54 protein-coding genes and 1 tRNA gene (1 of these 55 running past the window's edge) are annotated in these 57,671 nt (G+C 42.9%); 31 read left to right on the forward strand and 24 right to left on the reverse strand.

Annotated elements, in window-relative coordinates:
- On the reverse strand, positions 1-186 hold the 5' portion of the coding sequence (locus AC19MX_RS06190; protein ID WP_498297087.1) for a LysR family transcriptional regulator. 729 nt of this gene lie to the left of the window's left edge; only the first 186 of its 915 coding nucleotides appear in the window; its start codon is at positions 184-186; its stop codon lies off the left edge, out of view.
- Between the two features lie 143 nt (positions 187-329).
- On the opposite strand from AC19MX_RS06190, the gene AC19MX_RS06195 reads away from it, so the two are divergent.
- Positions 330-770 (forward strand): PACE efflux transporter, encoded by a 441-nt coding sequence (locus tag AC19MX_RS06195; protein ID WP_498297089.1) that lies wholly within the window; start codon positions 330-332, stop codon positions 768-770.
- 1,236 nt (positions 771-2,006) lie between these two features.
- Here AC19MX_RS06195 and AC19MX_RS06200 read toward each other — a convergent pair.
- Complete coding sequence (locus tag AC19MX_RS06200; RefSeq protein WP_498297091.1) at positions 2,007-3,314, reverse strand: NAD(P)/FAD-dependent oxidoreductase; 1,308 nt, start codon at positions 3,312-3,314, stop codon at positions 2,007-2,009.
- 229 nt (positions 3,315-3,543) lie between these two features.
- Here AC19MX_RS06200 and AC19MX_RS06205 point away from each other — a divergent pair, with 229 nt between their 5' ends.
- The 20 genes from AC19MX_RS06205 to AC19MX_RS06300 all read left to right on the forward strand — a co-directional run bounded on the left by AC19MX_RS06205 (position 3,544) and on the right by AC19MX_RS06300 (position 26,042).
- Positions 3,544-4,092, forward strand: coding sequence for a cupin domain-containing protein (locus AC19MX_RS06205; protein WP_432399375.1), 549 nt, complete (start codon positions 3,544-3,546; stop codon positions 4,090-4,092).
- A 550-nt stretch (positions 4,093-4,642) separates the two neighbouring features.
- Positions 4,643-5,407, forward strand: a complete 765-nt coding sequence (locus AC19MX_RS06210; RefSeq protein WP_432399374.1) for a gamma-glutamyl-gamma-aminobutyrate hydrolase family protein — start codon at positions 4,643-4,645, stop codon at positions 5,405-5,407.
- A 2-nt stretch (positions 5,408-5,409) separates the two neighbouring features.
- Positions 5,410-6,765: a glutamine synthetase family protein gene (locus AC19MX_RS06215; protein ID WP_498297092.1), complete on the forward strand. Its 1,356-nt coding sequence runs from the start codon at positions 5,410-5,412 to the stop codon at positions 6,763-6,765.
- Positions 6,766-6,898: 133 nt separating this feature from the next.
- Positions 6,899-8,284 (forward strand): aspartate aminotransferase family protein, encoded by a 1,386-nt coding sequence (locus AC19MX_RS06220; protein ID WP_432399372.1) that lies wholly within the window; start codon positions 6,899-6,901, stop codon positions 8,282-8,284.
- A gap of 259 nt (positions 8,285-8,543) precedes the next feature.
- A complete protein-coding gene (locus AC19MX_RS06225; RefSeq protein ID WP_498297094.1) occupies positions 8,544-9,644 on the forward strand; it encodes a polyamine ABC transporter substrate-binding protein in 1,101 nt (366 codons plus the stop codon).
- 152 nt (positions 9,645-9,796) lie between these two features.
- Positions 9,797-10,933: a polyamine ABC transporter ATP-binding protein gene (potA, locus tag AC19MX_RS06230; protein ID WP_432399370.1), complete on the forward strand. Its 1,137-nt coding sequence runs from the start codon at positions 9,797-9,799 to the stop codon at positions 10,931-10,933.
- Positions 10,930-11,829: an ABC transporter permease subunit gene (locus tag AC19MX_RS06235; protein ID WP_432399369.1), complete on the forward strand. Its 900-nt coding sequence runs from the start codon at positions 10,930-10,932 to the stop codon at positions 11,827-11,829. The genes potA and AC19MX_RS06235 overlap by 4 nt, the downstream gene beginning before the upstream one ends.
- Positions 11,826-12,641 (forward strand): ABC transporter permease subunit, encoded by an 816-nt coding sequence (locus AC19MX_RS06240; RefSeq protein WP_498297096.1) that lies wholly within the window; start codon positions 11,826-11,828, stop codon positions 12,639-12,641. The genes AC19MX_RS06235 and AC19MX_RS06240 overlap by 4 nt, the downstream gene beginning before the upstream one ends.
- Before the next feature lie 187 nt (positions 12,642-12,828).
- The gene (locus AC19MX_RS06245; RefSeq protein WP_432399367.1) at positions 12,829-14,115 is read left to right on the forward strand and encodes an NAD(P)/FAD-dependent oxidoreductase; all 1,287 of its coding nucleotides are present in this window, start codon (positions 12,829-12,831) and stop codon (positions 14,113-14,115) included.
- 70 nt (positions 14,116-14,185) lie between these two features.
- Entirely contained in the window at positions 14,186-15,634 is a 1,449-nt protein-coding gene (gabD, locus tag AC19MX_RS06250; RefSeq protein ID WP_498297098.1) for an NADP-dependent succinate-semialdehyde dehydrogenase, read from the forward strand.
- An 11-nt stretch (positions 15,635-15,645) separates the two neighbouring features.
- The gene (gene gabT, locus AC19MX_RS06255) at positions 15,646-16,923 is read left to right on the forward strand and encodes a 4-aminobutyrate--2-oxoglutarate transaminase (protein ID WP_432399365.1); all 1,278 of its coding nucleotides are present in this window, start codon (positions 15,646-15,648) and stop codon (positions 16,921-16,923) included.
- A gap of 124 nt (positions 16,924-17,047) precedes the next feature.
- A complete protein-coding gene (locus AC19MX_RS06260) occupies positions 17,048-19,165 on the forward strand; it encodes a methyl-accepting chemotaxis protein (protein ID WP_498297100.1) in 2,118 nt (705 codons plus the stop codon).
- A gap of 89 nt (positions 19,166-19,254) precedes the next feature.
- Complete coding sequence (locus tag AC19MX_RS06265) at positions 19,255-19,914, forward strand: RluA family pseudouridine synthase (RefSeq protein ID WP_498297101.1); 660 nt, start codon at positions 19,255-19,257, stop codon at positions 19,912-19,914.
- A 338-nt stretch (positions 19,915-20,252) separates the two neighbouring features.
- On the forward strand, positions 20,253-20,975 hold the full coding sequence (locus AC19MX_RS06270) for a DUF599 domain-containing protein (RefSeq protein ID WP_498297103.1): 723 nt from the start codon (positions 20,253-20,255) through the stop codon (positions 20,973-20,975).
- 400 nt (positions 20,976-21,375) lie between these two features.
- Positions 21,376-22,692 carry a tyrosine-type recombinase/integrase gene (locus tag AC19MX_RS06275; RefSeq protein WP_498297104.1) on the forward strand — a complete coding sequence of 439 codons (1,317 nt, stop codon included), beginning with the start codon at positions 21,376-21,378 and terminating at the stop codon, positions 22,690-22,692.
- Complete coding sequence (locus tag AC19MX_RS06280; RefSeq protein ID WP_498297105.1) at positions 22,689-23,420, forward strand: hypothetical protein; 732 nt, start codon at positions 22,689-22,691, stop codon at positions 23,418-23,420. Before AC19MX_RS06275 ends, AC19MX_RS06280 begins: the two co-directional genes overlap by 4 nt.
- A gap of 85 nt (positions 23,421-23,505) precedes the next feature.
- Positions 23,506-23,688, forward strand: a complete 183-nt coding sequence (locus tag AC19MX_RS06285; protein ID WP_498297107.1) for a hypothetical protein — start codon at positions 23,506-23,508, stop codon at positions 23,686-23,688.
- Complete coding sequence (locus AC19MX_RS06290) at positions 23,688-23,996, forward strand: hypothetical protein (RefSeq protein WP_498297109.1); 309 nt, start codon at positions 23,688-23,690, stop codon at positions 23,994-23,996. Before AC19MX_RS06285 ends, AC19MX_RS06290 begins: the two co-directional genes overlap by 1 nt.
- Positions 23,989-24,903 carry a primase-helicase zinc-binding domain-containing protein gene (locus tag AC19MX_RS06295; protein ID WP_498297111.1) on the forward strand — a complete coding sequence of 305 codons (915 nt, stop codon included), beginning with the start codon at positions 23,989-23,991 and terminating at the stop codon, positions 24,901-24,903. The genes AC19MX_RS06290 and AC19MX_RS06295 overlap by 8 nt, the downstream gene beginning before the upstream one ends.
- Entirely contained in the window at positions 24,900-26,042 is a 1,143-nt protein-coding gene (locus AC19MX_RS06300) for a helicase RepA family protein (RefSeq protein ID WP_498297112.1), read from the forward strand. The genes AC19MX_RS06295 and AC19MX_RS06300 overlap by 4 nt, the downstream gene beginning before the upstream one ends.
- A gap of 243 nt (positions 26,043-26,285) precedes the next feature.
- Here the strand turns inward: AC19MX_RS06300 and AC19MX_RS06305 are convergent, their stop codons facing one another.
- The 6 genes from AC19MX_RS06305 to rpsU all read right to left on the reverse strand — a co-directional run bounded on the left by AC19MX_RS06305 (position 26,286) and on the right by rpsU (position 31,745).
- Positions 26,286-26,663 carry a hypothetical protein gene (locus AC19MX_RS06305; protein ID WP_498297114.1) on the reverse strand — a complete coding sequence of 126 codons (378 nt, stop codon included), beginning with the start codon at positions 26,661-26,663 and terminating at the stop codon, positions 26,286-26,288.
- Positions 26,664-26,866: 203 nt separating this feature from the next.
- A tRNA-Ile gene (locus AC19MX_RS06310) sits at positions 26,867-26,943 on the reverse strand.
- 330 nt (positions 26,944-27,273) lie between these two features.
- Positions 27,274-29,112 (reverse strand): RNA polymerase sigma factor RpoD, encoded by a 1,839-nt coding sequence (rpoD, locus tag AC19MX_RS06315; RefSeq protein ID WP_498297116.1) that lies wholly within the window; start codon positions 29,110-29,112, stop codon positions 27,274-27,276.
- 150 nt (positions 29,113-29,262) lie between these two features.
- Positions 29,263-30,990: a DNA primase gene (dnaG, locus tag AC19MX_RS06320; protein ID WP_498297118.1), complete on the reverse strand. Its 1,728-nt coding sequence runs from the start codon at positions 30,988-30,990 to the stop codon at positions 29,263-29,265.
- Positions 30,991-31,078: 88 nt separating this feature from the next.
- On the reverse strand, positions 31,079-31,522 hold the full coding sequence (locus AC19MX_RS06325; RefSeq protein ID WP_498297120.1) for a GatB/YqeY domain-containing protein: 444 nt from the start codon (positions 31,520-31,522) through the stop codon (positions 31,079-31,081).
- A 7-nt stretch (positions 31,523-31,529) separates the two neighbouring features.
- Positions 31,530-31,745 carry a 30S ribosomal protein S21 gene (gene rpsU, locus AC19MX_RS06330; protein WP_006080725.1) on the reverse strand — a complete coding sequence of 72 codons (216 nt, stop codon included), beginning with the start codon at positions 31,743-31,745 and terminating at the stop codon, positions 31,530-31,532.
- Between the two features lie 333 nt (positions 31,746-32,078).
- On the opposite strand from rpsU, the gene tsaD reads away from it, so the two are divergent.
- The gene (gene tsaD, locus AC19MX_RS06335; protein WP_498297121.1) at positions 32,079-33,095 is read left to right on the forward strand and encodes a tRNA (adenosine(37)-N6)-threonylcarbamoyltransferase complex transferase subunit TsaD; all 1,017 of its coding nucleotides are present in this window, start codon (positions 32,079-32,081) and stop codon (positions 33,093-33,095) included.
- A gap of 24 nt (positions 33,096-33,119) precedes the next feature.
- On the opposite strand, the gene plsY is transcribed toward tsaD, so the two are convergent.
- Positions 33,120-33,749, reverse strand: coding sequence for a glycerol-3-phosphate 1-O-acyltransferase PlsY (plsY, locus tag AC19MX_RS06340; RefSeq protein WP_498297123.1), 630 nt, complete (start codon positions 33,747-33,749; stop codon positions 33,120-33,122).
- A 266-nt stretch (positions 33,750-34,015) separates the two neighbouring features.
- On the opposite strand from plsY, the gene folB reads away from it, so the two are divergent.
- From folB to AC19MX_RS06360, 4 genes are all read left to right on the forward strand, one after another.
- A complete protein-coding gene (gene folB / locus AC19MX_RS06345; protein WP_498297125.1) occupies positions 34,016-34,369 on the forward strand; it encodes a dihydroneopterin aldolase in 354 nt (117 codons plus the stop codon).
- A 39-nt stretch (positions 34,370-34,408) separates the two neighbouring features.
- Entirely contained in the window at positions 34,409-34,933 is a 525-nt protein-coding gene (gene folK / locus AC19MX_RS06350) for a 2-amino-4-hydroxy-6-hydroxymethyldihydropteridine diphosphokinase (RefSeq protein ID WP_498297127.1), read from the forward strand.
- A 25-nt stretch (positions 34,934-34,958) separates the two neighbouring features.
- A complete protein-coding gene (locus AC19MX_RS06355; RefSeq protein WP_432399354.1) occupies positions 34,959-35,756 on the forward strand; it encodes an undecaprenyl-diphosphate phosphatase in 798 nt (265 codons plus the stop codon).
- 103 nt (positions 35,757-35,859) lie between these two features.
- The gene (locus tag AC19MX_RS06360) at positions 35,860-36,696 is read left to right on the forward strand and encodes a putative RNA methyltransferase (RefSeq protein WP_498297129.1); all 837 of its coding nucleotides are present in this window, start codon (positions 35,860-35,862) and stop codon (positions 36,694-36,696) included.
- A 436-nt stretch (positions 36,697-37,132) separates the two neighbouring features.
- Here AC19MX_RS06360 and AC19MX_RS06365 read toward each other — a convergent pair whose 3' ends face one another.
- Both AC19MX_RS06365 and AC19MX_RS06370 read right to left on the reverse strand, forming a co-directional pair.
- Positions 37,133-37,399 carry an Lpp/OprI family alanine-zipper lipoprotein gene (locus AC19MX_RS06365; protein ID WP_124017059.1) on the reverse strand — a complete coding sequence of 89 codons (267 nt, stop codon included), beginning with the start codon at positions 37,397-37,399 and terminating at the stop codon, positions 37,133-37,135.
- Between the two features lie 279 nt (positions 37,400-37,678).
- On the reverse strand, positions 37,679-38,911 hold the full coding sequence (locus tag AC19MX_RS06370) for a multifunctional CCA addition/repair protein (protein ID WP_498297131.1): 1,233 nt from the start codon (positions 38,909-38,911) through the stop codon (positions 37,679-37,681).
- A 130-nt stretch (positions 38,912-39,041) separates the two neighbouring features.
- On the opposite strand from AC19MX_RS06370, the gene AC19MX_RS06375 reads away from it, so the two are divergent.
- On the forward strand, positions 39,042-40,691 hold the full coding sequence (locus AC19MX_RS06375; protein WP_498297133.1) for an ExeA family protein: 1,650 nt from the start codon (positions 39,042-39,044) through the stop codon (positions 40,689-40,691).
- Entirely contained in the window at positions 40,691-41,746 is a 1,056-nt protein-coding gene (locus AC19MX_RS06380; protein WP_498297134.1) for a general secretion pathway protein GspB, read from the forward strand. The genes AC19MX_RS06375 and AC19MX_RS06380 overlap by 1 nt, the downstream gene beginning before the upstream one ends.
- 74 nt (positions 41,747-41,820) lie before the next feature.
- Here the strand turns inward: AC19MX_RS06380 and nhaD are convergent, their stop codons facing one another.
- From nhaD to AC19MX_RS06400, 4 genes are all read right to left on the reverse strand, one after another.
- Entirely contained in the window at positions 41,821-43,068 is a 1,248-nt protein-coding gene (nhaD, locus tag AC19MX_RS06385) for a sodium:proton antiporter NhaD (RefSeq protein WP_498297136.1), read from the reverse strand.
- 322 nt (positions 43,069-43,390) lie between these two features.
- Entirely contained in the window at positions 43,391-44,677 is a 1,287-nt protein-coding gene (gene hemL / locus AC19MX_RS06390; RefSeq protein ID WP_498297138.1) for a glutamate-1-semialdehyde 2,1-aminomutase, read from the reverse strand.
- Between the two features lie 26 nt (positions 44,678-44,703).
- Positions 44,704-45,723 (reverse strand): aspartate carbamoyltransferase, encoded by a 1,020-nt coding sequence (locus tag AC19MX_RS06395; RefSeq protein WP_432399347.1) that lies wholly within the window; start codon positions 45,721-45,723, stop codon positions 44,704-44,706.
- Positions 45,724-45,963: 240 nt separating this feature from the next.
- A complete protein-coding gene (locus AC19MX_RS06400; protein ID WP_498297140.1) occupies positions 45,964-47,703 on the reverse strand; it encodes a chloride channel protein in 1,740 nt (579 codons plus the stop codon).
- 52 nt (positions 47,704-47,755) lie between these two features.
- On the opposite strand from AC19MX_RS06400, the gene AC19MX_RS06405 reads away from it, so the two are divergent.
- Positions 47,756-48,526: a DUF6776 family protein gene (locus tag AC19MX_RS06405; protein ID WP_498297142.1), complete on the forward strand. Its 771-nt coding sequence runs from the start codon at positions 47,756-47,758 to the stop codon at positions 48,524-48,526.
- Positions 48,527-48,550: 24 nt separating this feature from the next.
- The gene (gene erpA / locus AC19MX_RS06410) at positions 48,551-48,901 is read left to right on the forward strand and encodes an iron-sulfur cluster insertion protein ErpA (protein WP_160053015.1); all 351 of its coding nucleotides are present in this window, start codon (positions 48,551-48,553) and stop codon (positions 48,899-48,901) included.
- Positions 48,902-48,991: 90 nt separating this feature from the next.
- Here the strand turns inward: erpA and AC19MX_RS06415 are convergent, their stop codons facing one another.
- The 4 genes from AC19MX_RS06415 to AC19MX_RS06430 form a co-directional block, all read right to left on the reverse strand.
- Entirely contained in the window at positions 48,992-49,453 is a 462-nt protein-coding gene (locus tag AC19MX_RS06415) for a hypothetical protein (RefSeq protein WP_498297144.1), read from the reverse strand.
- 26 nt (positions 49,454-49,479) lie between these two features.
- The gene (locus tag AC19MX_RS06420) at positions 49,480-49,866 is read right to left on the reverse strand and encodes a DUF2750 domain-containing protein (protein ID WP_498297146.1); all 387 of its coding nucleotides are present in this window, start codon (positions 49,864-49,866) and stop codon (positions 49,480-49,482) included.
- A 92-nt stretch (positions 49,867-49,958) separates the two neighbouring features.
- Positions 49,959-51,074, reverse strand: a complete 1,116-nt coding sequence (locus AC19MX_RS06425; RefSeq protein ID WP_498297148.1) for an anhydro-N-acetylmuramic acid kinase — start codon at positions 51,072-51,074, stop codon at positions 49,959-49,961.
- A gap of 41 nt (positions 51,075-51,115) precedes the next feature.
- Positions 51,116-52,657, reverse strand: a complete 1,542-nt coding sequence (locus AC19MX_RS06430) for a peptidoglycan DD-metalloendopeptidase family protein (protein WP_498297149.1) — start codon at positions 52,655-52,657, stop codon at positions 51,116-51,118.
- Between the two features lie 125 nt (positions 52,658-52,782).
- On the opposite strand from AC19MX_RS06430, the gene tyrS reads away from it, so the two are divergent.
- Complete coding sequence (gene tyrS / locus AC19MX_RS06435; RefSeq protein WP_432399340.1) at positions 52,783-53,979, forward strand: tyrosine--tRNA ligase; 1,197 nt, start codon at positions 52,783-52,785, stop codon at positions 53,977-53,979.
- Between the two features lie 68 nt (positions 53,980-54,047).
- Here the strand turns inward: tyrS and AC19MX_RS06440 are convergent, their stop codons facing one another.
- From AC19MX_RS06440 to AC19MX_RS06460, 5 genes are all read right to left on the reverse strand, one after another.
- Entirely contained in the window at positions 54,048-54,524 is a 477-nt protein-coding gene (locus tag AC19MX_RS06440) for a nuclear transport factor 2 family protein (protein ID WP_432399339.1), read from the reverse strand.
- 1 nt (position 54,525) lies between these two features.
- Positions 54,526-55,152, reverse strand: coding sequence for a trimeric intracellular cation channel family protein (locus AC19MX_RS06445; protein ID WP_498297150.1), 627 nt, complete (start codon positions 55,150-55,152; stop codon positions 54,526-54,528).
- Positions 55,149-55,541, reverse strand: coding sequence for a DUF2721 domain-containing protein (locus tag AC19MX_RS06450; RefSeq protein WP_160053023.1), 393 nt, complete (start codon positions 55,539-55,541; stop codon positions 55,149-55,151). The genes AC19MX_RS06445 and AC19MX_RS06450 overlap by 4 nt, the downstream gene beginning before the upstream one ends.
- Before the next feature lie 202 nt (positions 55,542-55,743).
- Positions 55,744-56,751: a cobalamin biosynthesis protein CobD/CbiB gene (locus tag AC19MX_RS06455; RefSeq protein ID WP_498297152.1), complete on the reverse strand. Its 1,008-nt coding sequence runs from the start codon at positions 56,749-56,751 to the stop codon at positions 55,744-55,746.
- A gap of 127 nt (positions 56,752-56,878) precedes the next feature.
- On the reverse strand, positions 56,879-57,571 hold the full coding sequence (locus tag AC19MX_RS06460) for a 5'-methylthioadenosine/adenosylhomocysteine nucleosidase (RefSeq protein WP_498297154.1): 693 nt from the start codon (positions 57,569-57,571) through the stop codon (positions 56,879-56,881).
- Between the last annotated feature and the right edge of the window lie 100 nt (positions 57,572-57,671).

Raw genomic sequence — 57,671 nt, forward strand, 5'->3', positions numbered from 1 at the left:
GCCTTCATTCGTGAGGGTAGGTATATTGCCGCTGCGATCAAATAAGGTTTGGTTAATGCTGGTTTCTAAATTTGAGATCGCACTGCTAATCCCTGATTGAGCGCGTTTAAGCTTGCGTGCTGCGGCCGAAAACGAGCCTGTTTCACATACAGTGATAAATATTTTCAGCTGTTCAAAACTATACATAGCAAACCTTGTTTTTTTGCTCAATTGGAATAAAGGTATCACGAAGTGTGATAGCTGTTAACTTTTTTTAGCTGTTTCTAATTGCCATAATCTCGCTCTAATTAATCCCGTTGTTAATGCTTATTAAGTGAGTTGAGGTTGTTATGTCTACGTTAGAGCGTATATTCCATGCTGTTTTGTTTGAATTTCTTGCTGTTGTTGGTTCAATAGTCGGTTTGATGATATTTACCGAACATGAATTGATGTCCCTTTCAGGAACTATGATAGCTATCGCGACTATCGCCATGGGCTGGAATTTTATTTTTAATATCATTTTCGATAAGTTTTATACCGAGTCTCGTGAACAAAGAACCGTAAAACAGCGGGTGTTATATATTACACTTTTTCAAAGTGGGCTATTGATGCTAACAATACCTGTGATGGCTTTCATTCTTAAAATATCACTGATTGAGGCTTTTTGGTTAGATATTAGTGTGACGGTATTTATTACCATTTACGCTTATATTTATAACTATGCATACGATCATATTCGCGCTCATATCATGTTTAAACGTCAGGCAAAATTAGCTACACATATGTCATAGTCGTTAACGATAACATTCATAGGGTAAATTAATAGGGGCAGAGTAAATTTTTGTAAAAAGTAAGTTGAAACAATGACTTTTCTAAAACGCTTTTGTCCAAAAACGAGTTATTCTTAGCTTTCAAATGCTCAAATTAAACGTTGAACTTGAGGTCGTTGAAGACTCTTTATAAAAGAATACGTGAACTGAGCATGCCACCACAACATTTGTGGTTATAGGTCAAAATCACAAAGCATAAAGAAACACCTGGGTCCCGGCTTAAAAGCACTGCCGGGACGACGAGGAAAGTGTTAACCAGTTTGTCCAAAATGATTTGGCCTTAGCTTCAAATGCCTAAATTCAACTCTGAACTTGAGGTCGTTGAAGGCTCTTTATAAAAGAATACGTGAACTGAGCATGCCACCACAACATTTGTGGTTATAGGTCAAAATCACAAGGCATAAAGAAACACCTGGATCCCGGCTTAAAAGCACTGCCAGGACGACGAGAAGAGTGTTAAATGCCCAAATTCAACGTTGAACTTGAGGTCGTTGAAGACTCTTTATAAAAGAATACGTGAACTGAGCATGCCACCACAACATTGGTGGTTATAGGTCAAAATCACAAGGCATAAAGAAACACCTGGATCCCGGCTTAAAAGCATTGCCGGGACGACGAGAAGAGTGTTAACCAGTTTTCTCCAAAATTAGCTTTCAAATGCCCAAATTCAACTCTGAACTTGAGGCCGTTGAAGAAAATGACGTGAGCTAGCCATGGATGGCGTACTAGCTTTGGAGGGGAAGGGTCGTTCCTTGGCATCCATGCCACCACGACATTTGTGAATCCATTCACATCAGACTCCCATCTGAAGCGTTAGCATTTTCGAATAAGACCGAAGACGGTTACAAACGCGGTCAGAAGCTGGATTCAACCACGTCGCGAAATTATCGCTTCTCAGATGATTTTGATGTGGCGGCTGGGAGATCCAAGAGGGAACAGCCGTTGGTTTCCTCTTGGTCTGGTGTGGGCGAAGCGCCACGACGTTAGTGGCCGCAGGCCATAAAGTAAAAAAGCACAAAGCAAAACAAACACCTGGATTCCGGCTCAAAAGCATTGCCGGAATGACGCAGTATTTGGCCAGTGCAGGGTGGAACCTTGCGATCTTACTTCAAACGAAGTTTGAAAAGTCTGGTGTGGCCGCAGGCCATAAAAAAACAAAGGTTGACCCTTTTGCCAACCCACAGCAAATCCCGCAACCTATAGCAAATCCTTCATTCTGTGGTACAGCATCCCAGCCGCTAGCATGGGCGATCTGAACATGGGGCCGCCTGGGAAAGTCATGTGCTTTATGTCATTAAACACATCAATGCGTTGTGACTGTTGGCTAATCGCTTCGGCAATCAATCTTGCTGCCATGTGGGTGGCGTTAACACCATGACCAGCATATGCCTGGGCAAAATAGATATTGGCTGCATCGGGTAATCGACCAATTTGGGGCATACGGTTAGCGCCGATGCCCATCATGCCGCCCCATTCATAATCAATTTTGATTCCCTTAAGTTGTGGAAATACCTTTTCAAGATTGGGTCTGAGCTCAGCTTCAATGTTTTTAGGGTCTTTACCTGAATAAGTACATAAACCGCCGAATAATAAACGGCGGTCTGCAGATAAATGAAAATAATCTAACGCCACGCGCATGTCGGCAAAAGCCATGTTTTGCGGGACGATACTGGCACATTGCTGTTCGGTTAATGGCTCTGTGGCAAGTAAGTAAGTGCCTGTGGGTAAGACTTTACCGCCTAAATAGGGACTGAGTGTATTGCCAATATAACCATTGCCTGCCACAACTAAATAATTGCAAGTCACCTGGCCTTGTGCGGTGATAACTTTGGGTTTGTCACCTTTAATGATTTTTTCTGCGGCGCTGTGTTCAAATAACTGGGCGCCGAGTTCTCGTGCGACTCGGGCTTCGCCTAAGGCTAAATTGAGCGGGTGTAAATGGCCGCTGCCCATATCAACAAGTGCACCCTGGTAAAAGTCTGATCCAATCACTTCGCCAATTTGGCTTCGATCAAGCAGTGTGATCGGTTTTTGATAACCTTGAGATTTAAGATCCTGATATTCTGCTGCTAAATCGTCCATGTGCCGTGGTTTTACCGCGAGGTCGCAATAACCCATTTGCAGGTCGCATTCAATGTTGTGCTCGGCAATACGCTCAATCACAATATCAACAGCCTCAAAGCCCATTTGCTGAATGGATTTTACCCCTTCGCTGCCTATTTCATTTTTAAATTGTGTTGCATCATGGCCTATTCCGCGGATTAGTTCACCGCCATTACGTCCCGATGCGCCCCAACCAATACGCTTAGCCTCTAATAAAGCTACGCTGTAACCGCGTTGTCTTAGCTCTATTGCAGTATTAATTCCGCTAAACCCACCGCCGATAATACACACGTCAACATCAATGTTTTCGGTTAATGTTGGGTAGTCGAATAACTCTTTTGCTGTGGCAACATAAAAGGAGTCTGGGTACTGTTGACTGTGGATAGGCGATTTAGTTGGCATGCTGACTCCAAGCTATTGATTTACGTGCTCCCAATAGCTTTTAAACAAATGGCGATTAAGCGTAAGCGCTCTCTAAGTGTGCATTTTATTTAACACTCATTTGATGTAAAATACAATTCCTTTGATTTAAGCGTGTTATCGTGATTAATTAATATTGTGTGTTGTATATGTGTTAATAATCTACAACACTTAACGTCGGAATTGATCCACACTAACTAGGAGAACGAATTTGGACATTGGTGCAAGCCTAAAAGCTGTTCGCAAATTGAAAGGTCTCTCACAACGTGAGTTAGCCAAGCGTGCAGGGGTGACCAACAGCACAATTTCAATGATTGAAAAAAACAGTGTTAGCCCGTCAGTGAGCTCACTTAAAAAGGTATTGGCTGGAATACCCATGTCGTTAGTGGATTTTTTCTCAATTGATGATGGCTCTATCGGTGATCAAAAAGTGGTTTATCGTGCCAATGAGTTGCTCGATATTGGCACTGGCGATTTAGTGTATAAGTTAATTGGCCGTGATTATCCTAGCCGTGCGATGTCATTAATGAGCGAAACGTATCCGGTTAACTCTGACACTGGCGCTGAAATGTTACAGCATGAAGGCGAAGAGGGCGGGATAGTGGTCGAGGGTAGACTCGAAGTGACCGTTGGTGAGGAAGTGTTTATTCTAGAAAAAGGCGATAGCTATTATTTTAATAGTGAACAACCGCATCGTTTTCGTAACCCGTTTGATGAACCCTGCCGTTTAGTGAGCGCCACAACCCCTGCCGATTTTTAACGGCTTGTTTTAAGATGAACCTTTTAATGATTAGCAACATTTTTTACTGTAGCTCATCACTTTGCTTTGGCCATATCAGCGGGCGATCAGTACATTTGTTAACGGTGTAGTTTACAGCTTAAGCACCGACTAAATGCTCGATAGCCCGTCTAGATAACGCTGTATCCACTCATGCCTTTTGTTTTTGTCCGAATGACTTTCTGTTAGGTGATTTGGCAGAGATTGTGTTTATTTATGTTGGTATTCCTATCAGTATTTTCTATCTTGTGTAAATAATATAAAGCAATAAATTCACCTTTATTGTGCAATGCACTCCCCATTTTGGCGCAATTGACCTCGGTTGTTAGCGAATTCTATCCCCGTTTTACTTTTTGGACTCAGTGGTAGATTTAAAGTTATCAGATTGTTTTAATTATGTTTTGTTTTTATTTTTTGAAAAGTTATTTTTATCATCAGTTATCCTCTTGCCTAGCTAAAAAAATCCGTGTAGTGTGTGAAAAAATGAACACGTAAACAATAAGTTCATCACAATATTTGCCAAAGGTGAGATATGTCTCAATCAAGTCTTCCCCTCATAGGGGTAATAGCATGCAATCAGCAAATTGGTCTACATCCATTTAATATCGTGGGCGAAAAATATTTGTTAAGTGTGGTTAATGGCGCCAAAGGTTTTCCTTTGGTTATCCCGTCTTTAGGTATTGAATTACCAACAAAAGATCTGCTTTCTCGCCTCGATGGTATTTTGTTTACTGGCTCTCCGTCTAACGTTGAACCCCATCATTATCAGGGCAAGCCTAGTGAGGCTGGCACACACCATGATGCCAAGCGCGATGCAACCACATTACCGTTAATTAAAGCGGCTATTGAAGCAGGTATTCCTGTATTGGGTATTTGCCGCGGCTTTCAAGAAATGAACGTTGTGTATGGTGGCAGCCTGCATCAAAAATTGCATGAAGTTGGCACATTTATTGAACATAGAGAAGATAAGCATGCACCACTTGATGTGCAATATGGCTTATCACATCAAGTTAATTTGGTTACCGGCGGGCTTCTTCACGATGCATGGGGCTGTGACACTGCAGAGGTCAACTCTGTTCATACTCAAGGCGTGGAGCGCCTAGGTGATGGGTTACAGCCAGAAGCATTTGCTCCGGACGGATTAATCGAAGCATTTTCAGTGAAAAATGCGAAAAATTTTGCATTAGGTGTCCAGTGGCATCCAGAATGGAAAGTAACCGAAAATGCATTCTATACTGCAATTTTCGAGGCATTCGGACAAGCTTGCAGACAACATGCGGCAACACAAGAGAGATAAAAATGGATAAGTTAATCGCTTTTTTGAAAGACAATAAAATTACCGAAGTAGAATGTGTTATTAGTGATCTTACTGGGATTGCACGCGGAAAAATTGCGCCGGTTGCTAAATTTATCGACGAGAAAGGGATGCGACTTCCTGAAAGTGTGTTGTTGCAAACGGTCACCGGTGACTACATTGATGATGAGATTTTCTATTCATTACTTGATGATGCAGATATCGATTTTGTGTGTGTACCAGACGAAAACGCTGTTTTCATGTTGCCGTGGACGGTTGAAGCTACGGCGCAGGTTATTCACGATTGTTATGATCGCATGGGTAACCCAATTGAGTTGTCATCTCGTAACGTGTTAAAAAAGGTACTTAAACTTTATGAAGATAAAGGTTGGGAACCTGTTATTGCCCCAGAAATGGAATTTTATCTCACTAAGCGTTCAGACGATCATGACTTACCATTAAAGCCACCTATTGGCCGTTCTGGTCGTCCTGAAGCTGGCCGTCAGTCTTTCTCTATCGATGCTGCTAACGAATACGATCCACTGTTTGAAGACATGTACGATTGGTGTGAAGCGCAAGGTTTAGATATTGATACCTTGATCCACGAAGATGGTCCAGCGCAAATGGAAATCAACTTCAGCCATGGCAACCCATTGGCACTCGCTGACCAAGTATTTGTATTTAAACGTACTTTAAGAGAAGCCGCCTTAAAGCATGATGTGTGTGCGACGTTTATGGCTAAACCGGTAACCGACGAGCCTGGCAGTGCCATGCATATTCACCAGAGTGTGATCGAAAAGAAAACCGGCAAAAACATCTTCACCAAAGAAGACGGGACTCAAAGCCAGTTATTTTTAAATTACATTGCCGGTTTGCAAACGTATATTCCTGAGTTGTTACCGCTAATGGCTCCTAATGCTAACTCGTTCCGTCGTTTTTTACCGGGCACATCAGCACCAGTAAACTTAGAGTGGGGCGTTGAAAACCGCACTTGTGGTTTACGTATTCCTGAGTCGTCGCCGCAAAACCGTCGTATCGAAAACCGTATCCCAGGTGCAGACTCAAACTGTTACCTTGCAATTGCCGCGAGCTTATTATGTGGCTTTATTGGTATGGATAAAAACTTACGTCCGTCGACGCCAGTGACAGGCCGTGCGAACGAAAGCCGTACCAATAACGAAAACTACTTACCAGTGACATTAGAAGAAGCGCTAATGGCAATGCAAGAAAGTGAAGCGTGTATTGAGTATTTAGGCCAGTCGTTCACCACTGCATTTGTGGCGGTAAAACAAGCTGAGCTTGAAAACTTCCGTCGTGTTGTGAGTTCATGGGAACGTGAGTTCTTGTTGTTAACCGTATAGTTACGGTATACAACAAGTAAGTTATTCGCATGATTAAACGTAAAAGAGCCATCATTAATGATGATGTGCTCTGGTAGTGAATAAACAGCTAGTCGATGCTTTGTGTTTGCTAGCTGCTTTAAAGGATACAAGTATGTCGACCCCATTAGTAAGCCAGCAGCAAAAGCTCGATAATTTACAAGCGGCAGATAAGCAACATTTTATCCATCCGTTTACAGATTCAAAAGGCTTAGCCGAAAAAGGTACCCGTGTTATTGAGCGTGCTGATGGGGTTTATTTATGGGACATCATGGGCCATAAATTGCTCGACGCAATGGCGGGTTTATGGTGTGTAAATGTGGGTTATGGTCGTCAATCTATTGTTGATGCCGTCGCTAAGCAAATGCAACAACTGCCATTTTACAACAGCTTTTTTCAATGTTCACACCCTCCGGCGATTGAGTTGGCGCAAAAAATTGCTTCATTAGCACCTGCCCACATGAACAATGTGTTTTTTACCGGGTCAGGCTCTGAGTCGAACGACACTAACTTACGCATGGTGCGACGTTACTGGGACCTTAAAGGTAAACCTAATAAGAAAACCATTATTAGTCGTGTGAATGCTTATCACGGTTCTACCGTTGCGGGTGCCAGTTTAGGTGGCATGTCGGGTATGCATGAGCAAGGTGATTTACCTATTCCTGGTGTCGTGCATATTGCCCAGCCTTATTGGTACGGCGAAGGTAAGGGATTAACGCCAGAAGCTTTTGGCTTACAAACCGCGCAAGCACTTGAAGCAAAAATTCTTGAGTTAGGCGAAGACAATGTCGCGGCCTTTATTGCCGAGCCGTTTCAAGGTGCAGGTGGGGTCATTATTCCTCCCTCTACTTACTGGCCAGAAATTAAGCGTATTTTGGCTAAATACGATATTTTATTCATTCTTGACGAAGTGATCAGCGGTTTTGGCCGTACCGGTAAATGGTTTGCCGCTGAATACTTTGATTTACAGCCTGATTTGATTTCGATTGCTAAGGGCATGACCTCGGGTTATGTGCCAATGGGCGGCGTTATTGTGTCAGACAGAGTAGCCGATGTGATTAAGCAAGATTGTGGCGAGTTTACCCACGGTTTTACCTATTCCGGTCATCCTGTTGCTGCCGCAGCGGCATTAGAAAACATCCGTATTATTGAGCAAGAGCAACTAGTAGAGCGTGTTGCAACAGATACCTCTCCCTATTTGCAGTCGGCTTTACAACAATTAGCCGAGCATCCTTTAGTGGGTGAGGTGCGCGGTATTGGGCTGGTCGCCGCCATTGAGCTAGTGCAAGATAAAACCACTCATCAACGATTTGATGCTAGCGTTGGCGCGGGCACGGTTTGCCGCGACGCGTGTATTAAGCATGGCCTGGTGATGCGCTCTGTTGGCGACACCATGATCATTTCACCACCATTAACCATCAGCCACAGTGAAATCGATGCGTTAGTGGCCATGGCAACCCAAGCATTAAACGATACTTACCAGTTCATTCAAGGCAAATAACGCCAATTATTGTGAATGAATATTGTAAAATAGTGATTTTTTACCCAAAAACATTTTTACGCTCTAGTAATCGAAAATGATTTTGATAAAATCCGCAAAATTATGGGAGCGCATGCCGTTGCTGTAATCATACCGATGCATAGTTAAGTTGTAGCATTGGATAATTTCTTTCAATAGAAAGAAGATTTTACACGCTGGTATAGCTAGCGAAAAAAACTAATGTCAGCAATAACTGACCATTATCCAAAAGGGAGAAAGTATGAAGCTACTAAACAAACTATCCACATTGGCCCTCATTACAGCAAGTGTGTTTTCAAGCACTGCTATTCAGGCCGAGGAAGTGGTCAAAATGTATAATTGGTCAGATTACATCGCCGAAGATACATTAGCTAATTTCGAAAAAGAAACCGGTATTAAAGTGATTTATGACGTGTTCGATAGCAACGAAGTGCTCGAAGCTAAATTGTTATCTGGCCGCAGCGGTTACGATATTGTTGTGCCGTCAAACCACTTTTTGGCTAAGCAAGTGATTGCCGGGGCTTTTCAAAAGCTTGATCGGACTAAGTTGAGTAATTATGCCAACTTAAAACCCGATTTAATGAAACAGCTACAAAAAGCCGATCCAAACAATGAGCATGCAGTGCCTTATTTATGGGGTACCAATGGTATTGGTTACAACATCGATAAAGTTAAAGCCGTTTTAGGTGAAGATGCACCATTTGACTCTTTAGAGCTTATTTTTAATCCAAAATACGCTGAAAAAATCGGTTCATGTGGTTTCTCTATGCTTGATTCTGCTGACGATATGTTGCCACAAGCGCTTATTTATTTAGGTCTAGACCCTAACAGCAAAAATGCTGCTGATTATGAAAAAGCCGCGGAAGTATTAGCCAAAGTGCGTCCTTATGTGACTTACTTCCATTCTTCACGCTACATTTCTGATTTAGCCAACGGTGACATTTGTGTCGCGTTTGGTTTCTCGGGTGACGTATTCCAGGCTGCTGCGCGTGCTGATGAAGCCGGTAACGGTAACAAAATTGGTTACTCTATCCCTAAAGAAGGTGCCAACCTATGGTTTGACATGTTAGCCATCCCACAAGATGCCACTAACGTTGACAACGCTCATAAGCTCATTAATTACTTGATGCGTCCTGAAGTTATTGCGCCAATCAGTAACTATGTTGCTTATGCCAACGCTAACGTTCCAGCGCAAGCGCTTGTTGATGAAGCCATTCGTAACGACCCAGCCATTTACCCACCTCAGTCGGTAATTGATAAGTTATACATTGGTGATGTTCGTCCATTAAAAATTCAACGTGTGGTTACCCGCGCTTGGACAAAAGTGAAATCAGGTCAATAAACTGAAGCACTAGGGCGAGGTCACTCGCCCTACTTTTTACAGTTATTTGTAAACTTTATTTGGCTAATTTAGCCTCTTTACAAAATGGTTAAGTGTGCGCATAACAACGTAGATTGTTATGGTACACATACTCCAAAAGGCGGAGCAGTATTATGGGAAACACCTCGGGCGTCACCAATAAACCAACCACAAAGACGCAAGAAAAAGTCCTGCTTAAGATTGAACGTGTAAGCAAGCTGTTTGATGATGTGCGTGCCGTTGACGATGTGTCATTGACGATTAATCAAGGTGAGATTTTTGCCCTATTAGGTGGCTCAGGCTCTGGTAAGTCAACATTGCTGCGCATGTTAGCTGGCTTTGAAAAACCGACTGAAGGCCGTATTTTCTTAGATGGTGTCGATATTACCGACATGCCGCCGTACGAACGTCCTATTAACATGATGTTTCAATCCTATGCGTTATTTCCGCACATGACCGTTGAGCAAAATATTGCTTTTGGTCTTAAGCAAGACAAAATGCCAAAAGCGGACATTGAAGTACGTGTAAAAGAAATGCTTAAACTGGTGCACATGGAAAAATACGGTAAACGTAAACCGCATCAGTTATCGGGTGGTCAACGCCAGCGTGTCGCCTTGGCTCGTTCGCTTGCTAAACGCCCTAAATTGTTATTGCTCGATGAGCCAATGGGCGCATTAGATAAAAAACTGCGTACCCAAATGCAGTTAGAAGTGGTTGATATTTTAGAAGCCGTAGGCGTAACGTGCGTGATGGTAACTCACGACCAAGAAGAAGCCATGACTATGGCGGGCCGTATCTCAATTATGCATGAAGGCTGGATTGCGCAAACTGGCAGCCCAATGGATATTTACGAGTCTCCTGCTAGCCGCCTAGTGGCAGAATTTATTGGTACAGTGAACTTATTTGAAGGTGAGATTATTGCCGATGAAGTCGACCACGCCATTATTAAGTCAACTACTCTGGACCGTGAGTTTTATATCGGCCATGGTATTTCAACCAGCCTTGAGAATAAAAATATCTTTTTGGCCCTGCGTCCTGAAAAAACCATTATTACTCGCCAAAAACCAGAAAGTGAATACAACTGGGCACATGGCGTAGTACACGATATTGCCTACCTTGGCGGATTGTCTGTTTATTATATCAAGCTCAAAAACAAGCAAATTGTACAATGCTCAATGATTAACCGCGAACGCCGCGCTGACCACCCAACGTGGGAAGATGAGGTGTACATCAGTTGGGAAGACAGCAGCGGGGTTGTATTAAACTCATGAAGAATCCACTGAAAATAATTAAAGGTAGATATCTAACCATGGGGGTGCCTTACCTCTGGTTATTGATGTTCTTCGCACTGCCGTTTGCGATTGTATTAAAGTTGAGCTTTTCGTCAGCGGCAATTGCGATCCCGCCTTATGAAGCCACATTCAGTTATGCTGATGAGATGCTCAATATTGCACTGAATTTTGGTAACTATTTACTGTTACTACAAGATTCGATGTATTACATGGCGTATCTCACCTCATTAAAAATGGCGTTTGTGGCGACTGTGGGCTGCTTAATTTTAGGCTTTCCGATGGCTTACGCTATTGCTAGAGCACCGGCACGTTTACAAACGGTGTTTTTGTTACTGGTGATGTTGCCGTCCTGGACGTCATTTTTAATCCGTATTTACGCCTGGATGGGAATTTTAAGCAACAACGGTTTAATCAATAACGCCTTAATGTGGTTAGGGGTGATTTCTGAACCTATCCAAATGCTCAATACTAACTTTGCCGTATACATCGGGATTATTTACGCCTACTTGCCGTTTATGATTTTGCCCTTGTACGCCACCTTAGTGAAATTGGACTTAAGTTTAATTGAGGCCGCATCTGATCTGGGTTCTAGCAGTATTAACACGTTTTGGAAAATCACCTTGCCATTGTCAATGGGTGGCGTAGTTGCCGGTTCAATGTTGGTGTTTATTCCTGCTGTAGGTGAGTTTGTTATCCCTGAATTATTGGGCGGCCCAGATTCACTCATGATTGGTAAAGTGTTGTGGCAAGAGTTCTTTAATAACCGCGACTGGCCTGTGGCTTCGTCACTTGCGATTGTGATGCTAGCGCTGTTGATTATTCCGATAACCTTATTCCACCGTTATCAGTCACGTAATATGGAGAACGATGTATGAAGAAGCTAAGTTTCTCTAAAGTGATGCTGTGGGTCGGCTTACTGTTTTTATATGCGCCGATGTTTATTTTGGTTATCTATTCATTTAACGAGTCGAAACTGGTTACCGTTTGGAGTGGGTTTTCGCCAAAATGGTACGGTGAGCTTTTTAAAGATGATCAGATCCTTGGAGCGGTATGGACCAGTTTACGGATCGCCTTTTACAGTGCGACTATGGCGGTAGTGATTGGTACCATGGCCGCATTTGTGATGACGCGTTTTCGCCGCTCGTGGGCAAAATTGACATTGTCTAACATGATCACTGCGCCACTGGTTATGCCTGAGGTGATCACCGGTTTGTCATTGCTACTACTGTTTGTTGAAATGGCTGATTTGTTTGGTTGGCCAGCAGAACGGGGCATGTTAACCGTTTGGATTGCCCATTCAACGTTCTGTGCGGCTTATGTGGCAGTGGTTGTATCATCAAGGCTACGTGAACTTGACCTATCGATTGAAGAAGCTGCGATGGACTTAGGTGCTACGCGCTTAAAAACCTTCTTTTTAATTACCGTACCGATGATTTCACCGGCGTTAATTGCAGGTTGGTTCTTGTCATTTAGCTTGTCGCTAGATGACTTAGTTATCGCTAGCTTTGCGTCTGGCCCTGGCTCAACCACATTACCTATGGTGGTGTTCTCGTCAGTACGTTTAGGGGTATCGCCTAAAATTAACGCGCTGGCGACGATTATCATCTTAAGTGTGTCATTGGTGGCATTCTTATCGTGGTACCTGGCGCGGCGTGCCGAGAAAAAATCGAAAGAAGCGATGGAGTAACATTGGTTATTTGATTGCACGAAAGCCACGCTTTTTGAGTGTGGCTTTTTTTTAACGCTAGGAACCGTAGGGTGTTAAATATATTCTACAAAGTGTCAATAATTACGTTTTAAATGCTAGTTTTTAAATATGCTTAAGTGTACGATGAACTAGTTGTATTTCGTTTTGAACCCATAAAGGAAGCGCTATGTCCGCCACACCTCACGCTAGTTCATATTATGCTGCGTCGGCTAATGATAAAGTCGAACGCCCTCGTTTAGAATCTTCAATAGAAACTGATGTTTGTATCATTGGTGCGGGATATACCGGGCTGTCATCGGCGCTGCATTTATTAGAAAGCGGCATGAAAGTGGTTATCTTAGAAGCGGCCCGAATTGGCTGGGGCGCATCGGGTCGAAACGGCGGTCAAATCGTCAATTCTTTTAGTCGCGACATCGACAGTATCGAAAAGATAGTTGGTAAAGAACAAGGCAAATTATTTGGTCAAATGGCGTTTGAAGGTGGCCAAATTATTCGTGAGCGTATTGCCAAATACAACATCGATTGTGACTTAAAAGATGGCGGTGTCTTTGCGGCAATGAACGCCAAGCAAATGGGCCATTTACAATCGCAGAAAAAGCTCTGGGAAGCACATGGGCATAACAATCATTTAGAGATGCTCGATAAAGACGGCATTCGTAATGTGGTCAATACTGATTTATACGTAGGCGGCTTGCTCGATAAAAGCGGCGGCCACATTCACCCGCTTAATTTAGCATTAGGCGAAGCCCGTGCTGTTGAATCGCTCGGCGGACAAATTTTTGAAGACTCAGCGGTGATTAACGTTGAAGACGGTGAGTCGCCAGTTGTGCACACTGCACAAGGCCAGGTTAAATGTAAGTTTGTGGTTGTTGCGGGTAATGCCTATTTGGGTAAATTACTTCCAGAGCTACAAGCCAAATCAATGCCTTGTGGTACTCAGGTTATTACAACAGAACCACTGTCTGATGAAATGGCGGCCAGCTTATTACCGCAAGATTATTGCGTAGAAGACTGTAACTACCTGTTAGATTATTACCGTCTTACCGGCGACAAGCGACTTGTCTTTGGTGGTGGTGTTGTTTATGGCGCACGTGATCCGGCCAACGTTGAAGCCTTGATTATGCCTAAGTTGTTAAATACGTTCCCGCAGTTAAAAGGCGTTAAAGTGGATTACGCCTGGACAGGTAACTTTTTAATGACGTTGTCACGTTTGCCACAAGTCGGTCGTATTGGACACAACATTTATTATTCGCAAGGCTGTAGTGGTCATGGGGTTACCTATACTCATTTAGCCGGCAAGTTAATTGCCGAAATGCTGAATAACCAAGCGACTCGCTTTGATGCGTTTGCGGCTTTACCACATTACCCGTTCCCAGGTGGCCATGCGCTGAGAGTACCCTTTAGTGCATTAGGCGCCTGGTATTACACCATGCGTGACAAATTTGGCATTTAGTTATTGCGTGTAACCGAATAAACATTATTTACAAAGACACAGTATTTTATCGAATGAGTAGGAGAGCGTTGTGATTTTAAATGATCCAAGCTTATTGCATGAGCAATGTTATATCGATGGTGTTTGGATAGACGCCGACAGTGGTGAAAAGGTTGCTATAAACAATCCCGCAACCCAAGAACTTATTGGCCATGTGCCTGTGATGGGCGCCGTTGAAACCCAAGCCGCGATTACAGCCGCCAATAAGGCATTACCTGCATGGCGCGCGCTTACTGCCAAAGAGCGTAGCCAAAAGTTACGCCGTTGGTTTGAGTTAATGCATGAAAATGCAGACGATCTCGCGTTGATGATGACCACAGAGCAAGGTAAACCATTGGCCGAAGCTAGAGGAGAAGTGACTTATGCCGCCTCGTTTATCGAATGGTTTGCCGAGGAAGCCAAGCGTATTTATGGCGATACTATTCCTGGACATCAAGCAGATAAAAGACTGACGGTAATTAAACAACCTGTAGGGGTTACCGCGGCGATTACACCGTGGAACTTCCCTGCCGCGATGATCACCCGTAAAGCTGCGCCGGCACTTGCTGCGGGTTGTACTATGGTGGTTAAACCTGCACCGCAAACGCCGTTTACCGCATTAGCGTTAGCAGAACTGGCTCATCGCGCAGGTATTCCTGCGGGGGTATTTAGTGTGGTGACTGGTGATGCTATTGCCATTGGTAATACCTTATGCGATAGCCCTATAGTGCGTAAATTATCGTTTACCGGTTCAACCGCGGTGGGCATTAAGTTAATGGAGCAATGCGCCCCGACACTTAAAAAACTCTCACTTGAACTTGGCGGTAATGCACCGTTTATCGTGTTTGACGACGCCGATATCGACGCCGCAGTCGAAGGCGCCATGATTGCAAAATACCGTAATGCAGGCCAAACCTGCGTGTGTGCCAACCGCATTTATGTTCAAGCCGGCGTGTATGAGCAATTTACCCAAAAATTTGCTGCTGCTGTCGCTAAGCTCAATGTGGGTAACGGCGCAGATGATGGGGTCAATATCGGTCCATTGATTAATGAAGCTGCGGTGACCAAAGTACAAAGCCATTTAGCGGATGCACTTTCAAAAGGCGCCAGTGTTGTAGCAGGTGGTAAAGTGCATAGCTTGGGCGGATTGTTTTTTGAACCCACCATTTTACGTGATGTTGATAAGTCGATGTTGGTGGCTAAAGAAGAAACATTTGGCCCATTAGCACCGTTATTTAAATTCGATACCGTTGATGATGTTATTAAACAAGCTAACGACACTGAATTTGGTTTAGCGGCGTATTTTTATGGCCGCGACATTTCGCTAGTCTACAAAGTCGCTGAAGCGCTTGAGTATGGCATGGTGGGAGTTAATACCGGATTAATCTCGACAGAAGTGGCGCCTTTTGGTGGCATTAAATCGTCTGGATTAGGCCGTGAAGGTTCTAAATTTGGTATCGAAGAATACCTTGAAATGAAATATATCTGCATGTCAGTTTAAGAGAGCGGGCTATGACTAAAACAAATGATGGACTAATGGCGCGTCGCCAAGCGGCAGTGGCTCAAGGTGTAGGACAAATCCACCCTATTTTTACTGAACGTGCTGAAAACGCCACGGTATGGGATGTTGAAGGTCGAGAATATATCGACTTTGCGGGTGGTATTGCGGTGCTCAATACAGGCCATTTACACCCTAAAGTTAAAGCGGCTGTAGCTGCGCAGTTAGATGCCTTCTCGCATACCTGTTTTATGGTATTAGGTTACGAAAGCTATATTGCGGTATGTGAAAAACTTAACCATTTAGTCCCTGGCGACTTCGACAAGAAAACCGCGTTATTCACCAGTGGTTCAGAAGCGGTCGAGAATGCGGTAAAAGTAGCGCGTGCGTATACAAAACGAGCTGGGGTTATTGCATTTACTTCTGGCTATCATGGTCGAACCATCGCCGCACTCGCATTAACGGGTAAAGTCGCACCGTACAGCAAAGGCATGGGCTTAATGTCAGCCAATGTGTTCCGCGCTGAATTTCCGTGTGAAATGCATGGTGTGTCTGAAGATGATGCAATGGCATCAATTGAGCGTATTTTTAAGAATGATGCAGAGCCTGCTGATATCGCGGCGATTATATTAGAGCCTGTACAAGGTGAGGGCGGATTTTACGCCGTTACACCATCGTTTATGAAGCGCTTACGTGAATTGTGCGACAACCATGGCATTGTGCTTATTGCAGACGAAGTACAAACTGGCGCGGGTCGTACAGGGACTTTCTTTGCGATGGAGCAAATGGGTGTGGCCGCTGACATTACCACCTTTGCTAAGTCTATCGCCGGTGGTTTTCCACTGTCTGGTATTACTGGTAAAGCAGACGTCATGGATGCAGTAACCGCAGGCGGCTTAGGCGGCACTTATGGTGGTAGCCCTATTGCCTGTGCAGCAGCGCTCGCAGTTATTGAAGTGTTTGAAGAAGAGCAGTTATTAACTCGCGCTAATGACGTGGGTAATCGGCTTAAAACGGCATTAACCGATATGCAGGCTAAATACCCGCAAATTGCAGATGTGCGTGGTTTAGGCGCCATGATAGCCATTGAACTGATGGACGATGGCGTACCCGCACCACAATATAGCGCTAAGATTTTGGCTGAAGCACGAAGTCGTGGGCTTATTTTATTGTCTTGTGGCACCTACGGTAATGTTATTCGTGTGTTAGTGCCGCTAACGGCTCCTGATGCGCAAATTGATGCTGGTTTAGCCATTATGGATGGTACATTTCAAGCAGTGTTTAAATCGTAGAATGCTGTTTAATAAATGTTCAATGAAATCCCGCTTTTAGCGGGATTTTTTTTGGGTTTTACGTTATGTTCTTAAAAGCGGACTACACTTAAAAAGTCGTGTAAACACTGGGAGTTAAAATTGAATGAAAGCATTATCCATCAAAGTAAAGTTGTTATGGATCACCTCGGCATTGTTTATTGCCACCGTAGTTGTGCTGTCATCCAGTTTATGGGTCGTGCTAAAAGATAAAAATAATAGCTTAGCAGCCGAAGTGGAAGTGGCTTTACAGCAAGAAATCAACGACAAATTATCTGCCAGAGCGGGTGAGTATGGTGAGCGTGTCGCTGGCTTTATTAACGAGGCGTATCGTATTCCATATTCATTTGCTGGCTTGTTAGAGCAAACTGCTCAAAAAGATCCTTTAAGTCGCGAACGTGTAGAGTCGTCTTTAGCCGCTGTATTGCAAAAAAATGAACAGATATCATCTATGTATGTTCACTTTGAACCTAACGGCTATGACTATCTCGATGACAGTTATTTAGGCGGCAGTAGTCATAGTGTGGTCAATGCTGGCACATTAGAGGTTTATAACACTCGTGGTACAGACGGGTCCGTAAAGCAGCAATCTGTGGCAAATGCAGAAGATAAATATATCAGTACGCTAAACGAATTTGGCGTACGCGAAGCCGAATGGTATTTATGTGCTAAAGACAGTAAAAAGCCTTGTTTGATGGAGCCATATTTATACGAAATCACTCCGGGCAATCAAGTATTGATGACATCGTTAACCTCAGCGGTCGTCGTCGATAATCAATTTAAAGGTATCGTTGGTGTAGATATTAACTTACCGATATTCCAATCCATGATTATGGAACTGTCAAAAAGCTTATACCAGGGCCAGGCTAAAGTCACTCTGGTTAGCCAAAAAGGCTTTGTGGTGGCCGCAAGCCATTATACTAAATTCGCTCGGCCATTGAGTGAGTCGGTTAAGCCCGAATTGGCCAAAAAGTTATTAGCATTAAATAACACCTCTGGTTTTGTTAATGAGCCAGACAGCATTGCAGTTGGCTATCCTATTGCCATCCCTATTGCCAATGCAACATGGTCATTGATTATTGAAGTGCCCAAAAGTCAGGCCTTTATGGCCGTTAATCATATGAACGATTCAATGACCGAAATGGAAATGTCATTAGGTGGCTTGTTATTAATGATTGGCATCGCCGTTACCGTTATTGCCGTGATTATTATTAGTTTGGTTATTCGCAGTATTATTGCGCCGCTCAATATGATCCAAACGCGGGTCGAAAACTTGGCCAGTGCCGAAGGCGATTTAACCCAAACGATAGATGTAGACGCCCATGCGGAATTGATAGCGTTAGGCGGTGGGGTTAATCGTTTTATTGCTAAATTACGCCATTTAATTTCTGAACTTAAAATACTTGCAGACAGCTCGCAACAAGAAAGTATTAAGTCAGCTGAGATCGCTAAGCACACCCGTGAAAGTGTTAATCGACAATATAATGAGATTGAAAGTGTGGTCACTGCAGTTAATCAAATGAGTGCCACCGCCTTAGAAGTGGCAAAAGCCTCAGAGCAAACGGCGATGGAAACGGAGTCGATGACCATCAATGTTAAAGAAGGTGAGTCGCGTTTATCTCAAGCTATGGTGTTTGTTGAGGGCATGTCTAAAGAGTCAGCCCAGGCGCAGCAAGCGGTTAATTTAGTGTCGCAAAGTAGTGGCAATATTAGTCGTATTTTAGAGGTGATTAGTGCTATTGCAGAGCAAACTAATTTACTCGCCTTGAATGCCGCTATTGAGGCTGCACGTGCTGGAGAGCAAGGTCGTGGTTTTGCTGTGGTTGCCGACGAAGTGAGAACATTAGCATCGAGAACTCAAAAGTCGACTGATGAAATTAGTACCTTAATTGATTCACTGCAAAAAGAAGTGAAAAACGCATCGAACATTATTGATAAAGGAGCTCAAGGCGCGAATAAAGCCGTTGAGCAAACACAATTGGCGTTGCAGTCATTAAATGCCATCGTGTCGCAAATTGATGAGATATCGAGCCAGGTGACACACATTGCGACCGCTGCTGAAGAGCAAAGTGCGGTCACTGAAGAGGTCAATCGTAATATTACCGGTATTTCAGATTCGGCCTCTGAGTTGTCACAACTCGCCGACGAAGCACAACAAAGCAGTGACAGTCTTGCAGAGCTTGTTCGTCAGCAACATCAACAGCTAGGACGTTTGCGTACTTAAGTTATTTTTAAAGACTTTAAAGATACAAAGGTGGCCAATGAGCCACCTTTGCTATTATTATCGCCGTATAATTTGATGATCAAAATGTTATGTCTGAATTTATTGCGCCACCCTGTCACGGTGTTATTGAGGTGTTATACCATGATGAACACTTACTGCTCATCAACAAACCTTCAGGGTTGTTGAGTTTGTCGGGTAAAAATCCGTTAAATAAAGATTCTGTGCATTATCGTTTAGTGCAAGACTTTCCTACAGCGACCTTATTGCATCGCCTCGATTTTGGCACCTCAGGTATTATGCTGGTGGCGCTCAATAAACAGGTTAATGGTTTATTGACCCAACAATTTCAGCAACGCACGATAAGCAAAACTTATACTGCAATACTTCACGGTGTGTTACCGGATGAAGAAGGTGAGATTGATTTACCCATCGCCAAAGATGTCGATAATTTTCCATTAATGAAAATTTGCCATGACACAGGCAAGCCTGCTAAAAGTCATTACCAGGTCATAGAAAGGCACCCACACGGTTTATCAACCAAGGTGACGTTTAGCCCCATTACAGGCCGTACGCATCAATTACGTATTCATAGCCAGCAGATTGGCCATCCTATACTGGGTTGTGATTTGTATCATAATGAACAGTCACAACAGATGTCGCCGCGGTTACTTTTGCATGCCACTAGCCTCACTTTTATTCATCCCATTACCCTCGAGACTATGAATTGTATTAGCCCAAGCCCATTTTAAACTAATCCGCATTAATCACTGACCACTCAGAATGCGTCCAGCAGTTTTTGATTAAGGCGTCGCTACGCGGTAATGGTTGTGCCCTTTAACATAGCGAGAGCGCAGAGTAAAAGTGGCTGGAACATTCCTTTCAAGCGAGTTTTAAAACGGCTTACACTGCGTTACATGACTTCGAAAGATAACCACTATTCATTCAGTCATGCGCCGTGTTTAAGCCCTTTTACACTCTCGCTAAGTCATTACTTATTAACGCGGAACGGTTTTAGACAAAAACTGATTTAAGGTGAGTAAAAACTGATGCATAATCAATCTATTATTTTTTGCCTGAGATGATTAGCATGATCGTGCCCTGGATCGATTCGTTAGCCTTTATTGTGTTTTTAGTTGCCTGGGTTGGTTACACCAGTTTTGCTCGGCGTAAAGCTAAGACTACCAACTGTATTGCCAGGGTAATGCATCAACAGCGAATTATGTGGATGTCGCAAGTTATTGGTAAAGAAAACCGAGTGGGCGAGGCTGCATTATTGGCTAACCTTGAACGAAATATTGCTTTTTTTGCTTCAACGACCTTACTGGTTTTAGCGGGTGTATTGACCTTATTCTCGCAAGTCGAAAAGCTGGAAACGGTCATTGCTTCAATTCCATTTACCGCCCCGCCTAATCATGCATTAGTGCAGGTTAAACTTGGTTTATTAGTCGGGATTTTTGTCTTGGCTTTTTTCCAATTTACTTGGTCAATGCGCCAATATGGTTTTGTTAACGTGATGATAGGCGCCGCGCCGTTGGATAAAACCGGCACCGATAAAGATCTCATCGCTTACGCAAGGCAAATGGCTGTAGTACAAGATCAAGCCGCTCATTCTTACAATTATGGTCTGCGATCATATTATTATTCAATGGCAGCGCTTTGCTGGTTTGTGAACCCATGGATGTTTATCGTGGCCAGTTTATTTGTGGTTTACACCTTATATCAACGAGAGTTTAATTCTAAAGCTGTGGTGGCCATAACCGCTGCACAAACGCATTTAGAAAAAAGCCCCTTACATATTCATAAAGCATAACGCTTGCAGTTAACTCGCATCATGCAACGCCATGTTAAGCATAGCGTGGTGAATTGCATCAGCTCGATAGCACACCGTTAATGCTTGTGACCCATCAAAATCCTAAACATTAGAAACGAAAAAGCCGTAGCAATGAAACATTGCTACGGCTTATCTGAATTGGTGGCCCCTCCCAGACTTGAACTGGGGACCTGACGATTATGAGTCATAAAAAAGGTAAGAAACTTTGAGATGATAAAGTAATCTAATGAGACATAAAACCTATGTAAGTTAAGGGTTTGATTGATAGCTGCAAGTCTTGTATTGTTTTGTTATATCTCATTGAGTCTTGTCACTACGTCACCCGTTACGTCACCTGTAACCTTTCAGACTAGGCAAGGCTTTAGCTCAAGGCCATACAATGACAACCAAAGCACTAACCGAGCGCGAAGTTAAAGGTGCTCTACCTAAAGCTAATAAATATGAACTTATTGACTCATCTCGCGAGCGTGGCGCTGGCCGTTTGGTTATTGCTATTTATCCTTCTGGCGCTAAAGTCTTTGCGTTTAAATACCAATTAGACAGTAAGCGCCAATACGTACAATTAGGTCGTTATCCTTCTATGTCTTTAGCGGGCGCTCGTGAAGCCGCGCAGCCATTAGCGGGTATGGTGAAGCAAGGCATCGATCCTAAAGTTGAGATAGAAAAAGCTAAAACTAAAGAAGAAGCTGAACTTAGAATTGAAGCTAAAAAAGGTAGCTTAGAGCAATTGTTTGAAGGTTACACCAATCAAATGCAGTTAGACGGCAAGCGCACATATAAAGCTGTATTAGCGGTATTAGAAAAAGAAATTTACCCTATTATTAAGCCTTATACTAAAGCTAAAGATGTGACTGTTGATGACATTAAATCAGTTTTAGGTCCAATTATTAGAAGGGGGGCAGCAGTTCAAAGTAATCGGGTTCGCTCTTATCTTAGTGCGGCTTTCAACTATGGATTAAAACATGATAACGACCCTGCAAAGATGGGTAGTGATGTACTGTTTGGTATTGTCTTTAATCCTGTTTTAGCTATTCCCAAGCAAACCGCTGCCGAAAGTGTCGGAGATAATTACCTGACCTTTGATGAAACACGCGACTTACTAAGTGTACTTGACACTCGTGATGATTTTAAAATGGGCTTCCATGTAGCAAAGTTAATCCAGCTTTGTTTTTATACTGGAGGGCAACGCCCCTATGAGCTTGCTGCTAGCCGTTGGGATGCGATTAACTGGAACGAAGCAACGTTTGAAATTATTGCAGATGTGTCTAAAAATAAGCGTGCTCACCTATTACCACTAGTTGATTCTGCAATAACGATACTTGAACAGCTTTACGTTGAGCGAGATCCCTTAAATCCGTTTATTTTCCCTCATAGATTTGATCATAATCAACACTTGAGACTTGATTCATTATCGCAAAGCCTTGACCGTTATCGGAAGGCTCGTCCAGATTCTAAACACTTTGTTCCTCGTGATATTAGGCGTACCTGTAAAACGCTGATGGGTGCTTTAGGCATATCAAAAGACATACGGGACCGATTACAAAATCACGCTCTGAATGATGTTTCTAGTAAGCATTACGATAGGTACAGCTATTTGCATGAAAAACGCATTGCTTTGGAGTCTTGGGAGCGGTCGCTACTAAATCAGCTAGGCAATGAACAAGGTAAAGTCATTCTATTGAGGGGAGTGAAATGATAAAGAACGTTACAGGGCGTGATCCTAATAAAAAGATTATTACTAGAGATGTGAAGCGTCAGCATGGTAAGCCGCACACCAGTATTCACAAGACGGTAGTCGAATCATTCTGTAATTCTGATGGCGACATAATTAGTGGCGATAAGCTTAAAGCTAAGATAGAAAAAAATCATGAAAATGAGCAGATACTAAGCATGGTTGAACGCGAGAAACTTTTCTTCCAACAATTTCTGCATTTACGCGGACTACCTTTCGAATATGCTGTTTATAATCAAAATGGCTTAAAACTTGATTATGAAGAAGGTTACCGTGGACACACATATTCATTAGAAGGTTATATTGAGAATCATTGCAACGAAATAGCAGGAGCTTCGTTAGCTGCTCAAGGCTTAAACCATATGTATGCAGTAGCACAATATTATAAAGAGAATAAGTGTGAATTAGCGTTGCAACATTCTTTGTTAGCACTTTCGTTAGCTAGGGCGGTAAATTTAATTGAGCATGAAAAGTTACTTCATGCTGGATTTCGATCTACTAACGAAGCGACAAAAGCAAAAAAAGAGTCAAAGGTAATTAAAAAAGATCAAGCCCGTAAATTGGCCCTCATTAAAATAAAAGCTAATCCTTGGTTATCAAAAACGGAAGTCCTCAGAATCGTAGCGAGGGAGCTGGGGTGGAAAGAGGCAACTGTGATTAAGTGGTTTAGTGGAGAAAAGCTTACTGACTAAATTTTAAAAATAGGCGAATCGTTCCCTCGCCTATTTCCCTTCTATTTAAATTGGCGCCTCAGACATTCTAAATGAGGTTAAAAACATGTCATTACCAACTAAATATTACGGCTATCACGCGTTAGAAATTCGATACAATCGCTCGAGAAAATCACTATGGCGCTGGTGGGCAAAAGATCGCATTTTGCCTGCTCCAAAGCGTGCTAATGGTATTTTCCTTGGTTGGACAGAAGAACAGCTTCAACAATTCGAACAAGGTGGTCTGTAATGAAAAACAGACTTACTACTAGCGATTCATTGCCGAAATGCAATCCTACAAACCGTTGCAGCATTACGCAAGCCATTGAGAAGCAACTGTTCTCAGCTGATGTTGCAACTGGGTTAAGGTACCTGCTGAATGCTGTACCTGTACTAAGAAAAGATGCTGAAAAGGCATGTGCAGCAATCCCTTATCTACCCAGTTTTATTCAAAAAGTGAATCCCCAATTAGAGACTTATTGCGGATGTAAAATAGAGTCCTATTACCTAACTGATAAACGTGCTGTCTACCAATTTAAGGTGGTAGATCATGACTGATAATTTAATTCGTGATGTTGTGACCTTAGCTAATGGGCAGTGGTTAAGTATTCTCAATAACCTTTGTGGCGAAATCTACTACAAGAAAGCAAAACCATGTCCCGCTTGCGGTGGTAATGACCGTTTTACTTTTGATGATAAAGAAGGGCGGGGTACTTATGTCTGCCGTGGTTGCGGTAGCGGTGATGGTTTATCGCTGGTGGCTAAACTGCATAGCATAAACGCACGTCAGGCCGCTTTAATGGTTGCGCCTTACGTTGGGTTTTCAATTGGTCAATCTGTTGATACAGCAGCGATTGAGAGAAACAGATACAGGGCTGAACAAGCTAAAGTACAAGAGGTGGCAAAGCTTGCTAATAAACAAGGCAAAGCAGCGGTAAGGGCACACGCAATACTTAAAACCTGTACACCAACCCTCGCAAGCAATGTTTATTTAAATGTAAAGCAAGTGCAGCCCTTTGGCACTTTTGAACTCACAAAGGCCGTACACCTTTATGGTGATTACATAATTAATAAAGGATCGCTGGTGGTGCCGATATTTAATCCTACACTTTCGGGTCTACAGTTTGTACAACCTAGTGGTGAAAAACATATTTTGTCAGGCTCGAAAGTCAAAGGAGGTTTCTATCCGTTATCAGGTAAAGATAGTCGCAACATTTATATTGGTGAAGGTTTTGCTACGTGTTCAGCAGTGGCAGAGTGCGTACCTAATGCATTAGTGCTGTGTGCATTTAGTGCAGGTAATTTGATTAATGTTGCTTTAGTTGTTCGAGCTTGCAGGCCAAACGCTGACATTATCATTATTGCCGATAATGACGAAAGCGGTACAGGTGAGCGTGAAGCTATTAAGGCAGCTTTGGCCGTTAATGGTTCATACGTAATACCACCAGCTAGTGAGGTGGCATGATGGGCATTGATTGTGCAGATATTCCTAAAGAAATGAGATTGGCTGTTATCAGCCAGCCAATAAAGCCAAAGCGCAACGAAATTAATTTAGAGCCACAAGAAAAGACAAAAGAGCGTGAATCACTGTTTTCACTCGCACAAGGTTGGGAGGGGTTTGATCAACAATTTAGCTATTTAATCAAAGGTTACCTACCAGCTAATGCTTTTGGTATGATTTACGGTGCATCAGGTAGTTATAAATCATTTCATGCTTTGTCATGGGCGGCCCATATTGCATTAGGCATAGATTGGAATAATTGTCGTGTGCAGCCTAAACCCGTTTTATACATTGCTGGCGAGGGTGGTGTGGGGGTGAGTCGCCGCTTAAAAGCTTTAGCTAATCAGTACAACAACGGAGAGCAACTTAAACAGCTTTATCGTATTGATTTTGGCGTGCAGATTACTGATAGCGGTCACATGCTTGAACTCGTTAAGCTGATTAATAATAAGGCTAGTGCTGTTGGTGAATCGTTCGGCTTAGTCATTATTGATACGTTGGCACGTAGCTTTGGTGGGGCGGATGAGAACCAAGCTAAGGATATGGGCGCATTTATTTCTGCTTGTGATCAAATAAGGGCGAATACAGGAGCCACCTTGTTGGTTGTTCATCACAGCGGAGTTCAAGACAAAGAGCGGGCTAGGGGATCATCATCTTTGCGAGCGGCTTGTGATATTGAATTTAGAATTGAGCGGGGCAGCGACTCTGAACCTGCTTATATTCTCAAATGCACCAAATCAAAAGATGAAAAAGAGCAGCCATCGCAATCATTTATATTGGTTGAACATAGATTGTTCACAGATAATGATGGCGATGAAATTTGCTCGTTAGCAGCACTGAATCAAGGCATAGAACCACCAGAAGCAAAAGGTGAAGAGAACAACGTACTATCAAAAAATGAACAAGCGGTTTATCAAGCTGTACGCAGTCGAATGCAAAACGACCATTCTACAGAAAGAACGGTAATTCATGGGGATTTAAAAGCTCAAGGTATGAATATGAGCAATTTTTCAAAATGGGTAACTGCTTGCATTAAGAAAGGAGTCTTAAAGGATGTAGATAAGTTTTTGATTACCATATCTGCGATTACAGACACAGATTAGATAGTCTAACTTGTTGGTGTTACTCGTTCGTCAGTGTTGGCTCTTAGAGGCACAATTGACGAACGAGCTTGTTAAATCGGTTAATTTCGCAACCAGTACGATCCAGTTTTTGGACATCTTAAGAGGCGACTAGTTTTTTGTATTTTTAGTACAAACAACGACCCATTTTCGGAGCAGTATCAAGAACCATTAATCACATTTCTAAATAGGTAATAAATCTATTTACAGGCTCTATAAATAGATTTATTCGATAGAAGTGGCAGTGTTCATGTTTACATTTATCGGACTATGGGTTTCTGCAAAATTTAAAACTACACCATCACGAATCAAAATATCGAGCATGTGACTTGTCATATCGCTTGTGGTTTTCATTGTGAAAGCTTGTGCAGATGCAGTTCCGTCGGTGTAATAGTACACCCACTTTGTATCTGTTTCATTTAGAACTGACTTCATCTGAGGTTCGCCTAATAGAGATATCAGTTCGCCTTCAGTAGTTTTACCTTTCACAATTTGAGCCGCTTGTTCTTCGCTAAAGCTTTTACCCATATTCACGTTTGAAGTGTAAGTGCAGGCCGAAAGCGTTAATGATAAAGCTAAGGTTAACATTCCAATATTTTTCATAAAAATCCCTTTATTGTGGTGTAGCATGCGGAAAAACGAACTCTAAAAAAACGAATTAGCTAACAGTAATTGAAGAGATAAAAAAAGACAAGCAAGAGAATTTCTAATGTGATTTAGAACACTACGTCACCCATTACAGCAACTGTAAACTCCAGATACGAAAAAGCCGTAGTAGGCGCTAACCTGCTACGGCTTATCTAAATTGGTGGCCCCTCCCAGACTTGAACTGGGGACCTGACGATTATGAGTCGTATGCTCTAACCAACTGAGCTAAGGGGCCGACTTACGATAGTCGTCACTATCGAAAGCGGGTGAAAGTATACGAAGTTTGTTGGCGCTTGTCACCCGTGTTTTGAGCACTATTTACTTATCTTGTTTCAATTGGTTATCTGTTAAGCAGTTTTGTTGCTTTTAAGGCAAATAACGGCAACTTTGATAACCATTAACTCAAGGCATAGGGCATGAACGCGCTGCAATGAGTGACATTGAACTGAGTTGTTGGTATTGAGTTGTTTATGTAGAAAAACAGGATGAGTATTTAATGCGCTAAATATGAGGCATAAAAAAACCTGCCGAAGCAGGTTTTTAACCACAGATGGCTCAAATAAGCTTATTCGTCTAGGAAAGACTTCAAAATCTCTGAGCGAGAAGGGTGGCGTAACTTACGTAACGCTTTAGCTTCAATCTGACGAATACGCTCACGTGTTACGTCAAACTGTTTGCCCACTTCTTCTAGAGTGTGGTCGGTGTTCATGTCGATACCGAAACGCATACGCAGTACTTTTGCTTCACGGGCTGTTAGGCCTGCTAGCACTTCGTGAGTGGCGTTCTTTAGACTTTCGCTTGTGGCTGAGTCTAATGGTAGCTCGAGAGTCGTATCCTCGATAAAATCACCTAAATGCGAATCTTCATCGTCACCGATTGGGGTTTCCATTGAGATTGGCTCTTTAGCGATTTTAAGTACCTTACGGATCTTATCTTCAGGCATCATCATACGTTCTGCCAATTCTTCAGGAGACGGCTCGCGGCCCATTTCTTGAAGCATTTGACGTGAAATACGGTTCAGCTTGTTGATGGTTTCGATCATGTGTACTGGAATACGGATCGTACGTGCTTGGTCAGCAATCGAGCGAGTAATCGCCTGACGGATCCACCAAGTCGCATAAGTTGAGAACTTATAACCACGACGGTATTCAAACTTATCAACCGCTTTCATCAAACCAATGTTACCTTCCTGGATTAAGTCCAAGAATTGTAAACCACGGTTGGTGTACTTTTTAGCAATAGAGATAACCAAACGTAAGTTAGCTTCAACCATTTCTTTCTTCGCACGACGAGCTTTCGCTTCACCGATAGACATGCGACGGTTAATGTCTTTAATGCCTGCGATGGTTAAATCTGTTTCTTGTTCGATGGCACCAAGCTTAGTGACACAACGCGTGACGTCGTCTTCAATCATACGAAGACCTTCTGCGTATGGCTTGCTGCTTTCTTTTTCTTTTTTAAACCAATCTAAATTAGTTTCGTTGCCAGTAAATGCTTTGATGAAGTTTTTCTTCGGCATTTTAGCTTGTTCAACACAAAGTTTGATCACTAGACGTTCTTGAACACGTACGCGATCCATCATGTTGCGCATGCTTTTCACTAAACGGTCAAACTGTTTAGGAACAAGGCGGAACTCTTTAAATAATTCACCGATAACAAATAACGAACCGATGGCTTCAGGGTGGTCACGACCTTTTTCAGCAATAATGCCTAAGCTTTTTTCGTAAGCTTCTCTTAATTGAGTAAACTTCTCTTTTGCTTCTTCAGGATCTGGACCTTTGTTGCCTTCTTCCTCTTCTTCGTCATCGTCATCATCGTCATCGTCATCGTCATCGTCATCATCGGTATTCGCGACTTCTGAACCAACATTGGTGGCGGTAGGGGCGACGTCATCGTCGTCAGGATTGATAAATCCAGAGATAATATCAGACAAGCGCAATTCTTCAGCTTCATACTGGTCGAATTGCTCTAAGATCATTGCGATAGCTTGAGGGTATTCACTCACAGAACTTTGTACTGTGTTAATACCTTCTTCGATACGCTTGGCAATAACAATTTCGCCTTCGCGAGTAAGTAGCTCTACTGTACCCATTTCACGCATGTACATACGTACAGGGTCTGTGGTACGGCCTAACTCACTTTCAACGGTTGCAAGTGCTGCCGCAGCTTCTTCTGCAGCATCTTCGTCTGTGTTGTCTTCCGACATCATCATGTCATCGGCATCTGGCGCTTCTTCAAAAACGCGGATACCCATGTCATTTATCATCTGGATAATATCTTCAATCTGATCAGAATCGACCATGTCTGCTGGTAAGTGGTCGTTCACTTCAGCATAGGTTAAGTAACCTTGCTCTTTACCTTTAGCGAGCAACAGTTTGAGTTGCGACTGCGGAGTGTGATCCATAGATATCATCCAAGTTTGGGTAACTGATAAAACGATAGGCCATCTAGCTATGCTAAGTGGCGCGCAAATCGTCAATTATAACTGTGCAGACTAATCTTAGCTAGTCCGTGGCACCGTTTTGTACGCAGATTATTCATCAATAATTGCGTATTATTTTGCAATGCCTTTCATTATCGCAACTAACTTTGTTAGCTGAACTTTTTCAACTTTCGTTAAAGTCTGTTTAAGGCTTAGCTCTTGGTATAGTTGTTCAATATATTGATTGTTCAACCATATCAAGGTTTGTTTAAACTCTGGCAATACGTTTTCATCCGCCACTTGATGATCCCAGTGGGCTAACTTTGTTAGAGTGCTTTTTTGTTCATGCTCTCTATGCAGTTCAAGTAGTTGTGCGCTGTTTAACGATTGCTCTCGAGTCATGTCTAGCAAGTGTCCTAGTAATGCGATACCGGGCATTTGCAGTCGCTCTAATGCAGGCTGAATGGCTAAACCAAAGCCGAGGCTAGGGTTTTGAACCAGTAGGGCAATGGCTAACCTTAATGGTGTACCACGGCCTTGTAAGCCTTTTGCATTGAGTGGTTTTACTTTGTTAACAGCAAAACCGAGTTTTTTCTTTAAATCATCGGCACTGTTCATGCCCAACTTGTGTGCTAGGTTTTCTAACAACAAATTCTGTAGGACGGTATCTTGTACCTTTTCAATTAGCGCAATGGCTTGCTTGGCTAATGCCCCTTTATCGGAGCCATGGTTGCTACTTAATGTATCAAACAAAAACTCTGGTAATAACATGGCTTTTTGCATTAATGCTTCAAATGCGTCTTTGCCAACTTTTCTGACCATGGTGTCAGGGTCTTCGCCTTGTGGCAAAAACATAAATTTAACTTGGTCACCGGGTTTCAGTAGTGGCAAAGCTGTTTCGAGTGCACGCCATGCGGCTTCTCGTCCAGCTCGGTCACCGTCGTAACAACAAATGACTTGTTTTGCACTACGCACTAGCAGTTGAAATTGTTCAGCTGTGGTTGAAGTGCCTAATGACGCTACTGCGTAATCTACCCCAAATTGTGCCAGGGCAACGACATCCATGTATCCTTCTACAATTAATACATGTTGTGGGTCGCGATGTTTTTGTTTGAGCTCATACAAACCATAAAGCTCATTACCCTTATGAAATATGGGCGTTTCTGGAGAATTCAAGTACTTTGGGGTGCCGTCGCCCAAAACTCTTCCTCCAAATCCGACTACGCGACCTCTACGATCACGGATCGGGAACATCAATCTGTCGCGAAAACGGTCATAACGTTTGCCGTTATCGTTAGCGATTAGCATGCCTGCTGTAAGCAATTTATCTTGTGCTGCTTGGTTTTGGCGATAACGGCCCAGTAAACCGTCCCAGCCGTCTGGCGCAAAGCCAATACCAAATTGTTCAACTACCTCGTCGGATAGACCACGAAATGCGAGGTAATCAACCACTTTTTGTTTATCTGTGTGTTGCCGTAATTGACTCTGATAAAAAAGATTTGCTTCTTCCATCAGTTCATATAAATCGCGGCTTAATCCTTGGTCGGGTCTTTTTCCTGTACCTTGTTCTCTAGGTACTGGGATTCCGAGTTGACCGGCAAGTTCTTCAATGGCATCAACAAATTCGAGACGATCGTACTCCATGACAAAGTCAATTGCATTGCCGTGGGCGCCACATCCGAAACAATGATAAAATTGTTTGTCTCTGCTGACGGTAAAAGAGGGTGATTTTTCACTATGAAAAGGACAACAAGCCGAATGATTTTTACCGGCTTTTTTCAAAGGAACTTTGCGATCAATAAGATCGACTATGTCAATGCGAGCTATAAGCTCATTGATAAAATCACGAGGTATCGCCATTGATTGCTATGTTCTCGAATTTACTTTATCAACTGATTTAAACAAACAAGCCGTGCAAGTGCACGGCTTATTCAACATTAAAAAGCGATTACTTCAATTTAGCGCGTATCATGGTACCAATGGCACCTAAATCTGCACGGCCTTGAACTTTCGATTTTAATGCTCCCATTACTTTACCCATATCCGCCATGGTTGCAGCACCGACTTCCGCGATAGTTGCATCGATAATCGTTGCGACTTCATCTTCTGTAAGTTGTTTCGGTAAAAAAGTTTCAATAACTTGAATCTCTTCTGCCTCAACTGCTGCTAACTCCGGACGACCTGCTGCTTCATATTGAACAATAGAGTCGCGACGTTGTTTGACCATTTTGGTTAATACAGCTATCGCTTGTTCATCAGTCAGAGTTTCGCGGGTATCCACTTCAATCTGTTTAATGGCGGCAAGTGCCATACGAATTGTCCCCAAGCGCACTTTTTCTTTAGCACGCATGGCGTCTTTCATTTGGTCTTTTAGCTGATCGGTTAAGTTCATAATGAGATTAATATAAACGTACGCGACGTGCGTTTTCGCGAGAAAGCTTTTTAGCTAAACGCTTAACTGCAGCAGCTTTTGCACGCTTACGAGCAGTTGTTGGCTTCTCGTAGAATTCACGAGCACGCACGTCAGCTAAAATACCAGCTTTTTCACAAGAGCGCTTGAAACGACGAAGAGCTACGTCGAATGGTTCGTTTTCACGTACTTTAATAATTGGCATACGCCATCACCCCTTAGGTGTAGTTATGTTGGTTGGCTAAGTCTACAGTTCAACACTGTCTGTCATGAGTTTAAAAACAAATGCCAGCACATTAAACAGCAGTGTCTCAACTCAATCCAAAGGCTATTTAAAATGGTGCGGAATTTTACACCGAGCAGCGACCATTTGTAAACCCCTGATTGATTTTCTCTTTGCGTTTGGTGTAAGGCACTCATTTTTAATATGTTAGCGGAATTTAATCAAATCTCTTGCAGGTTAAATACTGAAACATTGGAGTATTTACCTCGACACGGGTAGAATTGGCGGCCATATTTTTGATGAAGACGAGAGATTATGCGGGTTATTGGTATAGAGACATCCTGTGATGAAACTGGTATTGCAGTGTATGACGATAAATTAGGCTTAATGTCGCATGTGTTATACAGCCAAGTTAAATTGCACGCCGATTATGGTGGTGTGGTGCCTGAGCTCGCATCTCGTGATCATGTACGTAAAATTGTGCCTTTGATTAAGCAGGCTCTAGCACAAGCAAATTCAAGTTTAGATGACATTGATGGCGTGGCATACACCAAAGGCCCTGGGTTGATTGGTGCATTGCTTGTGGGGGCATGTGTAGGTCGCTCTTTAGCTTATGCGTGGAATAAACCTGCCGTGGGTGTACATCACATGGAAGGCCATTTATTGGCGCCTATGTTAGAAGATGATGTGCCAGAATTTCCGTTTATCGCATTGTTAGTGTCAGGCGGTCATTCTATGTTGGTGCAAGTTGAGGGTATTGGTCGTTATCAAGTATTAGGTGAGTCGGTTGATGACGCTGCTGGTGAAGCTTTTGATAAAACGGCTAAGTTGATGGGACTGGATTATCCAGGCGGACCACGCTTAGCTAAATTAGCGCAACAAGGTGTGCCTGCCGGGTATAAATTCCCACGACCAATGACAGATAGACCGGGATTAGATTTCAGCTTTTCTGGTTTAAAAACCTTTACCGCGAACACGATTGCAGCGGAGCCTAACGATCATCAAACCCGGGCAAACATTGCTCGCGCATTTGAAGAGGCCGTTGTCGATACATTGGCCATTAAATGCAAGCGTGCTCTAAAACAAACGGGTTATAAGCGGTTAGTGATAGCCGGCGGCGTGAGCGCAAATACGCGTTTACGAGAGTCATTAGCTGAAATGATGACCAATTTAGGCGGTAAAGTATATTACCCACGCGGTGAGTTTTGTACCGATAACGGTGCGATGATTGCTTATGCCGGATTGCAGCGTTTACGTGCTGGGCAGACTGAACCTTTGTCTGTTAAAGGGCAACCTCGTTGGCCTTTAGACACATTGCCAGCGGTAGATTAAGCGTTAACAGTGAGTCACGAAGACCTAACTTTTTTTAGATGAGTTAGGTTTTTTTATGGATCTTTTTCGAGAAACTTTACTTTCTTCACCAATACGTAAGCGGCCGATGTTGTCTTTGTGACGAATTAAAATCAACGTAGAAAGCATCGCAACAGGCAGAATAAATCTATCATCTAACCACCAGGTATAAAAAGGCGCGAGTGTTGCTGCTGCCATGGCCGCAACCGATGAGTAACGCGTAATAAGCACAAACACAATCCAGGTAACGATTAGGCACAAGGCTAAATCGCCACCAATAGGTGCCATTGCCCCAAATGCGGTTGCTACACCTTTACCGCCTTTAAAGCCAAAAAACAGCGGGAATATGTGACCAAGACAGGCACTTACTGCAATAAATCCGAGTGATGCGGCATCAAGACCTATTTTATAGCCCAGGTAAGAGGGCAGTGCACCTTTGAGCATATCGAAAAAGAGGACTAAAATTGCAGAGCTCACTCCGCCGATCCGCAATACGTTTGTGGCACCTGGATTGCCTGATCCGCTGGTTCTAGGGTCGGGTAAACCTCTTATTTTACAAACCAATACGGCACTTGAGATCGAGCCTGCTAGGTACGCGGCGATGATCATCAATATTGTGACAATAACGGTGTTCAAATTGGTTTCCTTACTCTTCTTAGGGTATCATCGCGCATTCGTTTGCAAGGCAGATATTTTTCAGTATCCACTGACACTGTCTTCACGTTAACATTGTTGGTTCAGATGAGTTGATTCAAATGATGTTAATTGCACAACAGCGCTTATCCTACTGTTTTAATTCATTAGGAAAAAGACCAAATGTGTATTATTAAGCATATAATCGGTAATAAAGTTTGATTAGGATGATCTCCGGGTCTTTTTAAGTCTTTAAGGTGGATAGTTGCATGGATAAAGTGCTTATACGTCAGTTAGCCATAGATACCGTAATCGGTATTTATGAATGGGAAAAAAAGCTTCACCAAACTTTGCTAATTGATTTAGATATGGCGTGGGACAATCGTCTTGCCGCTGCCAGTGACGAGTACGAACATGCGTTATGTTATGAAACCGTATCTAATCGCCTAACAGCGTTAATCACTGAAAAGCCAATTGAATTAATCGAAACCGTTGCCGAAATGATTGCACAGTGCTTACAAGATGAGTTTAACGTACCTTGGGTTAAAGTGGTGGTGATGAAGCCTGGTGCTGTCCCACATGCCGCTTCCGTCGGCGTTGAGATTGAACGTGGACGTATATAAGTGTTTTTCTTTTTACCGTATTAGCATTTGGGTTAGTCAATGGCACGTATTTATATCAGCTTAGGGACCAATATCTCTCCTGAGCAACACCTTAAAGCCGGCTTGCTTGACTTGCAGCAGTATTTTGGCGCTTTACAGTTATCGCGAGTATTTGAAAGCGAAGCTGTCGGTTTTAAAGGCACCAATTTTTTAAACATGGTTGCCGCTGCAGATACAGATTTGAGCATTGCAGATGTGGTCGCAACGTTTAAACAGATTGAACAGGCCAATGGCCGCATTAAAAGCGAGAAGAAGTTTAGTCCGCGAAGCTTAGATATTGATTTACTGCTATACGATGACACAATATGCAACTTGCCAGTTGAGCTCCCGCGAGGTGAAATCTTATTTAATGCCTTTGTATTGTGGCCATTAGCTGAAATAGCGCCAGATTTGAATCACCCGGTTGTGCACAAAAATTATCATTCTCTTTGGCAAGCATATGACAAACACTGTCAAAGTCTGTGGCCTATCGCGTTTGATTTTCCAGCAGAATTACAACTAAACATTACGTTATCAACCCTCTAAAAAGTGACTCCCTACAAGGAAAAATATGGACACGTTTCAAGTTATTTTGCTGGCATTAATTCAAGGTCTTACTGAGTTTTTACCCATTTCTAGCTCGGCGCATTTAATTTTACCCTCACAGCTTTTTGGCTGGTCAGATCAAGGGCTTTCATTTGATGTTGCGGTCAATACAGGCTCGTTATTTGCGGTAGTGATTTACTTTCGCCATGACATTGTGACCTTAACTACATCATGGTTTAGTAGTTTTACGGGTAAGCAAAGCCAGGAGAGTAAATTGGCTTGGTGGATAATTTTAGCGACGATCCCCGCCGTAATCGTCGGTTTTACGGCGAAAGAATTTATTGAAACCCATTTCAGAAATACCTTAGTGATTGCCATTACGACCATCGTATTTGGTTTATTACTGTGGTTGGCTGACCGCATGTCAAAAGCGCAATTAAACGAGTTTCAAATGGGCTGGAAAAAAGCTCTGCTTATCGGTTTAGCTCAAGCGATGGCACTGATCCCCGGAACATCACGTTCTGGTGCAACAATGACTGCAGCGTTAATGCTGGGGTTAACCCGCGAAGCTGCGGCGCGTTTCTCGTTTTTAATGTCGATACCTGTGAGCTTTGGTGCGGCCTTACTGGTCACTAAAGATTTAGTTGAAAGCCCTGCGGCTATTGATTATCAAGCACTTGGGTTAGGTATTGTGGTGTCGTTTATTGCCGCATACTTGTGCATTCATTACTTTTTAAAGTTTATTAGCAAAATCGGCATGACCCCATTTGTGATTTACCGTTTATTATTAGGCGGCTTATTGCTTGGTATGCTCTATCTTTAAGACGATGGCTAAAAATTAATTACACACTTTATAAACGGGTAGCAATACCCGTTTTTTGTTTTCATTATGGGTAACTGTTTGTTATCTCGAGTTAAGGTTTACGATGACTCTACCGCTATTATGCCCAGTGTGCGCTGCACCGATAAATCAACATCAAGCTTCAATGGGTTTTTATTGTGACAATAAACACCATTTTGATAAACATGCGCAAGGTTATTGGCCGTTACTGAGTAATACCAAAACTAAACCTCAAGTGTTGTCGCGTCAGCAAATGCGCGGTCGTCATTTTTTATTGGAGTCAGGGCTATTCACACCGCTTATTACCCAATTACAAACAGCGTTGTTAAGCGTATTAAATGCCACCAGTGAGCAGGCTTTTGAGCATCTTGACTACCAGTGTGCCGACGGCTATTACTTACGCCAGCTAGTGCCTGCCGTTGTAGAGGCTGGTGTTGCGTGTGAACATTGGGGGGTTACTGACGCCGAGAATGCAATATTTGCAGCTGCTAAAGCGCAAACCCCAGCAAAATTAATTTTAGCCGCGCTGAAAAAGCTGCCTTTTGCGACTCAATCAATGGATGTCATTACCGTGTTCGATTCACTCTTAAAAGGCAAAGAGTGTATTAGAATATTAAAGGATGATGGCCGAATTTTGATGTTACAGCCCGGCGTGCGCCATCTGTGGCAAATTAAGCAACAAGTGTATCCAGATTTGGTCGAAAAGCCGCTACAGCTTAATTTACCGAATGAGCTTGAAATTGAATCACAGCAGCAAGTGAGTTTTACTCAATCTGTAACAGGCGAGCAAGCGCTCACGTTGTTAGAAATGTCGGTATTTGGCTGGCGGGCTAATGATGAGTTAAAGCACCAAATCAAAGCGACTGCGATATCTGAACTTGAGTTTGATTGGCAGATCATTACGCTCAAGAAGCGCTTATAAAAGTCATAACCTGATGACAAGTGATAACAAACATTCATTCATATGCCTTATTTAAGCCCTTTTAAACTCTCGCTGAGTCATCACTTATTAATGCGGAATGATTAAGGGCTAAAGCGCTTCGCGGCCTGATATGATAGTAGCCTGATATGAGAGCGGTCATAGACTACGAATTAATCGCGGATAGTCAGATTTCTATAGAATTGTTTAGAAAGATTAACTGGTTGAAAATACATTGGGGAAATACTGACTGAACGGGTGTGGATTGGTAGGGGATGTAGAGTTGTCGGAGGTGTTTAGATTTACTGCTTGATACTGCTTAATTCTTTATATTGCACAAATAATTAAGGCTTGACGTTGAAAGCTACCTAGGTAGTAAATCAACAATCAAGCCCTAATAATCAACCTATTAATATAAGCTAATTTTTAATAGCAATTCTTACTTTTTGTAAGAAGAAGCCATGTTGTCTAAACGGTCGTTAGCACGTTTAGCTTCGGCTTGTGCGTCCATAGAAGCAGCTTTAGCGCCTTTAACATCGGCAGATAGCTTGCTTTGCTCAGACTTTAAAGAACCAACTTCTGCTGATAGTTGATCAACTTTGTTACCTAGGTTTGCTACGCTTTCTTCTAAAGCAGTAGTGTTAGCACAACCACCTAATAAAGCAGTCATCGCAACACCAGCAATCATCAGTACTTTCTTGTTCATGGGTAAATCCCTTAATATATAGGTTGTTAAATAGTGCAACGGCGTGTGCCTTTGCAACGGCGTAATTATGTCACAGTTTTTTTTATTTGCTATAGGCAAACAAAAGAATATTTACTTAAAATAGCGAAATAAATGAAAATTGCAAGTCTACAAGCTTAAAAGGACATTTATTTATCGATTTTATATAAATCTTAGTGATTTATTGCTTATTCACTGCTAAAAATTGCATTTTTTCGCTTTTTATCATAAACGTTCCGACACTCTTTTGTAGCATAATTGTTAGATTTTAACCAATTGTAATTTAAAGTCATTAACACGTTGAATGCGTTTAAGCTGTAATTGGTTTTTTATTTGTGCACCTTGATGGCCCTCCGCAATAATTGACTGAACATCTACCTGCGTTGCGAGCTGATAACATTGCTGTAAATATTCTGCTTGCGGATATAAAGCGTGTTCAAACCCAGTGCGGCCTCTTATGTCACCGTGGCAACATAGTAATAAATCGGTGAGACGTTGTGGTTTTCGCCAAAAATCTGCTTTATCAAACAATTTGACGATAGTCTCTGCTCTAAGTTCAAAGGCATTATGAATATTTTGGTGTTGGTCGCTCACTAATAGTGCTAAATCACGATAGTCATTTGGCACTTTGATACGGGCGCATAACTTTTTAATGGCAGGTAAGCCTTTTTGCCCATGGCCATAATGTTTCGGCCAGTCTTGCTTTGGGGTAAGGGCTTTACCTAAATCATGCACTAGCGCTGCAAAACGGACCGCTTTGTTACGACTTAATAAACTTGTCTGCTCTAATACCATTAGCGTATGAATTCCGCTGTCGATTTCGGGATGCCATTTTTCAGGTTGTGGTACGCCAAATAATGCATCTATTTCAGGAAATAACACCACAAGGGCCTGGCATTGTTTTAGTACCTCAAAAAATATCTGCGGACTTTGGCTGCCTAAAGCTTTGTCGCATTCTTGCCATACACGCTCTGGTGTAAGATGTTCGAGTTCGCCACTATTAGCAATATCGGTCATTAACTGCATAGTTTCTGGCGCGACAGTAAAGCCTAAATGATGAAATCGAGCAGCAAAACGTGCAACGCGCAAAACACGAAGTGGATCTTCGACAAATGCCTGTGACACATGGCGTAAGGTTTTAGCCTCAATGTCTGCTATGCCCTGGTAAGGGTCATACAATGTGCCTTGCTCGTCTTGCGCGATGGCATTAATGGTTAAGTCTCGGCGCAATAAGTCTTCTTCAAGGGTCACTTGTTTGTTGGCATCGCAACTAAACCCCTGGTAACCATTACCGGTTTTTCGCTCCGTTCTGGCTAAGGCATATTCTTGTTGAGTTTTGGGGTGTAAAAATACAGGAAAGTCTTTGCCGACTTGTTGATAACCCTGTTCTAGCATTTCTTCGACACTGCTACCGACCACCACGTAATCTTTATCAACAACAGTTTGATTAAGAAGGGTGTCGCGCACGGCCCCGCCGACTAAATAAATCTTCATGGCGTACCACAACGTGTAATAATAAGTGGCTTAAATATTATCAGAGTTAGATTTTTACGGCTAACTTTTGACAAGCAAACACACAAGCATTAACGTGAGCCGTCAGTTTCAAATAAGGATTTTTGGTCGAATGTATAAAGCCTTCTATGGATTAAATGATAATCCGTTTTCAATTGCGCCTAACCCTCATTATATGTTCTTAAGCGACCGTCATCGTGAAGCGTTGGCTCACTTAACTTATGGCCTGGGTGAAACCGGTGGGTTTGTATTGTTAACCGGCGAAGTCGGTACCGGAAAAACCACCGTGTCGCGTTGTTTGTTGCAACAAATACCCGACAACACAGACACCGCTTTTATTCTTAACCCTTCTTTGACCGAGCTAGAGCTGTTAGCCACATTATGTGACGAGCTGGAAATTATCTATGGCGACAACCCTACGTTAAAGCAGCTTACAGATTTGATTAGTATGTATTTGCTTAATAATCATAAAAACGGACGCAACACGGTATTGATTATTGATGAAGCGCAGCACTTACGCTCCGAAGTATTAGAGCAACTGCGTTTATTAACGAATTTAGAAACCAATACTAAAAAGCTGCTGCAAGTGATTTTGATTGGGCAGCCTGAATTACAACAATTACTGAAACGCCAAGATTTACGTCAATTAGCACAGCGTATTACTGCTCGCTATCATTTATTACCACTGAATAAAGATGAGATCGGATTATACGTATTGCATCGATTACAAGTGGCAGGCCGCCATGAGCCGTTATTTACGCGCAAAGCGATAGCTGCATTACATAAACATTCTGGCGGTATCCCGCGTTTAACCAATTTATTGTGCGAACGTGCATTAATGGCGGGATATGGCCAGGCGAAAGTACCGATTGATCACAAAATGGTTAATCAAGCGGCGATTGAAGTGCTAGGTGATATTGACGTCTCTGCTGATAAACGTTGGCCATTTGTTGCTGCCGCGGCGCTTGTGTTGGCATTTGGTTTATCTTTTTACTTATTTAATCGCTCTGCCATTGATGAAAACATCAATACAGCGGCAATATTGCCTCCTGTTTCTGCCAATGTCGCTACATCTGGTATCGACAATACGCGGCCAGCAGCAGTAGTACAGCAGCCAGTACAAACCCTGCCTGCGGTTAATGCAGAGCAGCAAATTTTACGTCAGGCGATGTTACAAAGCAGCAGTATCGATAATGCATTTGCCGGTTTATTTGGTTTATGGAATAAGCAGCCCATTACGGGGTTATCTGCTTGCCAGGCTGCTCAACAGCAAGAGTTAGCCTGTTATCAACAGCAAGGTAATTGGCACAGTATTATGCGCTTAAATTATCCCGCGGTTGTTTACCTGCAAGATGCACAAGCCAATGTGTTTTACGGAGTGATTGTTGAGCGTCAAGCTGAACAGATTTTATTGCAACTAGGCGAGCAGCAGTTTTGGGTAAATAAAGATTGGTTTGACCGACACTTTAGCGGCACGTTTGAAATTTTATGGCAACCCGACAGTGTGTTGCCTCGTGAGATTGGTCAGTCTTCAAGTTTGGCGCAAGTGCAATGGCTTGAAAATAGTTTAGCCATGGTGGATCAGCGTCGAGCTCGTTTATTAATTCAGTTTGACAGTGATTTAGAGCAGCAATTAATGCAATTTCAGCGTCAGCATGGATTAAAGCCAGATGGCATTGCCGGCAGCCAAACACTGATACAACTTAATTTATATTTGAGTCAGCAAGGTCCAAGGTTAGCAGCCGCCGAGGTACGCCGTTAATGTCTATTTTATTAGATGCTGTTAATCGTAATAAACAGCAGCAAGTCGATGTAGCAGACTTAATGTCTACACCTGGCGCTCATTATTCCTCGCCATCACGCCCTGCGAGGAAGTTGAATCCATACAGTTTACTTGCAGGTGCAATAATATTAGGTATAGGTGCTGCGTGGGGGATGAGCGTGTTGTTAGTACCGTCACCACCTCTATCAAAGGTTGATGTACAGGTTGAACCTGAAAAAACTCTGGGAGTGAGTCAGCCAGGGGCTCCAATCATTAAGTCCACATCAGTGAACAACAATAATGACGCAGCTTCTCAAACCAATGACCAGATCCGTTTAGCGGGTAAAGTGGCGCTGCCGATAGCCAAACCATTTAATCAATTCTCTAACGCATCAGCGGCATCACCGTATGCTAATAACAATAATGGTTATGTTAATGATACTGAGGTAGCAGAGTCTTATTCACAGCCAAACACTGTGGCATCAAATGACAATCAAGATAATCGTTTTAATGACAATGATGTCGCTAATCGTGAGTTGCAGCAGCTTCAAGATCGACAGCAACAGGCTCGTCAGCAAGAGCAAATAATATTAGGCGCCAATGCTAACAGACGAGGATTAGCCGAACTTGAGGCGTTACGAATGCAGGTTAATACTGCAGCCCAAGAAGTCGACTTTGCTTCGGTTAAAGCCCCTTCAGTCGATGAGCGTAATAACTTACTGGCAGCGTTTGAAGTTGCACTTAAAGATGTTGAGTTTGAACAATCAGTTAATCAACAAGTGACAGAGCCAAAGCTTGATCCTATCCCAAAATCGAGTAATCAACAGATCCCTAAGTATGGCGACTTACCTGCGAGTGTGCAGTTACAAGTACCTGAGTTTACTATTAATGCGCATGTGTATTCATCGGAGCCCAATAACCGTTGGTTAAATGTCGATGGTGTCGAGTTACAACAGGGGGACATGATTCAAAATAAACTGACGATTATTGAAATTCGTCCTCGTGATATCGTACTGGATATTAATGGCGAGCAATTTAGAGTGCCAGCTATCTAATCGGTATCACGTTGGCTAAAAATAACAAAGGCGCATCATGCGCCTTTGTTGTTGGTGAGTATTATAGATGAGCTTTAGCCGTGAATATGGTTAGCTAAAAACAAAGTTAAGCCATAACCTATGCAATAACATAATAGTAATGCTGGTACATATTTTAAGTAGCTTACAAATGTCAGCTCTTCTACTTTGCTCATGGCGATAATACCCGACGCAGAACCGATGATAAGTAATGACCCACCGACTCCGACAGCGTAGGTTAAGCTTAACCACTGCGCCGTGGTTAACACAGGATCGGCTTTTAATAACGCCGCCGTTAATGGCACGTTGTCTAATAGTGCTGAGCCCATACCTGTAAAGAAGTTAGAAATACTTGGATTATACATTCCGTACACATCGGTTAGCAGGTTAAGTGTGCCAATTTCTTTCAGCATGCCGACCAATAATAAGATCCCTAGGAAGAATAATAAGGTATCAAATTCAACCTGACGTATGTATTCAAGTACCTGTACTTCTTCGCTATTACTCTTGTTCGTGCGGCCCACTAAGAACATCACTGACAAACCGAATAAGAAGGTTAATACTGGTGGAATACCAAACAATACGTTAAGTACCATGGTTAAAATAATGGTCGCGAAGAAAATGCAGCCAATAACGATATCGACCGTATTGTAATTTTGTTCAACAGGTGTGGTACTCACACGGCCTTCGGCTTTAAGTGAAAATAATACCGCCAGTAAACCAACACTTATCCCTGCAGGTATGAACAAAATCAGTAACTCAGAGATATGCACTTTGCCGGCTAAGAAAATCATTAATGTCGTCACATCACCAGTAATAAGTGCAACACCACCAGAGTTAACCGCAAAAATAATCAACACTGCCATACGGCGACGCATTTGGCTGTCTAAATTGAACGTGGTGAGCAATCCCAAAGACACTAAGGTGGCAGTTACGTTGTCACAAAAGGTTGATAGCACCAACGAAAACATACCCACTTGCAACATCAGCATGCGCACTGACACTTGTTGTGGGAAGATTTTCTGCACTAATACCTGGATCATACCCTTAGCATTAAGGTATGCGACAAAGGTCATGGTCGACATTAAAAACAACCACAGCGTGGCAATTTCTAATAAGTTTTCATTGAGTTCTTCACCTACCAATTTACTGTTTTCTGGACTACCAGAGGCCATAAAGAGGGTGATCCAGGCAACGCAGCCAAGGAACAAGGTGGTTTTTGCTTTATTAATATGGGTAACTTCTTCGAGCACGATACTTAACAGTGCAAGCACCGCAAGCGAGATAAGAAAGGTATGTAGCATGACTGCAATTCCAACTTTGTGTTGTAGGTAATTAAGCTCATTACCGTGAATTTCTGCTCACTTAATACAAACCGTGTTTTAAGGTTCAATTAAGCTTATTTTTGGCGGTGCGATCACATCACACCACGGGCGTTTTCGCAATATAGATCACAGTTTTTTTCGTAAATTATCGACCAAAGTCGTGGATAAAATAATGAACACGGGAAAAGGGGATAGGAATTTGTTAACACAAATAAAAATAGGATAAACAACTTAGTTGTTTATCCTATTTTTGTTATCAACTATGCGCTTAACGTAAAATGGCGTTAAGCCTTAGCATGATTTACTTCATAGCAGCAAAAATACGGTCAACAGCGGCTAATGTGTATTCAATTTCTTCATCGCCATGAGCCATAGATAAGAAGCCTGCTTCATAAGCGCTAGGCGCTAAATATACGCCTTCATCTAACATTGCATGGTAAAAATGACGGAAATGCTCCATGTTACATTGAGTGACTTGAGCAAACGAGGTCATTGGTGCCGTGTCTTCAGTAAAGAAGAAACCAAACATGCCGCCAGCATAAGTAATGCTTAACGGAATACCGTGCTTGTCTGCAGCCGCTTTAAAGCCTTGTGCAACACGTTTGGTTTTATCGGCAAGCGCCTCATATAAACCAGGCTCACATAATGCTTCCAGTTGCGCTAAACCTGCAGTCATTGCAATTGGGTTACCCGATAAAGTACCCGCTTGGTAAACTGGACCCGTTGGAGCAATATATTGCATGACGTCTTTACGGCCACCAAAAGCACCGACAGGCATGCCGCCGCCAATCACTTTACCTAGTGTCGTTAAGTCTGGCGTTACGCCATAGAAGCCTTGTGCACCGCTCATAGACACACGGAAACCTGTCATGACTTCATCGATGATGAGTAACGCACTGAATTCATCACAAATCGCACGTAGGCCTTGTAAGAAACCGTCTACAGGTGGAATGCAGTTCATGTTGCCAGCAACAGGCTCAAGGATGATACAAGCGATATCGTCTGGGTGTTGTTCGAAAATAGCACGTACAGAATCAAGGTCGTTGTACGTTGCTGTTAACGTGTGTTTAGCAAAGTCTTCAGGGATACCAGGCGAGCTTGGCTGACCAAGCGTTAATGCACCAGAACCTGCTTTAACTAACAAACAGTCTGCATGGCCGTGGTAACAACCTTCAAACTTTAAAATGTTGTCGCGATTAGTAAAGCCGCGGGCTAAACGAATGGCGCTCATGGTCGCTTCAGTACCTGAGCTCACCATACGGACCTGCTCCATTGATGGCACCATCGAGATGACTTTTTCAGCCATTCTGACTTCTAATTCAGTTGGTGCACCAAATGACAAACCATTTTCTACAGCCGTTAATACAGCTTGACGAATTTTAGGGTGATTATGGCCTAAAATCATCGGTCCCCATGAACCAACGTAGTCGATATATTTTTTACCGTCAGCATCGAATATATAAGCACCATCAGCTTTTTCGATAAATAACGGCGAACCACCAACACCATTAAAGGCACGAACGGGTGAGTTAACGCCACCTGGAATGGTCTTTTTAGCCTGTTCAAATAATACTTCGGAACGGGTCATGTCTAATCCTTAATATAGTGTGCCAATTATCTATCGGCTTTACGTGAATACCAGTTTACTGGGCACTCATACTTTTCGAGTTGATTTTCAACTCCAAGTGTTAATGCAAAGAGTGCCATACGGATAAGTAAGCCGTTGTCGGCTTGTCTAAAAATAGCCAAACTTGGATGGCTGTTTAAATCATTGTCGAGCTCGTTTGCTTGTGCGCGCGAATCTCGTGGTAACGGGTGCATAATCACAGTATTGGACTTGCAATGCTGCGTGTAAATATTGTGATTTAAGCGAAATTTGCCGCGATACTTGTTCGCTTCTTCTTGTGACGGAAAACGCTCTTCTTGAATGCGGGTCAAATACAAAATGTCGGCATGATGTAAATTACCTTCAAGTTGCTCTGTTATTGTGATCTTATGGCCAGCATTTTCAATGTCGGCGATCACATAGTCAGGCATTGCTAGCTCACTGGGTGAAATCAATGTGAACTTAATGTCTTTATGCATACAAAGTAAGCGCGATAAAGAGTGAACTGTACGGCCATATTTTAAATCACCTACCATTGCAATGTGCATACCGTCGATGCCCATACCTGCGTGGCTGAGCTCTTTTTTAATGGTAAACAAGTCAAGCAAGGCTTGAGTAGGGTGCTCATTTGGACCGTCGCCACCATTAATGACTGGCACTCGGCTGCCTTCTGCGAACTCTTTAACTGAATAAGCATCGGGATGGCGCATGGCAATCACATCAGAATAAGTCGACAGCACTCTGGCGGTATCATAGAGCGATTCGCCTTTTGATAATGACGACGATGCCATTCCGGTGGTTTCACGAACATGGCCACCCAGTAAATTAAATGCACAGCCAAAGCTGACGCGAGTACGGGTACTAGGTTCAAAAAACAGGTTACCTAAAATAGCGCCCTCTAACACCTTGGTGCGTTTTTCACGCAATGCGTAAGGGGTCATTTTATTAGCGACGTTAAAAATAGTGTTTATTGAATCCAGATCTAACTGGCTTACGGAAAGGATATGTGAACCTTCGAACTGCATCATCAGCCTGATTTCCAGAGTGTAGGGTAAAATAGTCACCAAAACAGCGTGCTATTTTACCGTTATTTATAGGGTATTTATCGGTTTTTTTTATCATGTGGCTGAGGCAAAATTGTAGCAGAAAATAAACAGCAGATAAATATGCTGGTCGAGATTCACTTACTGCGAAATAGAACAAATCAGTGACGTTTATTGGCGGTGTATTCACGGTATATTCTGGCGCAGTCGGTTAATAAAACACCTTTAAATTTGCCCTGAACGGATTTCTTGCAATAAGTTTGTCCAGCTAATTACCCCAACTACTTTTTGGCCATTGGGATTATTGGGGCTGTCTCGATAAATATACACTTCACCTGAACGTTTCGCCGCTAAAGCTTCATAGGCTTCGTTGAGTGTTGCACTGTCTGGCAATCCTGGCATAGGGTGACGAGACAAGGTGGTTGAGTCTTCAAAAGACTGCATTTCGAGGCGTAACATTTCTATTTGGCCTTCGCCATTTCGCACCAATACAGGTCTTCCCTCGGCGCGCTTTAATACTTCAAGCAGCAGTTCATCGTCATCGTTAACAATCACAAAGCGGCGGTCCATTAATACCCTTACCCCTTTCTTTTGCAAGCCCTGGTTCAATGGTGCAACCTTGTACCCCAGCCCCATAATGTCTAATTGTTTTAAGAAAATAGAGCTAGTGTTAAAACCCTGGTAAGCCACCAAAAATGCCGGAATGGTAATAAACATCGCCGGTAAAATAATGGATGTGTCATTGCTCAGTTCCAGCAAGGCCACCAGTGCAGCTAATGGCGCGCTTAAACAAACGCCCATCATTGCGGTCATGCCAATGACGGTATACAAGCCAACATAAGGCGCAATCGATGGAAATAACAAACTACTTAAAATAGCCAAAATAGCGCCCACTAACGCCCCAATACCATAAAGTGGGCCAATTAATCCACCGGGTACGCCAAAACCAATGGCGGCGATTGTGGCCAGCATTTTTGCCAGCAGTAAGCCAATTAAAAACAGCAGGCTAGGGTGTTCGCTAATGGCTTCATGAATAGCAAAGTCACCAGAACCTAACGCTTGTGGCATCACTAAGCCAATTAATGTGGTGATCGTCGCGGCAATGAGTAATCGGTAAATTAGCGGCCACTTTTGACCTCTTGCTGTTACGGTTAACAGTGAAAAGTTAAACAGTGCCGCAACGCAGCCCAGCACCACACCGCCGATAAGCAAAATAGGATAGTGGTCTAGCGGAATACGGATGACATTAATTAGCTCGTATTCATGCACGTTACCAAACACCAATTGGCTCGATACTGCGCCGCAAATGGCCGATAACATAATGGGGAAAAAATAATGGATTTTATATTCGCGTACGATGACTTCAAATACAAATAATACGGCCGCGAGTGGCGCGTTAAAGGTTGCTGCAATCCCTGCGGCTATGCCGCTTGCACACATAATACGCACACTATTATCTGGCAGGCTGAATTTCTCTGCCAGCACACTGGCGCTTACTGCGCCAAGGTGGATCGCCGGGCCTTCTTTCCCGACAGAGAAGTTACTCATGAGGGCAATTAAGGCCTGAAAAAATTGCCCAGCAGCAGATTGCAGAGGTACTTTGCCATAATGTAACTTAAATCGATGCAGAACATAGGCAATGCCCATACGGCGGTAACGCTTTGAGCCTAGTAATGACAATAACCAAATTAATGCCGCGCCAATCAACGGCAGATAACTTCGCCAGTCCGTTAATGTTGAACTGATAGTATTCGTGTCCGAAAGCAGATATTGTTCTGCCCAAACCAGGCTTAAGCGAAACAGAATAATGACCACTGAGGCTATTATTGCAAACAGCAGAGCCAGTGCACAAAGTTGTACACTAATTTTGGCTTGAGACAGTTTATCTCTAAATTCATTGTGCAGATATTTGCGCGCCGCTCTTTTGGCGTGAATAATAGCGACTTTATTTATCTTAAATTGCACTGTTTAGCTCTAGGCTCATTGGCATTCGAATTCTTTAAAAGGTTGTTACCTAATGTTAAATTATCACCGTTGGTTAGACAGACTGCAAGTTTTAGAACGTAAAAATAGGACATCGAGCAAATACTTACTCAGCTTAGTGCTGGTGTCATTTCTATTGGGCGCCGTCAGTTTTAATCTTTGGCTGTCGTTTGCTCCAGAGGCAACGCCCAATAGTGCCAGTGGCAAGCGTAAATTATTACAACAACTTGACGAGCAAGCTCAAGTCTTAGCCAGCCGTAATATAGCGCTAAGTATTGCTGAAAATGCCAATAAAGAAATGCAAGATATGTTTAGCCAACAACTGACTCAGCAAAAAGCGTTAGAAAAAGAACTCGCATTTTATCGCAGTGTGATGGTGACCGATGCCGACGTTGAAGGCGTTGCCATTAATACCGTAGAGCTAGTGCAAGGTGTGAGTGCCGAGCAATTTCAGTTACGAATCGTGCTCACTCAGTTACAAAAACGCAAGGCGAAAGTGAAGGCCAGTGCAGAGGTGACGTTAATAGGAAGCCAAGATGGCAAGGCCAGTTCACTGTCATTAAATAAGTTATTGAACAAAAAGTTAGATTTTGAATTTAGTTATTTTCAAATTATGGACAGCGATATTGTTCTACCTGTAGGGTTTAGCCTGCAAAGGATAGCCGTTAAAGTGAAGGTGAATGCGAGTCGCGGCGTTAAAGGCGGTGCTATTGAGCAAACCTATAATGTGCCTGAGCTATTGATGGGTGAAAAAGAACTGCGGGTAATACTTGAACAAAATAGTCAGGTAAAGGATAATTCTTAGTAGACACCGAAGTAAGAGGTAGTAATGACTGAACAAACTGATGCAGCAATGCCGATCCAATTTACCGATGCTGCAGCAACTAAGGTAAAAGGGCTGTTAGAAGAAGAACAGAATCCTGAATTAAAACTACGTGTATACGTTACAGGTGGTGGTTGCTCTGGTTTTCAGTATGGCTTTACGTTCGATGAAAAAGTCAACGAAGGTGACTTCACTATTGAAAAGCAAGGCGTACAACTTGTTGTTGATCCAATGAGTCTTCAATATCTTATGGGTGGCGAAGTGGATTATACATCTGGCCTTGAAGGTTCTCGTTTTTTTGTTAAAAACCCGAACGCAACGACAACCTGTGGTTGTGGTGCGAGTTTCTCGGTGTAATCGTTATATCCGAAACTTCTTGTTGGGTGACAAACCTATAATAAAAAAGCCGTCGAGAGACGGCTTTTTTGTATCATTTTAGCGAGAAGGTTAACCGCTAATAATATTGAAGTTGATGCGCGACTTAAACCATGCTTTGACCTTGGTATTAAAGCTTATCCACACTTGTAGCATCCCCACAGCGATAAGCACGCTATAAAGAATCCAGTCTGGCACCACTGTTTGGAACGCACCAAAATCCACGGTGGTAGGCCCAGCGTCAAGATTATCAGGGTCGTACATAATAATCGGTAGCATACTGCAAAGCATGAGTTGAAGCAGACTGTAAACCCGCAATAAATACAAAGCCGCTTTTTGCCGGCCCATAATGCCGAGCACTAACATCAGTGTTAATACGCATAACATCGCACTGAGTTCTGACATTGATTGAGCAGCAATTAGACCGCTAACCGAGGTAATGACATAAACCAACATTAACGCGACTAGTCGCTTTGGTATGCTTGGTTTGGCCGCATCAGTAGTGGTGACTGGCTGAGTTGATTCTTGGGTCATTATGCTCTATTCAATTTGTGTGCAGATTAATGCTTAGCTTGCGACTTTGGCGTTAAACGTTCGTTAACTTCATAGGGTGGAACAACCACGCCTAAGTCTTCTTGAACTGGGAATACCGCAATAAATAAATCGTCATCTTCCATGCCGCTCACCCAGCGTTCTTGGAATTCTGACAATGGAATTGCCAATGGTTCGCACTCATTCCATTCGTCAACCGCCCAAAGTGCGGCAGTTTCTTCCGATGGCCACATCGGGATGCAATCTTCATCTTCGGTGGTTAGCATGACGCAACCATCTTGATCTTGCAGAGTCCATATGGTTTGTTCTGCTTTAACTTGCTCAACCATATAATCGTAACGGCCTTCTGGCGTAAGATTCATTAACTCAGATACACTTTTAACTTTGTTGCTCATATTGACTCTCATTAATTAGTAAAGGCTTTGCTAAACCCAATCGATTTGGCAAATTTGCGGTCATCATAACATTGAGGCCCGCATTGAAAAAGTTATCTTGCTCTAAAACGACCACCCAGTACGGCAGCGCGCGATGCGCCAGTGACTGCCGGTAAGTTTGCTGGTAAGTCGTTATGATGACGCATAGCGAGCCAGGCAAAGGCAATGCCCTCAACCCATTTAGCATCCACGCCTAAACCCGCTGTGGTGTCCATTTTATAACCTGGGACTAATCGCGCTAAGCGTTGCATTAACTCGGTATTCAGTGCGCCGCCGCCACAAACAAACAACTCGCCAGTCGTCGACAGCTTATTAATATCATTGGCAATGCTGTGGCAGGTTAGGTCGAGTAAGGTTGACTGAATATCTTCCTGGTCTAAGTGACTATAATCAGCTAATTGCTGCTCAAGCCATGCCTGGTTAAACAGTTCTCTGCCTGTGCTCTTAGGCGCAGATAAAGAAAAATAAGAATGCGATAATAGCTGCTTAAGAAACTCTGGATGAGTTTCACCTGAGGCTGCCCACGCGCCATCTTCATCAAATGCGTGGCCTAAACTCTGGTTAACAAAGTAATCAATTAGGGTATTGCCTGGGCCGGTATCAAAACCGAGAACATCATCGCTGTTGCCTGGCAAATAAGTAATGTTAGCGATACCACCAATATTTAAAATGACTCGCGTTTGCCCTTGTTTAGCAAAGACTTGCTGATGAAATGCGGGTACTAGCGGTGCACCCTGGCCACCCAGCGCAATATCTTTGCGTCTAAAATCGGCAATGACATCGATGTTGGTTTCAACAGCGATGGTATTGGGGTCACCAATTTGCAGGGTAAAGCCCATTTCTAAGTTAGGCATGTGACGCACAGTTTGTCCATGCGATCCTATTGCGATAACTTGCTCTGCGGTGATATTGGTTTTTGCCAGTAAGTTATTCACGGCTTGGGCAAATAATTTACCGACACTGCGATCAAGGCGACCTAAGCGATTTATTTCATCATCGGTTGCAGCTTGGCATAAGCGCTGTAAGCCTTTGAGTAAATGGCTTGGGATATTTTCAGTGTGGCCTGCGATAAGTAATGGGTGTTCACCTGCAAAATCGACCAACACGGCATCGACGCCGTCCATGCTGGTGCCCGACATCAGGCCGATAAAATATTCTGGCTTAGACATGAAATACTCTCTGTACTGAAGTCGCGAGCAAGGCAAGCAAATTAATTGCTTGCCAATTGCTGCTGTTGATTTGATTTTAATTGCGCCATTAACTGTTTACTTAAAGACGAAAACTTGCCTTTTTCGCTGCGGTTAATGGGCATTGATTTAGGTAAATCTATGGTGCGTGGATTGCGATGTACACCGTTAACAATAAACTCATAATGTAAATGGGCGCCAGTTACTCGACCTGTTTTACCTAAAGTACCAATCACTTGACCTTGCTTTACCGTTTCACCACGATTTACTTTACGTTTGGTTAAATGCAAATATTTGGTGGTGTAGGTTTCGTTGTGTTTAATGAACACATAGTTACCATTAAATTGGTTATACCCAGACTCAATCACTTTGCCTTTACCGGCGGCTTTAATCGGTGTGCCGATGGCTGCAACATAATCAACACCACGATGGGCCTTGATTTGACCTGTTACCGGGTGCAAACGGCGTGGGTTAAAGTTAGAACTGACATACTTAAAGTCGACTGGCGAGCGTAAAAACGCTTTACGCATGCTGTTGCCGTTTTCTGAATAGTATTCACCGTCGGTATAACGCACTGCAGTATATCGTTCGCCCTGGTTAATAAACTCGGCGGCTAAGATATTACCGTTACGTAAAAATTGGCCGTCGGCATATTCTTGGTCAAACAATAACGAAAAATGATCGCCTTTGCGAATATCTAAAGCAAAGTCGACATCCCAGCCAAAAATGTTGGCCAGTTCCATAATGTGATTTCCTGACAAACCTGCGTCAGCGGCGGCATTCCAAAAATTGCTTTTAATGGTGGCGGTAATAAACGAGGTACGACTTTGCACTTCTTTGGTGTTTACCACTTCTTTGTATCGGTCATTGTTATGACTGATCACTAAGGTAGACACTTTATCCATGCGGTAGCTCAGTTCTTTTAACTCACCTAAATCATTTTTGCTGATGGCAATTTCTTCACCCGGCATAATGGTAAGCAAATTCTTTTTTGCCAAAGGCAGTTGAGTAATGTCATACACATCTTTAGCGGTTAACCCTGCACGGCTGAATAACCCCCCTAAAGTGTCACCTTTTGCGACTTCATAATATTCAACGGTGTAATCATCGTTGCTCGCTTGCTGTTTTATTTTTGCTTTTTGCTTGGCGAGTTGGCTATCAATATCATTGAGTACTCCATCGACACCCTCTGGGCGGGTTTGCAGCATCGCGAGGTGTTGTGCAAATGCCTCGTCGTCAGCGGTTTCAGATACCGCCTCATGTTCGTTCACATTTTGTGGTGATAATGTACTGTTATCAAAGATATTGTCGGCAATCTCTTCTTGCTCAACATCTTTGTCATCTGTAGGGGCTGTAGGCGTTCTAAAGGCCAGCGGTGCAGAATAACGAGTATCGTTTTCTGTGGTGTTTTTATCTGTTGATTTGCTCACTAATTGGGTTTGTTTAGATGCTTGAGCATCTTCCGATGGAAACATCAGAATAATAGTGGTTAACATCACTAATAATGACAGTGTGATTTGATGTGCTTTTGGCAACAATGTGAATAAAGTTAGAAGCTTTGCCATTGACTCAGGTACCAATTTCTCTCTAGTGTTGTTATCTGCTAAGTGTACACTCTTTCATTTGCCGTGGCTAACAAGTAACATAGACCTCTTTATTTTTTGTGCAAGCCCTGGGAGTTGCAGTAGAGATGGCGAATTTAGATCAAGTATTGGCAGAGATTAAGCGCGGTACCGATGAGATATTACTTGAAGCGGATTTGCTTGAGAAACTGAAAGAAGGGCGCCCATTACGCATCAAACTAGGTGCTGATCCTACCGCTCCAGATATTCACTTAGGTCACACGGTTATTTTAAACAAAATGCGCACTTTTCAAGAACTCGGTCACGAAGTGATTTTCTTGATTGGCGATTTTACGGGCATGGTCGGTGATCCTAGCGGTAAAAACAGTACCCGTCCTCCATTAACTCGTGAGCAAGTGCTTGCTAACGCTGAAACCTATAAAGAGCAGGTCTATAAAATTTTAGACCCGGCTAAAACACGTATCGAGTTTAACTCTAGCTGGTTAGAGCCATTAGGCGCCGCTGGGATGATCCGTTTAGCATCGCAACAAACCGTTGCTCGTATGATGGAACGTGACGATTTTAAAAAGCGTTATTCGTCTGGGCAGGCCATTGCTATCCACGAATTTATGTACCCATTACTGCAAGGCTACGACTCTGTTGCGTTAAAGGCCGATGTTGAATTAGGCGGTACAGATCAAAAGTTTAATCTATTGATGGGGCGTGAGCTGCAAAAGGCGGAAGGGCAAAAGCCACAAACCGTGATCATGATGCCGCTGCTTGAAGGGCTTGACGGCGTTAAAAAAATGTCTAAGTCGGCGCACAACTATATTGGCGTGAGTGAGCCTGCTAATGAAATGTTCGGCAAAATCATGTCGATTTCAGATGATTTAATGTGGCGCTACCTTGAGCTGTTATCTTTCCGTCCTCTTGAAGAACTTGCACAGTTTAAGTTAGACGTTGAAAACGGCACTAATCCACGCGACATTAAGATTTTGTTAGCCAAAGAAATTATTGCGCGCTTCCATGATGAAGCGCAAGCCGACGCTGCGCATCAAGCCTTTATCGATCGTTTCCAAAAAGGCGCGATCCCAGACGATATTGAAGAAGTGGTATTAGAAGCAGGTGAAGGCTTAGCGATTGCTAACTTACTTAAAGATGCTGGACTTGTGGGCTCAACATCAGACGGTATGCGAATGATTAAGCAAGGTGCTGTGAAGATGGATGGCGAAAAAGTGGAAGACAGCCGTCAAAGCTTTAATGCCGGCCTAGAAGCTGTATTCCAAGTGGGTAAGCGTAAGTTTGCGAAAGTTATTTTGAAGTAACGCTTTAACCACTCATAAAAAACGGCTGATTAAGCCGTTTTTTTATGTCTGAAATTTATTATTAGTATCTATTGCGACTCAAGTTGATCTGACATGGTTTGATAATCCATTAAATCCATCTGTTCTATCAAACGCTCGGTATTGTTATCAAATTTAAGCGTCGTGACACCGGGGACTGCAAGGTCAATAATTTTCCCCGGTTTGCCGAATTGATCACCTGGGCCTCGTAAACGATAACTGCCTATAATCACCACCAGCGAACCGGTATTAAACATATGTTCTATGTTTAAACGGTATTCAAGCACACCTTCATGGGCGCGTTGTAAAAAACCAATAATTTGTCGTCCACCTGTGTAGGTTGTATTGGCTGTTTTGTCGAAAAAAATAGTTTCACGAGAATAAAAGCGTCGCAAAGTCGAATAGTCATGATCGGTTAATGCTTCCATATATTTCATGGCAAGCTGCTGCTCTTTAGGCATATCTCCAATATTGGCGCTGATTGAAAAACTGCAGACTAAACAACATAATAGCAATATTATTCGCACATTAAATTCTCTTTGTTTTTAAATCGAAAGCGGGCAAAGACAAATGCCAGCGGATAGCGCTCAGTCGAATGATTAAGGTACTGATCATTGCGATAAACATCGATGTCATACTGTCCATGCCGACGGCCAAGCTTAAGGTATAACAAATACCACCGACGATGGAAGCGGTAGCGTAAATTTCGGTACGTAACACCATTGGCACCTGGCGGCATAACAAATCACGAATAATACCGCCACCCACACCAGTAATTAATCCCATTACCACCGCAATCATGCCAGACAGTCCCATTAATAAGGCTTTCTCGGCGCCAATCACAGTAAACAATGCTAATCCGAATGCATCGGCAACTGGCAAGGTTATCGCAGGTAATTTATGCGGTTTACGCACGAGCACTAAACAGGCTAATACAGTCGCTAAAATAACGATGATGTAGTTTGGGTCGCGGATCCAAAATACCGGTGTTGCGCCAATTAATGCATCGCGAATACTACCACCGCCAATAGCCGTTACTGAGGCAAGAACAATGACGCCAAACGGATCCATTCGATGTTTACCTGCTGCCAGTGCGCCAGAAAGCGCAAATACAGCTGTACCACACAAATCGAAAATATAGATCCACTGACTCATTTACTTAACTCTTTGAGGTGAATATTGAGTGCATCTACTGAGATGCGAATTTCAATCACCGATAAAATCAATGAATACAGTAACAGCAATAAACTTAAGCCAAACACCACTGAACCAGTTTGGTTAAAACCTGTGTAAATTAATATCATGCAAAGCACGCATAAAGCAAAACTACTCACGCCTGCTTCTTGCATTTTGCGGATAATAATAATGCGCTGACGTAAGTTTTTTATTTGGTCGCCCTGCACTGGTTTTTTATCGTTACTCAATTGACGGATTAATGCCGCCAGTGAAAAAAAACGGTTGGTATAGGCCAGCAGCAATAATGAGATAGCCGGAAATAGCAATGCTGGAGTCGTTAATGATACATGTAAATTGTTGAGCAACATGGTCTTCCTAAGCAGGTCTTTTAGCGGGTAAATAGTCAACTGTCGATGACTATAGAGGATTTACAGTGGTAAAGATGTAAGCCTTTTGCCAGATGTTATGTTAACAATCGATTATGACGCTACATCGTAATATGTCAGCAACAAGCAAATGTGGGTGTATTATCGCTAAATACTGCTGTGTTTAAAACAGTATTTACCAGTTTTAAATAAATCTTAATCCAGTCCAAATCAATGGCAGTAACAAGGTTAAGCTAATCCAGAATAAGTTGGCTGTTTGAGTTACGGTTATGGCTTGGTTTATGTGGCGATAGTCAGGCAAGGGTCCAGCTTTCACCTTTGGTAAGTCAACGCGAATAGTTTGGCCATTGTTTATAAATTGCTGCGGCCCACCAAGCTCGATGTTAAGCAACTTAGCAGCCAAGGCATAACTGCCGTAATGGTTATTAAGCTGCTGTTTATTACCCGGTGCTGGCAGCATAGACGACGCAATAGAGCTTAATCCGAGTTGGCCAAATTGAATTGCAAGCGAGCAATGCCATAGCAAAGTAGGAATAAAAAAGATTACCCGATTAAATTGGCCTACAAAGCTTGAAAAAATATGAAAGTGCGGATGGTAAGTCGGCCAGCTGTGTTCAAGCTGCCTTAACATTCTCACCACTAATGCCATGGTCGCGCCGCCTAGGGCAAAAAATAATACCGTGGCTAAGGTGCCGTAGATTGGGGTGGTAAATAATTTTTCGATAGTCGTTTTACTTAAGCCAACCGCTGACAACACTTGCGTGTTTTGGCTGACCCATGGCGTGAGTAATTGTTTGGCTTCTTGTTTGTTATCTGTTTTGATAGCCAGTGCTACTTTTTCGGCAACAGGCTTAAAGGCTGAATCGCATAAACAAAAGTACACAATAATCAGTTCAAAAAACCACGGATATGCAGCAAGGCTAAGTAAAAAGCTAACAATAATGCCGATCGGCACGACCAATAATAATGTCGCTAAAATACCTGCTGTCAGTTGCTGGCTTACGGCGCGATCAGGATGATTTACCTTGGTCGCAATCAATACTGCAATACGATTAAACCAAAGCAGCGGTTGTAAATCTCTTGGAATAGGGGCAAAACGCGCGAGGATTAAGGCGCAAAATAAAATACAGCAGCTTTGTAATAATCCACCGTCCTGGCTCAACAATTGCGGATTGAATAATTGATTAATCATAGAGACTCAACAGTTGGATGGACGACTCGAGCTAACAGGATAAATAAGCTGCTGTTCAGTATAGCGTTAAAGCGACTGGTTCAGCACCTGTATTGATGAGAAACTGAACCAGTATATAGTAGATAATTTACAGCTGTTGTAACAGCGCAATAACCATCATGGCAGAGTGCATGCCTGCTTTGATAATGTACGAGTCGAAATCAACTGGCGAATCATTATTGGCGTTGTCTGACAGTGAACGGATCACCACAAATGGCACGTTAAACTGATGACAAACCTGAGCAATGGCAGCGCCTTCCATTTCACATGCTGCCATGGTTGGGAAGTTTTCGCGCATCACTTTCGTGCGGACTGGATCGCAAATAAAACTGTCGCCGGTACAGATTAACCCTTCAATGGCGTTTACTTCACCGAGTTCGGCTACTGCTTTTTTCGCGGCATTAACTAATGTGCTGTCGGGTAAAAACGCGGCTGGCTGTTGTGCCATCTGACCAATTTCGTAACCAAAAGCAGTCACATCAACGTCGTGGTGGCGCACTTCAGATGAAATAACGATATCACCAATTGCGAGTGTATCGACAAAACCACCTGCTGAACCGGTATTAATCACATGAGTGACGGCAAACTTTTCAATCAGTAAGGTTGTTGCAATACTGGCTGCCACTTTACCTATACCTGAGCGTGTCACAACCACTTCTTTATCGGCAATGTTGCCACTGATAAATTCGATGCCTGCAATGGTAGTGTGTACAGGGTTGACGATTGCTTGCACTAAATGAACTACTTCTGGCTCCATAGCGCCAATAATACCGATTTTCATGAGTAAACCTTCACTGATTAAACAAATTCGAATGGGCGCTAATATAGCATGGGCGGGGGAATTTGTGAAAAATACGCTTGAGTTAAGTGATTTGTGCGCA

It is taken from the genome of Shewanella sp. MF05956, from assembly GCF_059758055.1.

Bases quoted from the DNA above. Each gene is read 5' to 3' on its own strand.
- AC19MX_RS06195 (WP_498297089.1), top strand. From the start codon at position 330: ATGTCTACGTTAGAGCGTATATTCCATGCTGTTTTGTTTGAATTTCTT.
- AC19MX_RS06200 (WP_498297091.1), bottom strand. From the start codon at position 3,314: ATGCCAACTAAATCGCCTATCCACAGTCAACAGTACCCAGACTCCTTT.
- AC19MX_RS06210 (WP_432399374.1), top strand. From the start codon at position 4,643: ATGTCTCAATCAAGTCTTCCCCTCATAGGGGTAATAGCATGCAATCAG.
- AC19MX_RS06215 (WP_498297092.1), top strand. From the start codon at position 5,410: ATGGATAAGTTAATCGCTTTTTTGAAAGACAATAAAATTACCGAAGTA.
- AC19MX_RS06220 (WP_432399372.1), top strand. From the start codon at position 6,899: ATGTCGACCCCATTAGTAAGCCAGCAGCAAAAGCTCGATAATTTACAA.
- AC19MX_RS06225 (WP_498297094.1), top strand. From the start codon at position 8,544: ATGAAGCTACTAAACAAACTATCCACATTGGCCCTCATTACAGCAAGT.
- potA (WP_432399370.1), top strand. From the start codon at position 9,797: ATGGGAAACACCTCGGGCGTCACCAATAAACCAACCACAAAGACGCAA.
- AC19MX_RS06235 (WP_432399369.1), top strand. From the start codon at position 10,930: ATGAAGAATCCACTGAAAATAATTAAAGGTAGATATCTAACCATGGGG.
- AC19MX_RS06240 (WP_498297096.1), top strand. From the start codon at position 11,826: ATGAAGAAGCTAAGTTTCTCTAAAGTGATGCTGTGGGTCGGCTTACTG.
- AC19MX_RS06245 (WP_432399367.1), top strand. From the start codon at position 12,829: ATGTCCGCCACACCTCACGCTAGTTCATATTATGCTGCGTCGGCTAAT.
- gabT (WP_432399365.1), top strand. From the start codon at position 15,646: ATGACTAAAACAAATGATGGACTAATGGCGCGTCGCCAAGCGGCAGTG.
- AC19MX_RS06260 (WP_498297100.1), top strand. From the start codon at position 17,048: ATGAAAGCATTATCCATCAAAGTAAAGTTGTTATGGATCACCTCGGCA.
- AC19MX_RS06265 (WP_498297101.1), top strand. From the start codon at position 19,255: ATGTCTGAATTTATTGCGCCACCCTGTCACGGTGTTATTGAGGTGTTA.
- AC19MX_RS06270 (WP_498297103.1), top strand. From the start codon at position 20,253: ATGATCGTGCCCTGGATCGATTCGTTAGCCTTTATTGTGTTTTTAGTT.
- AC19MX_RS06275 (WP_498297104.1), top strand. From the start codon at position 21,376: ATGACAACCAAAGCACTAACCGAGCGCGAAGTTAAAGGTGCTCTACCT.
- AC19MX_RS06280 (WP_498297105.1), top strand. From the start codon at position 22,689: ATGATAAAGAACGTTACAGGGCGTGATCCTAATAAAAAGATTATTACT.
- AC19MX_RS06285 (WP_498297107.1), top strand. From the start codon at position 23,506: ATGTCATTACCAACTAAATATTACGGCTATCACGCGTTAGAAATTCGA.
- AC19MX_RS06290 (WP_498297109.1), top strand. From the start codon at position 23,688: ATGAAAAACAGACTTACTACTAGCGATTCATTGCCGAAATGCAATCCT.
- AC19MX_RS06295 (WP_498297111.1), top strand. From the start codon at position 23,989: ATGACTGATAATTTAATTCGTGATGTTGTGACCTTAGCTAATGGGCAG.
- AC19MX_RS06300 (WP_498297112.1), top strand. From the start codon at position 24,900: ATGATGGGCATTGATTGTGCAGATATTCCTAAAGAAATGAGATTGGCT.
- AC19MX_RS06305 (WP_498297114.1), bottom strand. From the start codon at position 26,663: ATGAAAAATATTGGAATGTTAACCTTAGCTTTATCATTAACGCTTTCG.
- rpoD (WP_498297116.1), bottom strand. From the start codon at position 29,112: ATGGATCACACTCCGCAGTCGCAACTCAAACTGTTGCTCGCTAAAGGT.
- dnaG (WP_498297118.1), bottom strand. From the start codon at position 30,990: ATGGCGATACCTCGTGATTTTATCAATGAGCTTATAGCTCGCATTGAC.
- AC19MX_RS06325 (WP_498297120.1), bottom strand. From the start codon at position 31,522: ATGAACTTAACCGATCAGCTAAAAGACCAAATGAAAGACGCCATGCGT.
- rpsU (WP_006080725.1), bottom strand. From the start codon at position 31,745: ATGCCAATTATTAAAGTACGTGAAAACGAACCATTCGACGTAGCTCTT.
- tsaD (WP_498297121.1), top strand. From the start codon at position 32,079: ATGCGGGTTATTGGTATAGAGACATCCTGTGATGAAACTGGTATTGCA.
- folB (WP_498297125.1), top strand. From the start codon at position 34,016: ATGGATAAAGTGCTTATACGTCAGTTAGCCATAGATACCGTAATCGGT.
- folK (WP_498297127.1), top strand. From the start codon at position 34,409: ATGGCACGTATTTATATCAGCTTAGGGACCAATATCTCTCCTGAGCAA.
- AC19MX_RS06355 (WP_432399354.1), top strand. From the start codon at position 34,959: ATGGACACGTTTCAAGTTATTTTGCTGGCATTAATTCAAGGTCTTACT.
- AC19MX_RS06360 (WP_498297129.1), top strand. From the start codon at position 35,860: ATGACTCTACCGCTATTATGCCCAGTGTGCGCTGCACCGATAAATCAA.
- AC19MX_RS06365 (WP_124017059.1), bottom strand. From the start codon at position 37,399: ATGAACAAGAAAGTACTGATGATTGCTGGTGTTGCGATGACTGCTTTA.
- AC19MX_RS06370 (WP_498297131.1), bottom strand. From the start codon at position 38,911: ATGAAGATTTATTTAGTCGGCGGGGCCGTGCGCGACACCCTTCTTAAT.
- AC19MX_RS06375 (WP_498297133.1), top strand. From the start codon at position 39,042: ATGTATAAAGCCTTCTATGGATTAAATGATAATCCGTTTTCAATTGCG.
- AC19MX_RS06380 (WP_498297134.1), top strand. From the start codon at position 40,691: ATGTCTATTTTATTAGATGCTGTTAATCGTAATAAACAGCAGCAAGTC.
- nhaD (WP_498297136.1), bottom strand. From the start codon at position 43,068: ATGCTACATACCTTTCTTATCTCGCTTGCGGTGCTTGCACTGTTAAGT.
- hemL (WP_498297138.1), bottom strand. From the start codon at position 44,677: ATGACCCGTTCCGAAGTATTATTTGAACAGGCTAAAAAGACCATTCCA.
- AC19MX_RS06395 (WP_432399347.1), bottom strand. From the start codon at position 45,723: ATGATGCAGTTCGAAGGTTCACATATCCTTTCCGTAAGCCAGTTAGAT.
- AC19MX_RS06405 (WP_498297142.1), top strand. From the start codon at position 47,756: ATGTTAAATTATCACCGTTGGTTAGACAGACTGCAAGTTTTAGAACGT.
- erpA (WP_160053015.1), top strand. From the start codon at position 48,551: ATGACTGAACAAACTGATGCAGCAATGCCGATCCAATTTACCGATGCT.
- AC19MX_RS06415 (WP_498297144.1), bottom strand. From the start codon at position 49,453: ATGACCCAAGAATCAACTCAGCCAGTCACCACTACTGATGCGGCCAAA.
- AC19MX_RS06420 (WP_498297146.1), bottom strand. From the start codon at position 49,866: ATGAGCAACAAAGTTAAAAGTGTATCTGAGTTAATGAATCTTACGCCA.
- AC19MX_RS06425 (WP_498297148.1), bottom strand. From the start codon at position 51,074: ATGTCTAAGCCAGAATATTTTATCGGCCTGATGTCGGGCACCAGCATG.
- AC19MX_RS06430 (WP_498297149.1), bottom strand. From the start codon at position 52,657: ATGGCAAAGCTTCTAACTTTATTCACATTGTTGCCAAAAGCACATCAA.
- tyrS (WP_432399340.1), top strand. From the start codon at position 52,783: ATGGCGAATTTAGATCAAGTATTGGCAGAGATTAAGCGCGGTACCGAT.
- AC19MX_RS06445 (WP_498297150.1), bottom strand. From the start codon at position 55,152: ATGAGTCAGTGGATCTATATTTTCGATTTGTGTGGTACAGCTGTATTT.
- AC19MX_RS06450 (WP_160053023.1), bottom strand. From the start codon at position 55,541: ATGTTGCTCAACAATTTACATGTATCATTAACGACTCCAGCATTGCTA.
- AC19MX_RS06455 (WP_498297152.1), bottom strand. From the start codon at position 56,751: ATGATTAATCAATTATTCAATCCGCAATTGTTGAGCCAGGACGGTGGA.
- AC19MX_RS06460 (WP_498297154.1), bottom strand. From the start codon at position 57,571: ATGAAAATCGGTATTATTGGCGCTATGGAGCCAGAAGTAGTTCATTTA.